31 protein-coding genes and 2 pseudogenes (1 of these 33 running past the window's edge) are annotated in these 57,671 nt (G+C 67.7%); 14 read left to right on the plus strand and 19 right to left on the minus strand.

What is annotated here, in order from left to right:
* Nucleotides 1-86 precede the first annotated feature (86 nt).
* The 4 genes and pseudogenes from AB0H93_RS16350 to AB0H93_RS16365 form a co-directional block, all read right to left on the minus strand.
* Nucleotides 87-1,367, minus strand: a complete 1,281-nt coding sequence (locus tag AB0H93_RS16350) for a cytochrome P450 (protein WP_358573016.1) — start codon at nt 1,365-1,367, stop codon at nt 87-89.
* Between the two features lie 377 nt (nt 1,368-1,744).
* Entirely contained in the window at nt 1,745-2,374 is a 630-nt protein-coding gene (locus AB0H93_RS16355; RefSeq protein WP_358573018.1) for a response regulator transcription factor, read from the minus strand.
* An 843-nt stretch (nt 2,375-3,217) separates the two neighbouring features.
* A complete protein-coding gene (locus AB0H93_RS16360) occupies nt 3,218-3,628 on the minus strand; it encodes a WHG domain-containing protein (RefSeq protein ID WP_358573440.1) in 411 nt (136 codons plus the stop codon).
* A 48-nt stretch (nt 3,629-3,676) separates the two neighbouring features.
* Nucleotides 3,677-3,958: pseudogene (locus AB0H93_RS16365) on the minus strand (helix-turn-helix domain-containing protein); the annotation flags it as partial.
* Between the two features lie 288 nt (nt 3,959-4,246).
* Between AB0H93_RS16365 and AB0H93_RS16370 the strand changes: the two are divergent.
* Nucleotides 4,247-4,588 (plus strand): integrase, encoded by a 342-nt coding sequence (locus tag AB0H93_RS16370; protein ID WP_358573020.1) that lies wholly within the window; start codon nt 4,247-4,249, stop codon nt 4,586-4,588.
* Nucleotides 4,552-4,665 (plus strand): annotated as a pseudogene (locus AB0H93_RS16375) (IS5/IS1182 family transposase); the annotation flags it as partial. The gene AB0H93_RS16370 and the pseudogene AB0H93_RS16375, both read left to right, overlap by 37 nt.
* 487 nt (nt 4,666-5,152) lie before the next feature.
* Here the strand turns inward: AB0H93_RS16375 and AB0H93_RS16380 are convergent.
* Both AB0H93_RS16380 and AB0H93_RS16385 read right to left on the minus strand, forming a co-directional pair.
* Nucleotides 5,153-5,332, minus strand: coding sequence for a hypothetical protein (locus AB0H93_RS16380; RefSeq protein WP_358573442.1), 180 nt, complete (start codon nt 5,330-5,332; stop codon nt 5,153-5,155).
* 93 nt (nt 5,333-5,425) lie between these two features.
* Nucleotides 5,426-5,959, minus strand: coding sequence for a hypothetical protein (locus AB0H93_RS16385; protein WP_358573022.1), 534 nt, complete (start codon nt 5,957-5,959; stop codon nt 5,426-5,428).
* A 19-nt stretch (nt 5,960-5,978) separates the two neighbouring features.
* On the opposite strand from AB0H93_RS16385, the gene AB0H93_RS16390 reads away from it, so the two are divergent.
* From AB0H93_RS16390 to AB0H93_RS16405, 4 genes are all read left to right on the plus strand, one after another.
* Nucleotides 5,979-6,356: a hypothetical protein gene (locus tag AB0H93_RS16390; protein WP_358573024.1), complete on the plus strand. Its 378-nt coding sequence runs from the start codon at nt 5,979-5,981 to the stop codon at nt 6,354-6,356.
* Nucleotides 6,353-6,895 carry an SDR family NAD(P)-dependent oxidoreductase gene (locus AB0H93_RS16395; protein WP_358573026.1) on the plus strand — a complete coding sequence of 181 codons (543 nt, stop codon included), beginning with the start codon at nt 6,353-6,355 and terminating at the stop codon, nt 6,893-6,895. The genes AB0H93_RS16390 and AB0H93_RS16395 overlap by 4 nt, the downstream gene beginning before the upstream one ends.
* Nucleotides 6,896-7,053: 158 nt before the next feature.
* On the plus strand, nt 7,054-7,932 hold the full coding sequence (locus AB0H93_RS16400) for a transposase (RefSeq protein WP_358573028.1): 879 nt from the start codon (nt 7,054-7,056) through the stop codon (nt 7,930-7,932).
* Nucleotides 7,893-8,123, plus strand: coding sequence for an integrase core domain-containing protein (locus AB0H93_RS16405; RefSeq protein ID WP_358573030.1), 231 nt, complete (start codon nt 7,893-7,895; stop codon nt 8,121-8,123). Before AB0H93_RS16400 ends, AB0H93_RS16405 begins: the two co-directional genes overlap by 40 nt.
* Nucleotides 8,124-8,768: 645 nt before the next feature.
* Here the strand turns inward: AB0H93_RS16405 and AB0H93_RS16410 are convergent.
* Nucleotides 8,769-11,228: a right-handed parallel beta-helix repeat-containing protein gene (locus AB0H93_RS16410; protein WP_358573032.1), complete on the minus strand. Its 2,460-nt coding sequence runs from the start codon at nt 11,226-11,228 to the stop codon at nt 8,769-8,771.
* 45 nt (nt 11,229-11,273) lie between these two features.
* On the minus strand, nt 11,274-13,871 hold the full coding sequence (locus AB0H93_RS16415) for a helix-turn-helix transcriptional regulator (RefSeq protein ID WP_358573034.1): 2,598 nt from the start codon (nt 13,869-13,871) through the stop codon (nt 11,274-11,276).
* Between the two features lie 303 nt (nt 13,872-14,174).
* Between AB0H93_RS16415 and AB0H93_RS16420 the strand changes: the two genes are divergently transcribed.
* Complete coding sequence (locus AB0H93_RS16420; RefSeq protein WP_358573036.1) at nt 14,175-16,868, plus strand: AAA family ATPase; 2,694 nt, start codon at nt 14,175-14,177, stop codon at nt 16,866-16,868.
* A 28-nt stretch (nt 16,869-16,896) separates the two neighbouring features.
* Here the strand turns inward: AB0H93_RS16420 and AB0H93_RS16425 are convergent, their stop codons facing one another.
* Together AB0H93_RS16425 and AB0H93_RS16430 are read right to left on the minus strand one after the other, a co-directional pair.
* Nucleotides 16,897-19,230, minus strand: coding sequence for a hypothetical protein (locus tag AB0H93_RS16425; protein WP_358573038.1), 2,334 nt, complete (start codon nt 19,228-19,230; stop codon nt 16,897-16,899).
* A 190-nt stretch (nt 19,231-19,420) separates the two neighbouring features.
* Nucleotides 19,421-19,711, minus strand: a complete 291-nt coding sequence (locus AB0H93_RS16430; RefSeq protein ID WP_358573040.1) for a hypothetical protein — start codon at nt 19,709-19,711, stop codon at nt 19,421-19,423.
* 150 nt (nt 19,712-19,861) lie between these two features.
* On the opposite strand from AB0H93_RS16430, the gene AB0H93_RS16435 reads away from it, so the two are divergent.
* From AB0H93_RS16435 to AB0H93_RS16445, 3 genes are all read left to right on the plus strand, one after another.
* Nucleotides 19,862-22,153 (plus strand): ATP-binding protein, encoded by a 2,292-nt coding sequence (locus tag AB0H93_RS16435; protein WP_358573042.1) that lies wholly within the window; start codon nt 19,862-19,864, stop codon nt 22,151-22,153.
* Nucleotides 22,153-22,509 (plus strand): response regulator, encoded by a 357-nt coding sequence (locus AB0H93_RS16440; RefSeq protein ID WP_358573044.1) that lies wholly within the window; start codon nt 22,153-22,155, stop codon nt 22,507-22,509. The genes AB0H93_RS16435 and AB0H93_RS16440 overlap by 1 nt, the downstream gene beginning before the upstream one ends.
* Nucleotides 22,510-22,584: 75 nt before the next feature.
* Complete coding sequence (locus AB0H93_RS16445; RefSeq protein ID WP_358573046.1) at nt 22,585-23,286, plus strand: response regulator transcription factor; 702 nt, start codon at nt 22,585-22,587, stop codon at nt 23,284-23,286.
* 69 nt (nt 23,287-23,355) lie between these two features.
* Here AB0H93_RS16445 and cofH read toward each other — a convergent pair whose 3' ends face one another.
* The 5 genes from cofH to AB0H93_RS16470 all read right to left on the minus strand — a co-directional run bounded on the left by cofH (nt 23,356) and on the right by AB0H93_RS16470 (nt 29,510).
* The gene (cofH, locus tag AB0H93_RS16450) at nt 23,356-25,725 is read right to left on the minus strand and encodes a 5-amino-6-(D-ribitylamino)uracil--L-tyrosine 4-hydroxyphenyl transferase CofH (protein ID WP_358573048.1); all 2,370 of its coding nucleotides are present in this window, start codon (nt 25,723-25,725) and stop codon (nt 23,356-23,358) included.
* 45 nt (nt 25,726-25,770) lie between these two features.
* Entirely contained in the window at nt 25,771-26,751 is a 981-nt protein-coding gene (cofD, locus tag AB0H93_RS16455; protein ID WP_358573050.1) for a 2-phospho-L-lactate transferase, read from the minus strand.
* Nucleotides 26,739-27,077, minus strand: a complete 339-nt coding sequence (locus AB0H93_RS16460) for a hypothetical protein (protein ID WP_358573052.1) — start codon at nt 27,075-27,077, stop codon at nt 26,739-26,741. Before AB0H93_RS16460 ends, cofD begins: the two co-directional genes overlap by 13 nt.
* A 71-nt stretch (nt 27,078-27,148) precedes the next feature.
* A complete protein-coding gene (locus AB0H93_RS16465) occupies nt 27,149-27,940 on the minus strand; it encodes a nitroreductase family protein (RefSeq protein ID WP_358573054.1) in 792 nt (263 codons plus the stop codon).
* Between the two features lie 10 nt (nt 27,941-27,950).
* Nucleotides 27,951-29,510: an AMP-binding protein gene (locus tag AB0H93_RS16470; RefSeq protein WP_358573056.1), complete on the minus strand. Its 1,560-nt coding sequence runs from the start codon at nt 29,508-29,510 to the stop codon at nt 27,951-27,953.
* A 172-nt stretch (nt 29,511-29,682) separates the two neighbouring features.
* Here AB0H93_RS16470 and ribA point away from each other — a divergent pair, with 172 nt between their 5' ends.
* The 4 genes from ribA to AB0H93_RS16490 all read left to right on the plus strand — a co-directional run bounded on the left by ribA (nt 29,683) and on the right by AB0H93_RS16490 (nt 32,200).
* The gene (gene ribA, locus AB0H93_RS16475) at nt 29,683-30,303 is read left to right on the plus strand and encodes a GTP cyclohydrolase II (protein WP_358573058.1); all 621 of its coding nucleotides are present in this window, start codon (nt 29,683-29,685) and stop codon (nt 30,301-30,303) included.
* Nucleotides 30,304-30,451: 148 nt separating this feature from the next.
* Entirely contained in the window at nt 30,452-30,673 is a 222-nt protein-coding gene (locus AB0H93_RS16480; protein WP_358573060.1) for a zinc finger protein, read from the plus strand.
* Nucleotides 30,674-30,741: 68 nt separating this feature from the next.
* Nucleotides 30,742-31,461, plus strand: coding sequence for an NADPH-dependent F420 reductase (npdG, locus tag AB0H93_RS16485; RefSeq protein ID WP_358573062.1), 720 nt, complete (start codon nt 30,742-30,744; stop codon nt 31,459-31,461).
* 154 nt (nt 31,462-31,615) lie between these two features.
* Nucleotides 31,616-32,200 (plus strand): response regulator transcription factor, encoded by a 585-nt coding sequence (locus tag AB0H93_RS16490; protein WP_358573064.1) that lies wholly within the window; start codon nt 31,616-31,618, stop codon nt 32,198-32,200.
* Nucleotides 32,201-32,528: 328 nt separating this feature from the next.
* Here the strand turns inward: AB0H93_RS16490 and AB0H93_RS16495 are convergent, their stop codons facing one another.
* The 4 genes from AB0H93_RS16495 to AB0H93_RS16510 all read right to left on the minus strand — a co-directional run.
* Nucleotides 32,529-33,056 (minus strand): type VII secretion system-associated protein, encoded by a 528-nt coding sequence (locus AB0H93_RS16495; protein WP_358573066.1) that lies wholly within the window; start codon nt 33,054-33,056, stop codon nt 32,529-32,531.
* 12 nt (nt 33,057-33,068) lie between these two features.
* Complete coding sequence (locus AB0H93_RS16500; RefSeq protein WP_358573068.1) at nt 33,069-33,665, minus strand: hypothetical protein; 597 nt, start codon at nt 33,663-33,665, stop codon at nt 33,069-33,071.
* A 99-nt stretch (nt 33,666-33,764) separates the two neighbouring features.
* Nucleotides 33,765-36,074, minus strand: a complete 2,310-nt coding sequence (locus AB0H93_RS16505) for a hypothetical protein (RefSeq protein ID WP_358573070.1) — start codon at nt 36,072-36,074, stop codon at nt 33,765-33,767.
* 13 nt (nt 36,075-36,087) lie between these two features.
* Nucleotides 36,088-57,671, minus strand: the 3' portion of a protein-coding gene (locus AB0H93_RS16510; RefSeq protein ID WP_358573072.1) for a hypothetical protein. The gene runs 1,306 nt beyond the window's last position; the window shows 21,584 of its 22,890 coding nt (coding positions 1,307-22,890); its start codon lies off the right edge, out of view — the gene reads right to left on this strand; the stop codon is at nt 36,088-36,090.

Below are 57,671 nucleotides of genomic sequence, written 5' to 3' on the forward strand. Positions count from 1 at the left end.
CTCCCACGGCTTCGGGCGAGCCATCCCACGCTCCCAACGATCGAAACGTGATCAACTCCAGCCACCACCATGCCAGACAAAGATCATTATGCAAGGACCCCTAAGGGGATCCGGACGGGGAGCCGTCGGATGCCATGGATGAACTCGCTCACCAGCGGCTCGGGCTCGCCGACCTCCATGTTCGGAAGCTTGGTGAGCAGCTGCCGGAACAGGGCCTTGAGCTGCGCTCGGCCAAGGTGATTACCGAGGCAGTAGTGCACGCCACCGCCCCCGAACCCGGTGTGCGGGTGAGGTGGACGGGTGAGATCGAACCGGTCCGGGTCCTCGAACTCAGCGTCATCGCGGTTCGCCGAGGCGTAGAAGAGCACGACCTTGTCGCCGGCGGGAATCACCTGGCCGGCGATCTCCACATCCTGTGTCGCGGTCCGCGCGAACTCAATGACAGGCGATGCATGACGGACGAACTCTTCGATCGACCTGTCGATGCGCCCCTCAAAGTCCTCGGTCAGCCACGCCTTCTGGTCGGGGTTCCGCCACAGCTGAACGACGGTGTGCGAGGTTGTCTGCTTTGTCGTGTCATTGCCCGCGACACTCAGCAGAAGCATGACTGACTCGATCTCGTCATCAGTGAGGTGCCTGCCATCGAAATCGGCGAGAGCGAGCGCTGTTGCGAGGTCATCCCGAGGGTTGGACCGACGCTCGCGGATGAGCTCAAGTCCGATCTCGCGCAGAATGACGAGTTGGTCCTGGAAGAACTGCTGCGGATCTGCGTCTCCCGCGATGGCTGGATCGTTCGCACCCATCGCCTTGTCCCCCGCTTCGGCGAACTCCTCCGCGAGACTGCCGGGCACACCGATCATGTCAGCAACGGTGAGCATGGGGAGCTTCGACGCGACTTCGCGGACGAAGTCGATCTCACCAGCGCCGATCACGCGCTCGACGATCTCCTCAGCACGCTGCTCGATCTTCTCGGAGAGTCGACGGACTGCCCGAGGCGTGAACGCGCCGCTCATGATGCGCCGGTATCGCTTGTGCTCCGGGGGATCCATCTCCAGGAACGTCGGCGCCGGCTTCGGATCCCTGGGCCGAAACGAAACGCCCCAGTAGCGATGCGAGTCGGAGCTGAACAGCTCGTGGTTTTCGCTCGCGAACGCGATCTCACGGGCGCGCACGAGCGCCCAGAAACCAGGCTCACCGTGAACCTCTGGCGGTAAGCCGGGGACCTCCATCGGTGGGTGCCAGCTCACCGGCGCCTCGCGTCGCAGCTGAGCGAACGACGAGTCGCGTTGCTCGAACGGAAGCCTCCAGAACGCGGCGCTCGAGATATCCACGTCGTGATACGGACGAGCAGGCACAGTTGCGGTCATGTCATCTCTCCCTTCGTGTGGCACCCCGACCTTCCAAGGCGACCCGTCAGGTGCCTGGCTCTCGTATCCGGAATGTGACGCGGCGCCCGAGTCTCCCCGCTAAGACGCAACTACCATAACCGCTAAACGAGCGTAAATAAACAGGTGAAAACTAAACTTGCGCAGCAAGGGCTATCGGACGGTCGCGCACTGCATCCCCGGCCCCTGCCCACATTCGAGCCGGCGCCATGCTTGCCGAGCCTTACCACTGGTTTCTGTCGTATACCGCCTGATCTCGCCCGCCGGACCCAACCGTCTGGCAACACCAGGCCATCCCGCGGCGAACTCTCTTCGCCGCCGGCGTGGACAACCCACTGAACGGAAATATTCGGCTGGAATTAGATGAGACCGGAGCGGATTGCGTACGAGACGGCGTGAGCCCGGTTGTGGAGGCCGAACCGCTTCATGAACTGGTAGAGGATGTTCTTGACCGTGCGTTCTGAGTAGTGCAGTTTGTCAGCTATTTGTCGGAGATCGAGTCCTTCGGCGACGAGGCGGAGGACATCGATCTCGCGGTTGGTGAACCCGGAAGGGTTCAAGCCTTGCGGTGCGAGTACTTCGCGGTAGGTGCGCACGATTTGCTCGATGAGCGCGCCCTGCAGTGAGGTGGGGAAGTATCCGCCACCGCTGCCGACCGCACGAATGGCCTGCATGAAAGTCGTAGCGGAGAAATGCCGGCGCCACAGGACTGCGCGGACACCCCACTCCGCCGCTGCGGAGATGTCGGCGTGCCATCGATCGCCCACGATGAGGAGCAGGGGGGTGGCAGTGTCGGGCCTGAACACCTGCAGCTCCTTCATGGTGGACGCTTCGGCGGTTTCGATGGCGATCACGACAACGTCGGCGTTGTCGCCGCTGACCTCGACGAGCTGGGGGTCTCCACCCAAGCAGTTCGCCAGTCCCATGCGCGTAAAGTAATCCTGTGCGTGGATGGCCACGCGGATTTTCTCCATTGTTCTGCCCTGCATGACTGTCCCCTGTTCTGGAAATGCCAGGGCTTCTCGCGACCAGAAAGCTCGGATCAGTCTTTCCGGGAGTTAGGCCTTCCGCGCGGCGAGCATCTCGTTGCCATCGCGGGCCCCGACCAGCGCCGGAAACCCGCTTGATTGGCTGGACGCACCGGCCGCCCGCTCGTCCCACGCACCGAGAGCACCGTCTCCCCCGGGTGCGGATAGCCGGCGAACCCCGACGAATCCGCGAGACCGTAATCCACACAGCTCTGCGCGAGTCGTCATCGCCGCACCCGTCGGCGCCTGCAACAACAGATTGTCGCTGCCACTGACCACCACCACTTGCACTCCATGCGCCGACGCGAGCACCGGACACGGGTCGTCCTGCTCAGCCGCCGACGCGGCTGCTCCGGTCGCCAACAATGCGGTGATCGCTGCCGCGCTAAGGGTCGCGACTTTCCACCTCACGCGTTCTCCCGTCGCCCGAGTCTCCCCGCCAAGCGCAACCACCATAACTACTAAACACGCGTAAGTAAACAGCCGAAAACTAACGCTCCGGCATCTTCGTCCCAAGCTCTCGACAGACACAGGGCCGCCGGTCGATCAGCGCGCGCCCTCGGTCGGTGGCGTAGGACAGATACACCGAGACCTGGGAGTTCTCGATCCAACTGACGACAGGCCCGAGAGCAACCCGAGCAGCAAGTCGCGCCGCGTCGACGCGGCACGACCCTCGAAACCGGCCCACGATCCGCGACATGAGCTCGTCGAGGTGCGCCCGGCACCGAGCAGGGGTTTAGGCTGTGGCCCGCGGCCACGCCAAAGATCAAGAAGTACGGCCGTCATACTGCGGCGGTTGAAACTTCAATCGGCCGGTGGATGGACCAGAGAACGAACGACGGTGCGCACGAATGCGCGAATGGCCTGTGGCAGGCTGAACGTGTCGTGCAGCGCGGCCGTCGCGAGCGCTACTCGCCCGTGCGCGATAACGAAGAAGAGCACCGTGTTCGCCTCCGCCCCGGCGTCCACGAATGAGACCGGAAACTGGTAGCCGTGCTCCTTGCATCGAAGCACCGCTCGCTCAAGCGCCTCGTAGACCGGTTCGGTGGTGGATTCAAGTCCCATTCCGCGAATGCGTTCAACGTCAGCCGACGTCAAGAACAAAAGCTCGTAGCGCGTCGGGCTGGAGTACGCGAACTCCACATATGCGGCCAGTTGGGCCTCGAGCTGGGCCAACGGACCTTCGGCCTCCGCTCGTTCCTCCGCGACGCTCATCGTCGCAGCGAGCTCTTTCCAGATGTCAACTACCAACTGGCTGACTAGAGCTTGGCGATCTTCGAAATGTGGGTAGATCGCGGGGGTAGTTACCGAGGCCTCCCTTGCTACAGCGCGAAGAGAAAGCGCCCGATGCCCGTCACGCTCCAGAACCCGATGCGCCGCTTCCAGCAGCTCGCCACGCAGGAGGGCACCCTCACCGCGTCGATTGCGTGAACGCCTCCGGGAGGGACGTGGCTTGTTGGTCGCATCCGGGTTGTCGCCGGCAGGAGCCGAGCCAGCACCTTGTCGACGGTCGCCCAAACGGTGATCTGGGCTGGGCGTTTCCAAATTGTCGGCTCTCCTGTCGCATCCGGTGAGTCATGACGGCCCGGTAGGGCGGGGCGGTGACCGCCGAGGGCGAGCATCGCCAAGGCGATGAGCGCCTGGGGGACTTGAACCCGCCTCTCCACAGCATAGATGAAACCATGCCCTTGGGCGGCACCAGCGGCGCTGAGGACCACCTGCCGAACTGACATCTCCCGCCCGTCAACCTCACCCACCCCGGCCGCCGGTCAGCTGCACGCTCCGAGGGTTGAGCGTGCCGAACACCCCAGCAAACTGGCGCGATGCTTGATCATGGCGTTGAAACTGATCTACCTCGTGATGACCCGGATCTTCGCGTGGGCGCGCCTTGCCGTGCAGGACTCGACGGCGAAGAACATCGAGATGCTGATCCTGCGACACGAACTCGCTGTCGCCCAGCGGCGCGATCCGCTGCTGGCGCGAAAACTCACCTGGGCCGACCGGGCATGGCTGGCGCTGCTGGCACGGCTACTCCCGTCCGGCCAGCTGCCGAAGATCCGGTTGATCGTCACCCCGAGCACGCTGCTGCACTGGCACCGCAACCTGCTGCGCCGCCGCTGGGCCCACCGCTCGCGGCGGCAGCCCAAGCCCTGGGGCGGTCCCGGGGCGGCCTGACGTCCAAGATCCACACTATCGCGGACGGCCAGGGCCGGTCGCTGGCCACCCGCACCACCCCAGGGCAGGCGGCGGACACGAAGCAACTCGAGGCGCTGCTGGAAGACATCGCGATACCACGACCAAGCGCAGTGGGCCGTCCTCGTCGGCGCGCCACACATAGTTACCCGACAGCCACGCCGCTCCCTGCAGCCATCTGGGGGTGCGCCACATCGATCAATGCTGCAGTGACGTCAAGACCACTGTGCGTGCCTGATTCGCTCAACGGTTGCGTGGATAACCACACCCATGTTCCGACATTGGTGGGTGCGCCAACAGCACGGCGATTGCGCACAGTCGGCTTCAGCGGTAGTTCCACGTGGAGTCGTCGTTCTGCTGTCCGCCATGCCAGCGTTGTATCTGTTGCGCGCAGATCCACGCCGTCGACGGTATCGATCATTGCCTACGGTGGGATGACCAGTGGTCAACGACTCGATCACACACGCGCCGCCCCTCATGGTAGTTTCCCGCGGCGACACTCAGAATGCCGCGCGCCAGCAGCACCGGTTCTCGATGATTACCGACTTACCCATCGTAGGCCAATCGTGCGGCGAAAGCGTTGCTGTCGGCCGTGAACACGGGTTCTCCACGCAACTGCAGGTGCTCAGCTACGACGTCGAGTTCGGACATCACCATCACGTGGTGGATGTCGCGCAGGGCCCGCTCAACGCTGTCTTCCCCCGCTTGGGGCGCCGTCCAGGCCATGGCGGGAGCGGGAGTCCTGCGGCGGAGTGACAGTGATGCCGTGGCGAGTGAGCTGAAGACCCTGCCCCGGCAAGGTCCCGATTTCCTCCCGCTTCACAGGACATTCCAGCCCCCTGGCGGCACCGGCAGCCGACGGTGTGGACCGCCATACCGATGCTGGCTGGTCGTAGGTGAGCCACAGCACGATCGCCCCGTTGCCGTCCGGGCCGCTGTCCTCATCGCCCGGCACAGGTAGGGATCCGGACGGTGCGGCGGAAACACCTGCCGCCCCTGATAGGTGAACCATTCGCCCACCTCGTGGACCGCGAGGGTCGCGACGGCGTAGTGCGCCTGGGCAACCGCCATCCCCAGTACCGTCCAATCGTCAGCCCCAGCGGTGCACGCGGCGATGAGCTGGTCGTCGGCGTGGTCTTCAAACCAGCCGAAACAGACCGGTGGCCCGTGGGGATCATGCACGTCGGCGGTCGTGAACCGGACGCGGGGCGTGAACGCGGTCGGGTCGGTGTCCGGACCGGCCCAGCTCAGGCGGATGCCGCGATGGTCGTAGGTGATCTCAGACAGCAGCTCGGCAAGCCGCGCACCGTGCTGGGCGACGGCTTGACGACGGCACGGCGACGAGGGCGGCACGTCGACGATCCTGGACGGGATGGCCGAGGTGAAGGCTTTCTACCAGTCGCTGGTCGAGGCGAACGCCGTGGTGATGTGGGTGAACAACCAGGACATTTCGGTCAACGACACCGGATTCTCCGGCGAACTGGAGTTCTTCGAGTTCGTGCCGGAGGCGATGCTCGGCGGCGAGACCGTTTTCGGCTCGGTCCAGTCCGGCGTCCCCGGCGAGGTGTACCCGCTCAAGCGCACGCTCGCGTTCCACTGGCCGTACGACGAGCGGTGCCGGTTGATCGGCGAGCACGTGTACGAGGACATCGCGTCCCGCGAGATCACGAAGCCCGATCCGGCCGACGTCATCAGCCCGGCGCGCGCGGCCGAACTGCTCGCGCCGGAGATCGACAAGGTGCTGCCGTGAGCGTCGCACTGGTCACCGGCGCCGCGGGCGGGATCGGCGCTGCGGTCGCCGAGCGGTTGGCGCAGGAACACGCGGTGTTGCTCACTGACGTCGATCCCGTCCGCCTCGCTGCAGTGTCGGCGAAGCTGTTCGCGGACGGCGCTGCCGTCGCGCATGCCGTCTGCGATGTCAGCGAGCGGTCTTCGGTGCAGGCGGCTTTCGATGCCGCCGAAGAACAGCTCGGCGAGATCACCGCGGTAGCCAATGTCGCGAGAATCGGCGGAGTGCTGACCGAATTCACGGAATTGTCGGAAAAAGACTGGGGTCGCACGTTCGTGGTCAATACGCGAGGAACGTTCCTGGTCTGCCAGGAATTCGTCCGCCGCCGCGCGGGACGGCCGGGCGCGATCGTCGCCGTCGGTTCGATCGGAGCGCGGCCAGGGCTATACCCTGCGGGTCAGCGCCACGGCCTCCGTTCACCACGGGCTCCTCGCCCGCTGCCAGCCCCTCGACGGCAACCCGGTCGTCCCGGCGCAGCGCAAGGCCCGCCGCGAGTATGAGAACCGCGTCAGCACCCTTACGGCGCCCGCATCGGTCACGTACGGATGAGCGTCGCTTCCTCCGCCGCGTAGACGGCCTGTGGGGTTCCACAAGTCGGTCCACGTGCTGCGACCTGCACCTTTCGGCACCCCCGGCAGACAGGACATGATCGCGGGTCATGTCACTACGCCTGCTTTACCTGATCTTCGTGCGGATTGCGGGCTGGCTGTGGCTACTTTGCCGCTCGTCGGCGTCCAAGGACGTTGAACTCCTGGTGCTGCGCCATGAGGTGGCCGTGCTGCGCAGAACCAACCCGAAACCCCGGATGAACTGGGCCGACCGGGCGGTCTTCGCCGCGCTGATCCGGTTGCTGCCGAAGGTGCTGCGGGCCCACCGATTGATTACCCCGGGCACGGTCCTGCGCTGGCATCGCCGCTTGCTAACCAGGAAGTGGACGTACGTACCCGAACCACACCGGGTGCCCGCCCGTCGATCACGCTATCGCCGTGTTGATCGAGCGAATGGCCAGAGAAATCACACCTGGGGATACAAGAGAATCCAGGGTGAACTGCTCAGGCTCGGCTACCGAGTGGGTGCCTCGACGATCCGCCGCGTTCTCAAACGAGTGCGCATCCCACCGGCGCCACTCCGGTGCACGGATACGACCTGGCGGCAGTTCGTGCGCACCCAGACGTCGACCATGCTGGCGTGCGACTTCTTTCACGTGGACTGCGCGGTCACCCTCAAACGGATCTACGCATTCTTCGTACTGGAGGTCGGCAGCCGGTACGTGCACCTGCTGGGCGCGACCACGAACCCAGATGGGGCGTGGACCACTCAGCAGGTCCGCAACCTGCTGATGGACCTCGGCGATGACGTCACCGAATTCCGATTCCTCATACGGGGCCGGGCCGGCCAGTTCACCGCGTCGTTCGATGCGGTCCTCGCCGATGTAGGCATCCGCGTAGTCAAGACCCCCCGCGCTGCCCGCGGGCGAACTGTTTTGCTGAACGGTTCGTGCGCACTGTCCGAGCCGAACTCACCGACCGCCTGTTGATCTTTGATGAACGGCACCTGCGTGCGGTGCTCGCGGACTACGTCCGGCACTACAACGGCAGTCGACCGCACCGCGCCCGCGAACTCCGCCCACCACAACCAAGCCACCCTGTTGCCAACCTCAGTCATGAGCAGATCAAGCGTCGACCGATCCTGGGGGGCGTGATCAACGAGTACGAGCGCGTTGCGTAAAGCTGCTGGTCAAACTTGGTGACCGACTTCTGGAACCCCACACGCGCCAGTCGAGCAACTCGAGCCCCGCAACATACGTCGACACGACCGGCTCGGTGGCATCCTCCACGAAGACCACCACGCAGCATGACCCGCGCGGATGGGATTTTCGGCAAGGGCAGTGTCCCGCCAGCCGGTGCACAGCTCGCAGCCCCCAGTACTGCCTGGACACCCTTCAAGCTCGACTGGAGCGCGATTACTCGGCGGCTGGCAGTTGGATGCGGGTGAATAGCGTGCAAGTCCGTTCTCAGACACAGTCGGTCACTCGCCTGTAACCGTGGAGCTCGTCCAAGGCCAGCGTTCACCACACCCGATGGGCAGGTGTACCGATGGCCAACAACCTGATGATCCAGCTCGCCTGGTCGATGGTCATCGAGGGCTTCAGCGGGCTCTTCCCACGGTCGGGCTGACAGGATTTGAACCTGCGACCCCTTGACCCCCAGTTCGGAAGAGAGTCAGCGGCATGCTCAAGATTGTTCTTCGAGGACAGTCCACAGTGGACTCGAAAAAGTAAAGAAGTCCGTCAGAACGGCGGCTCGATCGCCAGCTTCCCGCATGCGCGGGCCGACGATCCGACTCGCTCGGTGGAGCAAGGCATTCGTGACATTACCGGGCCTCTGCTGCTCGAGAATCCGAGCTGCGCCTACCTTCATCGGCGAGCGCATTGCGAGACGAAGCCGTCTGCGCGAAGGCGAGGTCATCCGGCAGCAGGCGGGTCAGGTCGGACATGGCGACCGAGGGCGAGGCCGCCAGGCGCGACGCCTGTTGGTCCACGATCAGCTCGAAGGTCTTCCGCGCCGTTCGCCCGTTTCCGAAGGTGGCGTCCTTGGGCATGTCCTCGAAATACCGGACGAGCAGTTCCGCGGCTTGTTCGTCGAGCTGGTAGTCGTGCCGCGAGCACTGCTGCCGCACGATGGTCACCAGTTCCTCCGCGGAATAGTTGGGGAACTCGATGGTCCGGCTGAACCGCGATTCCAGACCCGGGTTGGTGGCCAGGAAGTCCGCCATCTCGCGGGAGTACCCCGCGACGATCACCACCGCCTCGTCGCGGTGGTCCTCCATGAGCTTGACCAGGGTGTCGATCGCTTCGCGCCCGAAGTCCGGGCCGGTGCCACCCGACTGCGAACTGAGCGTGTACGCCTCGTCGATGAACAGCACGCCACCGATCGCCTCGCGGAACGCCTCCGTCGTCTTGATCGCCGTGCCACCGACGATCTGCGCGACGAGATCGGCCCTCGCGACCTCCACCAGGTGACCGGACTGGAGCACCCCGAGCTCTGCCAGGATCGCGCCGTAGAGCCGAGCCACGGTGGTCTTGCCGGTTCCCGGTGCACCCGCGAAGACCAGATGCCTGCTCATCGGTGGGGCGGAAAGACCTGCTTCCTTTCGGAGTTTCGCCATCCGGTTGAGGTTGACCAAGGTGGCCACTTCGCGCTTTACGTTCTCGAGGCCGACGAGAGCCTGGAGCTCCTCCGCCGGCGGCCTCTCAGCCGATTTTCCACCGCCTGGTGCCGCATGTTCCGCCGGGGCAGCTGCCGGCACGGCCTGCGAAGTGCCGAAGGCGTCCGCAAAGCCGTTGCCGCTGCTTCTGGTGTTCTCGAACGTGATCGACGCCGATACCACTTGCTGGCGCAGCCCGGCTCCGCCGTTCTCCCGCAACGAGCAGTCGCGCACGACGACTTCGCGGTCCGTGGCGACTCGGATGCCGTCGCCGTCGTTGCCCAGGAGCTCGCAGTCGGTCATGCGCGCCTTCGCCGTGGCAGCGACCTGGATACCGTGGCCGGCGCTTTCCCGGATCCGGCAGCGGGCCAGCACCCCGGAGGCTCCGTCGGCGAGAAGCACCCCGTCGCCTCCGCAGCCGTGCAGATCGCCGTCCTCCGCGGTGAGCGTCCCACCGGAGACGGTGATCCCCGCCCCACCTGCGCCCCGCACGGTGCATCCCCGGAGCAGGACGTGCGCGTCTGCGGCGAGCTCCAAGGCCGTCAGTTGGGCTCGTTCGACCTCGAGCGCTTCGAAGCGGGCGTCAGCGCCGTGGACCACGATGCCGTTGTGCGTGCAGTCGCGGACTGCCAACCTCTGCCACGCGGATTCCTGCCTGGAGGTCAGCTGGAGACCGCTTTCCCCGCAAGCCCGCACTTCGAGCCCGTCGCATTCCACAGTAGACCTGTCTTCGACGACCGCACCAGTACCATCCACATCAGACACTCGACAGTTCTGCAACGCCGCGGACGCCGCACCTGAGAACCGCATGCCGTGCCGTGCGCTGCGGCGCATCTCGCAATCCCGCAGCGCGACACGACCGGTCCCCTCCGCGAGGAACGCTTCCGCGGCAGAGCCCTCGACGGTGCATTCGGTGAGCTCGACCGGGCCGGTCGTCTTCAGGAAGAAGCCGAGGCCCGCCGTCTCGCGAACCGATATCCGCCGGAAGACCGCCGTGGCGTGGTCCTCCACCGCTACCGCCGGTTTGTCGCCGCAGTCGGCTATCCCGGAATCCGCGGCCGTGAGCTCGGCACTCCCGCTCAGGTAGAAGCCGTTCCCGCCGCTTTGCCGGACGGTGCTGCCGCGCACCTCCAGCAGGCCGTGATCGGCAACCACGACGGCCGAGGTGCCGAGGCCCTCGAAGGTCGAGTTGTGCACCGCACTCCCGGCCCGCGATGTGACCACCACACCGGCCCCCGCCGGATTGCTGACTTGCGAGTCCCGAAGCACCAGACTTCCGCTGCCGTGGGCATGAGCCGCAGCCCACGAGTCACCTCTGACCGCGCATTCCACCATCACCAAGCGCCCGGATCCCACCACGACCGGCGCCTGTTCGGGGTCGCTGCCCCGCAGTTCGATGCCGCTGAGCGCCACCGCGGCCGACACATCCAGCACGGCGCCGACATCGGAACTGAACGTCACCGACCCCGGGCCGTCCTCGGCCACGATCGTGACATCCCTGATCAGCACCAGGTTCTCGCGGTAGCGACCGGGCGCCACGCTGATCGTCGCGCCCTCGGGTGCCGCGTTGACGGCCTGCAAGACCGTGCGGAAACCACCCGGCACCACCTGGGAAACCGAGATCATCTGCGGTCCTCTTCTCCTGCCGCGGCCGGCTCGCGGCGCGGGTTGTCACGCCGTTGTCCCCATCACTCGCCCCTCCAGCCAGGCGGCCGCCAGCTCGACCCGGGTACGGCAGCCGGTTCGGGTGAAAATCCTGGTCAGATGGCTTTCCACGGTCTTCTCGCTCACTTCCAGGACCGCGGCGATCTGCCGGTTGGTGCAGCCGTCGCTGACCAGCTGCGCCACCCTGGCCTCGGTGTGCGCGAAGGAGTCGTCCCTGCCGCGCTGCCTGGGCAGCCACATTCCGCGCCGCCGCATCGAGCCGACCAGGTTCGCGCGACTCCGGGACGAACCGTGACGCTTGGTCAGCGCGTACAGCTCCGCCAGCCAGGGCTGCGGGTCATCGCTGAGATCGCTCAGCAACAGGCATGCTCGCGCCACCGACGGCGCGTCCTCCCGCTCCCGCGCCAGGCGCACGCATTCGACGGTCTTGCCGCGGTCAAGCCGGACGAGCCCGTGCGCGAGCAGCACGGCGGTACGTGTCGATCCCGACCGGACCACCTCGTCGAGTTCCTCCAACTCGTCGAGCAGGATTTCGGCCATGCGCTGATCGCCTTCGCGGGTCGAGCAGTCGATCAGCCGGCCGAGGAGCTTCTCCAGCCCGGACGTGCGTCCCCAACTGCGGTGTTCGCGGTACTCCCGCCATCCGTGGTGGATCGCTGCCGCGGCCTTGCCCGTGCGGTAGCGCAGACCACAGCGCGCCCAGCTCACCAGGTGGCCGCCAAGCATCCGGTGCGAAGCTCCCCGCAGCCATTGCGCCGCGCGGCCGAATTCGCCGCCGTCGGCGCAGATCTCGCCGGCCAGCACTCGGGAGAGTTGCCTCAACGGGGAGCCGCGACGACCGAGGTCACGCGCTTCCATCCTCCGCGCGAGCGACAACGCACGTTCCCGGTCTCCCACGTGGTAGGCCCGCAGCATCCGCTGGTACTCAGCCGCGTCGCTGTGCTCGAAAGATCCGTACCGGACGCCGAGCGCGCATTCCAGGACAGTGGCGAGATCCCCGTGCGCGGCTGCATCGCGCAGGTCGTCGGCGGCCATCCGCCGGAGCCTGGGCCAGTTGCTGGTTGCCTCGAGGAACGCCCCGTGGTCGCCGGTGAGCGCTCCCAACAGCGCGAGGAAGCTGGCAGCCGTGGTGCAGGACGCCGACATCGTTTCGAGCCGGGCTGCCACCGTCCGCCAGTCAGCCGTGGAGATCGGTTCTACGAGAGATTCCGCGAAGTCCTCCGGCAGGGTCACTCCACCAGACCGCAACCGGGCAACCACCTCCGACAGCGAGTCCGTGCGCCATTCGTGCAGCAGCGCACCGATCCAGGACGCCAGGACCTCGTCCAGCGCCTGGCGATCGGGGTGCGTCGGATCAGGTGCTGCCGCGAGGATTTCCGGGAGGCACCGACGCAGTTCGGCGTGGAGGTCGTTGAACCTCGCCGCCGCGACCCGCGCCCGCACGTGATCGCGCAACGTCCCCAACCATCCCGGATCCTGCGGCGACGGGGTGGGCACGAACGCTTGATCCGACCGGCCCACTCGGGAGGTCGATCGCGGGCTTCGCTCTCGCAGGGCTGCTCGGCATTCGTCGACGAGCGCCTCGTCCGCCACTGCCCGTGCCGCGGCGGCCAGCGCTGGAACCGCGAAGGACAGCGAGTCCCCGGATTCGGAGAAATCGAGAACCCCGGTGGCGACCAGTTCGTCCAGCAGCAGTCCCGTTTCCCCCAGGTCCCCTCCCACCACGTCGACCAGGCCCGAGAGGTGCTCCAGCACGAAGGGACTCCGCGCCGAGAGCATCGCGGCCAACGCACCCTGCCGCAACGGGCGGATCAACCAGTGATCCGGGGGTACGGCGATCTCCTCACGCAGGGTGGTCAGGCACCAGTGCTCGTCGACCACTGCCAGCCGTTGGTCGGCCAACAGCGAGAAAAGGGTCTGCAGGACAGTGCCGGGGTTGCAGAACAGCGGACCCAGCGCCGTGCGCAGTGCATCGACCACGGCGGCGTCGAGCGGGAACCGCGGAGCTCGCCGGGCGAGCAGGATGCCGACGTCTGCCTCCGAAAGCGGCGCGAGATCTACGGTTTCGGAAACCAGCACGTCCAGCGGAGTGGGATTGCCGCGGCGAGCGGAGAAGACCACCGCGGCTCCGGCAGAGCACACCGTAGCGGCGATCGTGGACAGCGCGGTCCTGGAGACCGCATCGGCCAGGTCCACGTCGTCGATGACGGCGACCCCGCCGCACTTCCCGCCCACCGCCCGGGCCAGTGCGCGCCCGATCTCGTGGGCGAGCCCAAGCACGTTGTCGCCCACCCGAAACCGGGAGCGCAGGCTCGTTGCCGCGGCGATGCTTTCGAGGAGACGCGGACTCGCGGTCCGGCCGAACTGCTCCCGGACCGCGTCGAGCAGCGCATCCACGGTGTCCAACGGTCGTTCGCCGCAGGCAGTCGTCTTGACGACGGGAATGTCGTCCCGGGCCCAGTCCGCGCAAGCCGCGTCCAACAGCGCCGTCCTGCCGTCCCCGATGTCGCCGCGGACGTCCACGACGACGCCTCGGCGAACGTGCTCCACCAGCGCGGCCCGCTCTCCGTCCCGGCCGACGACCGCTCCGCTCTCCCGGATCATCGTCCCCTTCCTCCCGCTCGACGAACCCGCCCACCAACTGCCATCCGGACGTCTCCGGGAGAACGGAAGCAGGCACCTGAACGCATGGCAACACTCCTCGTCTTGATACCCCCCGACAGCAGGTGTCGCGGAGACCTGAGGTCGACGATGCTTCGAGTAGGGAGAATTCTCGCGACTGAGCGGGTCTCCCCCGGGCTGGCAAGCGCGTGCGTGCCGTCAACTGGGAAGGAGTCACCGATCGTGCTGGTTGGGTACCCGACAGCAGCGAACCGGCAGGACCAGGCGCCGGTCGTCCGTTCCGCGGTGACCGACGAGCGTCCGTCGCTCGTCGGGCGGGACGACCTGGTGCGTGACGTGCTGGACGTGATGGCGGACGACTCCGTGCCGGTCATGGTCTTGCTGGGGACGGCCGGAATCGGTAGCTCCGCGCTGCTCGACGCCTTGAGCGTTCGGGTGCGGTCCGCCAGGTCGGTGCGCTTGCGGTTGGCCGAAACCGACCGGCTCACGACCTTCTGCGCCGCGCATCGCCTGTTGGCCGCCGTCACCTCCGCGGAGAACGGAGCCGTGGCCCCGTCCGTGATGACGGCCTTGGCCAAGAGCGGAGGGAGAACAGCTGGGCCGACGACGGAACACCAACTCGCGGTGGCGATGTCGGTGGTGCTGCGCCGGCTCGCTCCGCTGACGGTCCTCGTCGACGACGCGCACTGGGCCGATGACGGATCCGCAGAGCTGTTGCCGGTCTTGGCCGAGCACCTGGCAGGCGCGGATTGCACGATCGTCGCCGCCATGCGCCGCGCCCCCGCACACGATGCACGCGCCCGGGCCCTCGACCGCTTGCTCCGCCGCGGTCTCGCTCGCAGCCGGTCGATCCGGCCCTTCACCGCGCAGCAAAGCGCGGCCGCGCTGGCCCGCGTGGTCGGTGCCATCCCTGACACATCGGTGGTCACCGCCCTGCACGACGCCAGCCGCGGCAATCCGGCCCTGCTGCTCGCGAGTGCCGCCACATGCCGGCGGACCGGTGCGATCCAGTTCGTGGACCGGCATGCCGTGCTGCGCCGGGAAAGCAGCGTGCCGCCGGTCGGCCTCAATGCGGTGCCCGGACTGCGGACCACCGACGAGTTCCGGTGGCGAGTGACCAAATGCATGGCGACCTACGAGAGCTTGGGCGCGGACGCCGTCGAACTCACCGGACGAGCGCTCAGCGCGAGCACTCACCGCGTGCTGGAAACGCTCGCGGGTCTGGAGGCCGACCGCACGCTCCGGCGCCCGCGCACCGCGGATCACGAACGACCATCGTGGCGCTTTTCCCTTCCCGCAGCGCGCGAAGCCGTGCGTGCGGCCGTCGGTCCTTTCGAACGCCGCCTGCTCGCGTCATTGGCGGTGAACGCACTGCGGACGGGCGACATCCCGCAGCGCAACGACGGCGTGCTCGCCGACCTCCTCGTGGAAGCAGGCACTCTCGCGGACCCCGCGCGGTCGATCGGTGAGCTGCTGAGCCACGCCGAAGACGGCTCCTTCGATGACGATCCCCGCGTCATTCAGTGGCTGGCCGCAGCCGCTTCACTCGCACCGACACGCCGGCAGCGAGCGGCCGTGCTGGCCGAGCATTGCGCGGCCTGCGTTCGCCACGGGCGGATGACCGAAGCGGGGCGCAGTGCGCGGACGGTGTTCGAGTCTGGACCGCCACCGCTTCAACAGCCGCAATGGGTTCGACTCGCGCTCCACCACGTCCTCGCCTTGGCCGCGTGCGACGAAAGATCCGAACTGCAGCGGGTCATCGACCTCAGCGCCGACTGGCTTCCACCGGACCGACGACACCGCGGGCTGATTCGCTCGATCGCCCTGTGCCTGCTGAACCGTTGGGCAGAAGCAGGTTCCGAGCTTCGAGAGTACCGCTCGCAGTGGACCGAGATGGTCCCGTCAGCCGCGTGGTGGGGGCGCTCTTTCGACTTCACCGCATCCGTCCTGTGCGGAGCAGAACGCGACAGGGCCGTGCCCTCGCATCACTCGTCGTTGCTCGCGTCGGTAGGAGGTACACCTGCGCGGAAAGAACTTGAACCGACGGATTGCCGGCTGTCCGATGCCGACCGCTTCCAGGTGGAGTGGAGCGCCGGGAACTGGGGCGAGGCGATGCGGATCGCCCGGAACGGCATCGTCGGTGAACCCGGCCCAGACCCTGTCGGCAGGTTGTTCTTGCACCACGGCGCGATCCAGGTGCTGACGGCCCAGGGCTGGGTGGGCCGGGCGCGCAACCTGGCCGAGGAAGCCCGGTGCGGCCAGCTGGAGCACGTGCTGGATCACGCCGAAGCCACCGTGGTGCGGCTGCTCGGCGATGGCGACGCCGCCTACGACTTGCTGCGATCGGCGCTGCACCGCGCAGAAGCCGGAGGCATCGTGTTCGGCACCGACACCCTGCTGGCCGATCTGGCTTACCACCAAGCCAGGCAAGGCGAGCACGAGCAGGCCGAACGCGGCCTTCGACGGCTCGCTCGAGTCGCGGACGAACTGGGCACGGACAAGGCGCGACTCGAACTGCTCGTCGCCCGTGCCACCGTGCTGGGCGATCCGCGCAGCGCCGAAGCCGCCATCGCGCTGGCGCGCGAACGTTCGTCACCGTTCGAGCGGGCAGTCGCGTTCAGCCGGATCGCGCAAACCGGCCTGCGGACGCAGGAACTCTTCTTGGAAGCCTACTGCTTGCTAGGGCAGTTGGGGGCTCTGCTGTGGCGAGCGCGCCTGCGGCGGCACATGCAAGACCATGACGTGAGCGTGCCCGGTCGCAGCGCAACCCTGCGGGAGAACGAACAGCTTCTGGCGGTGCTTGTGACCGAAGGACTCAGCAACCGGCAACTGGCCGCCGTGTTCGGAACCAGCGAGAAAAGCGTGGCGGCAAGGCTTTCCCGCATGTTCACGAGGTCGGGCTACCGCTCCCGGGTCGAGTTGGCCGCAGCGATGCTCACCGGCGACTTCCCGACCGGATCGGCCAACGGGTCGCGGTGAACCGGATTCGCCACACCCCCACCCGACCTCATCCGCCCGCGTGGTCCACCTCCGTTCGACGACGCGACACCAGGCCCACCGGGACGTCGCAACGCTCGGCCTGCGCCTCGGTCATCTCGACCGGATGGCCGTGCCGCCCGCGCCGGAGTGCCGCTCTCAGCTCGCTGAGCAGCACCCGGTCCAGGTCCGGTTCGGCCGGCACCTCGATCTCGGCTGACGGCAGCTCGACCAGGAATACGACGAGGGCGCTGCCGTCGGTCGGTGGGTCGACGGCCAGCACCTTGAACCTGCTCCCGGCCAGGAACACCACCTCGTCGGCCAGATCCGGATTCACCGAAGCCGTGCGGCGCGCGGTTCGCGACCAGATCACCAACTCCGCGCCGCACGTCTCGGCCGCGAGTCGGCTTCGGGCTCCCATCGCGCTCAGGAACGCCGGCTCCGTGAGCACATCGCCCGCCGAATAGGCGGAGTCGAGCCCGGCACGGTCGGTAACGCGCAGGAAGGCCACCCCGCAGTGGCCCGGCAATCGCGCCAGCCCTGCCCTGAGACAAGCGACGTAGTGGTCCGGGACTTCCGTCCCAGAGTCGCGCAGAGCGTTGTTCAGCGCAGCGCCCGACCACTTGCCGCTCCCTAGGTAGAGCCTGACCGCCGAGTGGTCGATGCGGGCGTCGACGCTCGCCGAGGACGTGAAGTCCACCGGTATGACAGCGCCGTCGAGGTATCTTTCCGACCACCGGGCGAATTCCTCTCGGTCGGCGACCGAACAGCCGTTGCTTCTACCCGGGGCCGAAGGACTCCTCGGTGCCGGTAGGAGTACGACGTCCGGCTCCCGGAGCGCGGGTGGGCCCGGAACCGGGAGGATCCGGGTCTTCGCCTCGCCCGGGTCCGACTCGTCGGCAGTCGCGCCGGATCGAGCGGCCTCGTTCGAAACCGGCGCCATCACAAGGGTTTTCTGCTCGCCCGGAGGTTCGATCGACGTTCCGATCGCAGGGACGGCGGGCGTGCCGCGTTCGAACTGGGCGCCGTACACATCGGCCAGCTCACGAATCTGGTCTGCCATCCCCGGCGGTACCGATTCGACGGCGACCAGGCGCATGCGCTCACGACTGCTCATGGGCAGCCCGTCGAGCAGCGAGTGCAGCGCCCCCACCGGGGACACCTCGCATTGCTCTGAGCAGGCCACCGTCACGGTCATCCGGTTCGGTTCGAACGGTAGTGAATCGGCTTCGCCGGGGACTTGTCCGATGGGTAGCAGCGCCAGGCCGCTCGGCACCACGCGCGCCAGCCAGCCTCCGGACGCCGCCACTGCTCCCGGCGGTGGAGCCTGGCGGTAATGCACCGGATCGAAGACCAACCAGCCGCGCGGGGGCGGTGCCGCCTCCACCACCTGAGCCGATTTGCCCGGCGAGTACCGCAGAGCGAGCGCGGGCGGCTGCCAGGTCGGTTCGCCGGCGCCGTCGTGCACCACCGCGATCGCGCCGCCGGCACCGTCGTCGCCGATCATGCCCGTGCTCGCGACCACCGGCCGCCCGAGCAGGTCGGCGAGGCGCTGGTTCCACCTGGCCGACGAGGTCTGCAGGTCCGTCGGCACCAGCTGCACGCGGTCCAGGAACTGCGGCGGGCTCTTCCGCAGTACCTCGGCGACTGCCGACGCGCTGATCTCGCCATCCGCCGGGTGGCCGAGAACCAGCCGGGGTCTGCCCGGATGCACCGGAACACCACGTGCCTGCTCGACCGCACCAGGCGTCAACGCCCCAGATCTGCGCACCATCAGCCCGGCCGGGATCGGCACGAGGCTCAGCCCGCCCTCGGCGATGTCGATGCGCGGCAGCAGCTTTTCCCACCCGGGTGCCGGATAGCGGTGTCCGATCCACTCCGCGGGCCGGTCCCGCCGGAACCGGTACCAGCCGTGCCCGGGCTGATCGCTTCCCGAGAACAACGAACCAGCGGGCTCGGCTACGATGCCGGCGTTGGTGGCGATCACCCCGACACCGAGTTCTTCGGCCAGTTGTTGGGCGAAGACCTGCCCGTCGACCGGGGAAGGGGACGCTGCCTCCGGCAGGGCGAGGCACACGCGCACAACCACGCTCCCGGCGCCCAGCGCCGCCTCGACTCCCTGAGCGCAGGCCTGGCGCACTGCGCCGGAGATGCTCGGGACGTTCAGCGCTCCTTCGGTAGCGGCCACGACCACTACTCCCGGCTGCTGCTTCGCCAGCACGTCCAGATCTCCGTCCAGCGCCGCCTCCGACTCGTCGGGGCGCCGAATATGCAGGACCGACTCGTGTCGTTCGACGACGAGTCCCGAGTCGGGGAGTTGTCCCTTCCGGGGCTTCGATCGCCGAGTGGACTTCCAGGTGCGCATCGTCACGTCCCCCTGCGACAACCAACAGCGGTGTGGGTGACGTCCCGGCCACGACGAGGTGGACCCGGACGGCGGTTTCAGACCTGAGTGTCCGCCGCCGCCCTTCCGGAACGCCCGCCGCGCGGTGGCGGTTCGGAACGTGCAGGGGTAATCCTCACCAGATCGAATCCGTCCGAATGGGACGAAGACATCAGCCGACGAACCGGGCCCCTTGGTCGCGGAGATCCTCCGGCCTACCGGGCAGGCAGACGAGATCACCGAAGATGTTCACCCCGTTGTGGATGAGGAAGCTCTCCACCGGAATGTTCGCCACCGGTCGCGCTTCCTCCGGCGCCAATGTGCGACGCACTGTGAGTTCTGGATATTTCAACCAGTTTTCGAGCAATTCGTCCGGTTCGACCCGGTGCTCGGCGCAGAATTCCAGCAAGGCCGCCAGGAATCTGCGCCGCTCGGCATCGTCCATCCCGACCTTGCGCTCCAACGCTTCCTGCCACCTCAGAACGGATTTCGGCATTGCCGGACCTCCACATCATGGGACACGGACCGTAATTGGACAGATCCCTGTTGTGACAGCAAACCACGCGCCGGTACATTCTTGTCACGTTGTGTGAATGATCGGGGAGCAGCAACGATGGATACGAGGAAGTCCTCGCAGCGGCATCAACGCTACTCCGACTCACCCGCGGAGGGCAGCGGTGAGCATCGGCAGTTGCTCCACGACATGGGCAACGAACTCGGCGTGGCGCTCGGCACAGCCGAACTGCTGGCCCAGAGCGAACAGCTCCCGGCCTCCGCGAGACAAGGTCTCCGCACGATCGCCGAGGCGATCTCACGCGCCGGAGCACTGCGGAGTTCGATCACGCTCCGCAACACCAATCTCCTGGATGCGGCCAATCTGCTGACCTGCCAATCGGCCGTCCTCGAACTGATCGCCAGGAAAGCACCACTCTCCGCGACACTGGCCAGGCTCGCCAGCGGAATGGAACAGCACCTGCCCGGGACGAATTGCTCGATACTCCTGCTCGATTCGGACACCTCCCGCCTCTACCACGGAGCGGCGCCGACCCTGCCCGCCAGCTACATCTCCGAGATCGACGGCATGTCCATCGGCCCCGTGGCCGGGTCGTGCGGAACCGCCGCATATGCGGGCAGACCGGTCATCGTCAGCGACATCCTCGAAGACAAGCGGTGGGATGCCTTCCGGGACCTCGGGGTGCGCCACGGCTTGCGGGCGTGCTGGTCGTCCCCGGTGATCAGTCCTCGGAGTTCGGACGTCCTCGGCACTTTCGCGGTGTACCACAACACTCCGCACCGCCCGAGCGTCGAGGAGCGAGTGGTCGTCGAGCGGTTCACTCATCTGGCCGCGGTCGCGATCGAGCACCACCGCTTGTTCGGTGCGCTGCACGAAAGCGAGGAGCGGTTCCGCAGCGCTTTCACCGACGCGGCCATCGGCATGGCGCTGGGAGACCGGGACGGGCGGCTGGTCCACGTCAACGCCGCGTTGTGCACCGACACCGGGTACGACGTGGACGAGCTCCACGGCACCTACGTGTCCGACCTGATCAGCGGGGACGGCTCCGCGGAAGTGCGCGCCGCGGTGCGCAAGCTGGTCGCCGGCACGTCGACCAGCTACCTCAAGATGCACGAGTACCGGCACGCCGACGGCACGCTCCATTCCGCGACCGTGGTGATCTCCCCGGTGAAGGACTCCGAGGGCCGCACCCGGTTCGTGTGCCTCCAACTCCGCGACATCACCGACCGGTTGCGCATCGAACGCGAGACCCGAGCCCGCGAGGCGGCCGAACGCGCCAACCTCGTCAAGAGCGAGTTCGTCTCCCAACTGAGCCACGAGCTGCGCACCCCGATCACCGCAGTGCTCGGCTACGCCGAGCTGCTCACCCAGGGCGGGTTGCCCACGGACGACGCCGCGGACTGCGCGCGGCACATCATGGACGCTGCGGAGCACCTGGAGCGGCTGATCGACGACACGCTGTGCATGACGCACGCCGATGCCGGCCGGCTGCCCATCCAGTCCGAGCTGATCGACCTGACGGAGGTCGTCGACGACAGCCTGGCGCTCATCCGCTCCGTGGCCGAACGCAATGCCGTCGCGCTGCGAGTGCCGGCCACCGGCCGCGAGTCCGTCGTCCTCGGCGATCGTCAGCGCTTGCGCCAGGTGCTGCTGAACCTGCTGACCAACGCGATCAAGTACAACCGGCCGGGCGGCCTGGTGACGGTGCGGACCGAACCGGCTGGGGAGTTCACCCGGCTCGTCGTCGAGGACACCGGGCGCGGCATCGCACCGGCCGACCTCCCTCGCATCTTCGCCCCGTTCCAGCGCCCAGGTGTGCAGCCCGGGGACCCGCCCGGCCACGGCCTCGGCCTGGCTGTCGCCAAGAAGCTCGTCACCGCGATGGGCGGCCGCATGACCGCCGACAGCGAACCGGGCGTCGGCTCCAGGTTCTGTGTTGAACTTCCGCGGCACGATGAGGCAGGCGAAGTGGTGCGCACGCCGTGGGGCCCGCCGCAGCGCTGCGGCGAGAATCCCGTGGTGTTGTACCTGCACAGCGACCTGCACAGCATCGAGGCCGTCGCGGAAGCTCAACGGGCGCGCCCGCGCATCCGGCTGCGGTGCGTGTACCAGTACTACGGCGAGGTCGAGGAGTTGATCCGCTTCGAACGCCCCGACCTGGTGGTGATCGACCTCGACGACGCCGACAGGTCGCGCAGCCTCCTGAGCCTCGTCCGCCGGCATCCGCTGACCGTGGAGAAGCCGGTGGTGTGCCTCACCGACACCATTGCGGCGGCACTGCCCGACGACATCGGTGCGCCGCACTTCCTCCGCATCCCGGTCGACCTTTCCGAGCTGTTGGAGATCTTCGACCGGAAGCTGCCGATTCCAGGGGAAGCGAACGCGACCTGATGAAGCGCGTGCTCGTGATCGAGGACGATCACCGGATGCGCGACCTGCTGGTCCGCCAGCTCGCCGCGCTGCGCTGCGTCGCCTTCGCCGTGGGCGCTCCGTCGAGCGCCCAGCAGGCCGTCGACGCGCACCGGCCCGACATCGTCATCGTCGACATCGGACTGCCCGAAATGGACGGATTCGCCCTGGCTGACATGTTGCGCCACAAAGGGATTCCGATGATCGCCAGCACGGGAAGCACGAGTCCGGACCTCGACGGGCGGGTCCGCGAGGCCGGTTTCGCCGGGCTGCTGCGCAAACCGTTCAGGTTGCGGGACCTCGCTCGAGAACTCCGCTGCCCCCTGCCCGGGAACTGACCCGAGAGGTCCGACCAGTCGAACGAGAACTGGTCCGCGACACACACCCATCCATTGGAAGGAGCCGCACCACACATGTTCCCCACACGCGCGTCCGGCCACGCCGTGCTGGTCGTTGATGACGACGAGCGCATCCGACGGCTGGCCGCCCAAGCCCTTCGCGAAGGCGGGTTCGACGTGAGCGAAGCCGGGGACGGCAGGGCGGCTTTCGAACACGTCCGGCGGAATCGGACGGATCTGGTGGTGCTCGACATCGGCCTGCCCGGTGTCGACGGTCTGGATCTGCTGCACCAGTTCCGCGGTGAGGGGGACATCCCGATCATCCTGCTCACCGCGCGGCGCGGGGAGACCGACCGCGTGCTGGGCCTGGAGCTGGGCGCCGACGACTACGTGACCAAGCCGTTCTCCTCGCGCGAACTCGTCGCCAGGGTGCGGACCGTGCTCCGCAGGAGCGGCCGCGACCAGCGCGGCGGATCGCGGCTGGAATTCGACGGCCTCGTCATCGACGGAGGAACGCGCGAGGTCATCGTGAACGGCGAGCTCGTGGAGCTCACGGCGAAGGAGTTCGACCTGCTGGCCCACCTCGCATCCGCTCCCCGGCAGGTCTTCTCCCGACGGCAACTGCTGCAGGCGGTGTGGCACGCCGCGCCGGACTGGCAGGCCGAGTCCACGGTCACCGAGCACATCCACCGGTTGCGGCACAAGATCGAGAACGACGCGTCCCGGCCGCGTCGGATCCGGACCGTTCGCGGGGTCGGATACCGCTTCGAACCGTAGGGGCCGGCTCTGGGCCGGCTGCGGATCATCCCGCTCCGCAGCCGGTCCAGAGCTCTTCCGCGAGCAGCTTCAGGCGCCCACGGCCAGTCCGGCGGAGATCCGTCGGTACAGCGTCGTGCGCTGCACCAGGCCACGCCCCAGCGGCGCGAGCAGAGCCGTGAAATCGGCTTCGCCCATCATCTGCCCGTGCGCGGCACCCGCGGCGCGGCTGATGTTCTCGTCCATCAAGGTGCCACCGAGGTCGTTGACACCCGCCTGCAGCAGTTGGCGGAGCGCCAGCGCGCCCAGCTTCACCCAGGACGCCTGAACGTTGTCGATCAGACCGTGGTAGATGATCCGGGCAACGGCGTGCACCAGGACCACTTCCCGCCAGGTCGGCCCGCGCCTGGCCGCACGGCGCAGGTACATGGGTGCCGCCATGTGGACGAACGGGAGCCCGACGAACTCGGTGAACCCGCCGGTCCGGCGCTGGACTTCCCGGGTCGCGATGAAGTGCCGAGCCCACGAAACCGGCTGCTCGATCGCGCCGAACATCATGGTGATGTTGGACCGCAGGCCCACCTCGTGCGCTGTCTCGTGGCATTCCAGCCACTGGTCGGTGGAGATCTTGTCCGGGCAGAGCAGTCGGCGGACCGGCTCGTCGAGGATCTCGGCCGCGGTTCCCGGCAGCGAGCGCAATCCAGCGGCCGCCAGCCTGCGCAAGTAGTCGCGCAGCGGTTCGTCGAGCCGTCGGGCTCCTTCGAAGACCTCCAGCGCGGTGAACCCGTGCACGTGGATGTCCGGCACCGCTTCCTTCACCGCACGAGTGACGTCGATGTAGTAGTCGCCGTCGAACCGGGGGTGGATGCCGCCCTGCAGGCAGACCTCGGTGGCCCCGGCCTGCCATGCCTCCCTGGTGCGCTCGGCAATGTCCTCCAGGCCGAGCAGGTAGGGCTTCCCGCGCAGGTTCAGCGACGACTGGCCCTTGGCGAAACCGCAGAAGCGGCAGCGGAACGTGCACACGTTGGTGTAGTTGATGTTCCGGTTGCGCACATAGGTCACGTCGTCCCCGACCGCTTCGGCGCGGAGGTGGTCTGCGTACCCCGCGACGGCAGCGACGTCCGGTCCACGAGCGGTGAGCAGGGTGACGAGCTCGTCGACCCCCAGCTCCTGCCCCGCGGCGTGACCGTCGAGGACCTCCCGCACCGCCGCGGTGGAGGAAGCACCCCGCCGGCCCGGGATCAACACCGGCGGGTCGACGGTGCCGCCACTGACCCAGGTGCCCGAGCGACGCCCGATGAGCACGACCTCGGCTCCGTCGCCGACGTTCTTGGCGGCGGCCACCCGCTCCGGGAACATCGGTCCGGGGTCGTCCCGGCCCAGCCCGACGGCGTCGGACCGGTCCAGCACCGGGAAGTGCAGGTCTTCGTGCAACCAGCGCTCCGGGTCCGCCGCGAACTCGGGGTAGACGGGCAGGCGGGGCACCAGGCGGTGGCCACGTTCCTCGGTCACGCTCGTCAGCCGATCGAGGTGCGGCCACGGGCGCTCCGGGTTGACGTGGTCGGAGGTGATCGGCGAAACGCCGCCCCAGTCGTCGATGCCGCAGTCCAGCAGCGCACCCGGGTCGTCGCTGAGGTTCGGCGGTGCTTGCAGGTGCACCTCGTCCGGCAACAGGATGCGTGCCAGGGCGATCGCGCGCTGGTGCCGCTCGGCGGAGCACGGCGGAGCATCGCGCATGGCGGTGCCGGCCTTCGGCAGGAAATTCTGCACGATCACTTCCTGGATGTGGCCGTACTCCTGGTGGATCTCGGCGATCGTCTGCAACGCCGCGATCCAGTCGTCGTCGCGTTCCCCGATGCCGACGAGGATGCCCGTGGTGAACGGGATTCCGAGTTCTCCGGCCGCGCGCAACGTCGCGATCCGGCGCGCCGGGACCTTGTCGGGGGCCCCGCGATGCGCCGGCAGGTCTTCGACCAGCGACTCCACCATCATCCCCTGGCTCGCGGACACCGGCCGCAGCACGGCCATCTCCGGACCGGTCAGGGCGCCGGCGTTGACGTGTGGCAGCACACCCGTCTCGGCGAGGACCGTCGCGCACATCGCGACCAGGTAGTCCACAGTGGATCCGTAGCCGTGCTCGGTCAACCACTGCTGCGCTCCCGGGTACCGGAGCTCCGGCCGCTCCCCCAAGGTGAACAGCGCCTCGTGGCATCCCGCCTCAGCACCCTGGACCGCGATCCGCAGGACCTCCTCCCGGGTGAGGTAGGGGGCGCGCAGGCTCCGCGGCCCCGTTGCGAAAGTGCAGTACCCGCAGCGGTCCCGGCACAGCTTCGTCAGGGGGATGAAGACCTTGGGCGAGTAGGTCACCGTGGTTCCGCGGGCGCGGTCCCGCCGCTCCCGCGCCATCGCCTGCAACTCCGCCAGCGGCAGCCGCAGCAGGTCGCGCGCCGTTGTGCTCATTCAACACTCCTTCGTCGAGAACTGGATCGGGCGAGCGGCGGGCCGCTACGTCGCCGCCAACGCCCCGGCCCCTGTCTGGACCTCCAGCACCTGCCTGGCGAGCGAGACGCCGTCCTGCGGCGTGTTCACCAGGGTCGGCATCGTGGCGCTTCGAATGCCCATCGCGGTGATCTCCACGGTCTCGCCGGCGTCCGCCTCGTCGACCACGAAGAGGTCGCAGATGTCCCGGTACATCGACGCGACACCGGCCGCGCTGTGGCGCAGACCGCGCTGGGCCAGCAGCGCCGCTCGGCTGCGCGCCCGGCCGGACTCACCCGGGTCCGTGATCGGGACACCGGACACCACCGGGGTCACCGCGATGACCTGGGCCGCGGTCGTGCGCAGCGCATCGCGCACGCCTGGCAGGGCGAGCACCGGGCCGACGCTGGCCACCGGGTTGCTCGGCCCCAGGATCACCAGCCTGGAGCGCTCGATGGCTTCCAGCACGCCGGCAGCCGGGCGCGCATCGGCGATCCCGCGGTAGTTCGCGGCCTCGACCTCGTCCCGTGCGCCGCGGCGCACCAGGAACTCCTGGTAGTGCATCGTTTCGCCGGTGGCCACCCGGACGAACGTGGTGACCTCGGCGTCCGTCATCGGCAGCACCCGGTGGCGGACGCCCATGCCGGCGGCCAGCCGGCTGGTGGCCTCCGAGAGCGTGCGACCGGACTTGAGCATTCCGGTGCGGAGCAGGTGGGTGGCCAGGTCTCGATCACCCAGCTGGAACCAGGTCTGCTCCCCCAGCCCGCCGAGTTCCGACATGCACCGGAAGGTCTCGTCCGCCACCCCCCACCCGCGTTCGGTGTCCTGGCGCCCGGACAACGCGTACAGGACGGTGTCGAGGTCCGGGCAGATGCGCAGGCCGTGCAACCACAGGTCGTCGGCGGTGTTGACGACGAAGGTCAGGGGTTCCTCGGCGATCTCGGCGATGCCGCACCACAGCCGGGCGGCCCCGATCCCGCCCCCGAGCAGCGTGATCAAATCAACCACTCCGGCATCTCCGGCGGCACGCGCCGCCCGTTGGCGATGAAGAACGCGCGGATGACGTTGCCCTTGGCTACCTGCTGGCCCCTGGGCACGTCGAGCTGCTCGGAGAACTCCTTGATCTTCGTGGCGTAGAAGCCGCGCTTGCGGTACTTCCGGGTCTGCGTGTTGAAGATCTCGGCGACCATCTCGTCCGGCGTGCGCTCGACGAACTCCGCGAATTTGCGCAGCGTGTCGAGGCGGTCCGCGCGCTCGTCCTCGGTGAGGTCGGAGTCGAGCTGGTCGGTGTAGCGGCGAACGGTTTCGAAGTCGGTGAACAGATCCTGTGACATTGATTCTCCCGAAGTGGAACTCCAGCGGTGGGTGGCGGCGATGCCGACGGCCCGACATCGCCGCCGGCTCGTCACTCCGGCAGACCGAAAAGCCCTGCCAGAGCGCGGATCTCCGCCTTTCGCCACGGCTGCGGAGCAGACGCCTGGATCGCACCCGCCTCCACCAGCTCCTGCACGACCTCCGGGTCGCGCTCGAAGCTCGTGCCCCACTTGCCGCGGAAGTACAGCTGCTCGAAGTCCGGGCGCGGCCGCTGGCCGCCCGCCTCGGCGTCCTCGGCCGGGTAGCCCAGCAGCTGGATCTGCGCCGGGGTGGCGTGCTCGGGCATGCCCAGCAGCTCGCGGATGCGCTCCCGCTTGCCGGTCAACAAGCCCGTGCCCAGCCCTTCGTCAACGGCTGCGAGCAGGCCGGACCCGATGGCAAGGCCCGTTTCGATCGCGCTCAGCCACTCGGCGAAATGCATGTCGCCGGCCATCACGTTGAAGTCCGGAGTCTTCATCACGACGTCGTCGACGAACTGCTCGCTCCAGCCGTAGCTGGAGGTCAGCGCCCCGGCCTCGATGAGCTTGAGCAGTTCGGGACGCAGGTTCTCCCAGCCGCTCATGTCGATGGTCCAGTAGATGTGCACCGGGGCCTGCGCCGCGGCCGGCTGGTTGTACAGCGCCTCGACGAGCCCGTCCCAGATCTCCTTGGGCGTCTCCTCCCGGACCACGACGACGGCCTTGCGGATCAGCTGGGCGTTGCCGTGGTTGGACTGCAGGCGGGCCGCCTCCAGCACCTTCTGGACCTTCGCTGATTCGACCGGGCGCCACGGCTGGTAGTAGCGGATCGACCGCCGGGTGCCGACGACCTTCTTGAACTCCATGGTTCTCCCTTCACCTTTCCGGCGAATCGCCGGAAAACTCGTTGCGCAGCAGGTGTTTCTGGATCTTCCCCACCGAGGTTCGCGGCAGCTGGTCGATGAACTGCACGAACCCGGGAACCTTGAACTTCGCGAGCCGCTGCGCGCACCACTCCCGCAGGTCCTCGGCACCGGCTTCCGCGCCGGCGTGCAGGACCACGAATGCCTTGATCGCTTCGTCCCGCACCGGGTCGGGAACAGCCACCACCGCGGATTCGAAGACCGCGGGGTGCTCGTTGAGCACGCGTTCGACCTCGGCGGATGCCACGTTTTCCCCGGAGCGTTTGATGACGTCCTTGGCGCGGTCCACGAAGTGCAGGTAGCCGTCCCCATCGGCGCGCACGGTGTCCCCGGTGTGCAACCACCCGTCCCGCAGCGCTTTCGCGGTCGAGTCCGGGTCGTCGAGGTAGCCGGTCATGAGCGTCCGGCCCGGCTCGCCGCCGACCAGCAGCTCGCCCGCCTCGCCGGGTTCGACGTCCTGCCCCGCGTCGTCGACGATCCGGAGCACGGCGCCCGGGACCGGGCGGCCGATGCTGTGCGGGCGGCGATCCCCGTGCAGCGGCCCCATGGTGGGCGGCGTGACGGTCTCGGTCATCCCGTACAGCTGCACCATCGGAACGCCGAACCGGCCTTCGAACTCCCGCAGCGCAGCTTCGGAGACGTTCTGGGCGAACATCCCCGCCCGCAGCCGATGCGCGCGGTCGTGCTCCGACTGCTCCGCGGCCAGGATCATGCGCATCGGGGCCGCGAACAGGCTGGTGATCGTAGCTTCGAGCGCTGCCGCCTGCGCCGACCACCGGCTGGCACTGAACTTCGGGGCCAGCCCGATCGACGCGCCCGTCACCAGCGCGGACATCGTCGAGTAGTACTGGGCGTTGCCGTGGAACAGCGGCAGCACCACGAGCTGGCGGTCGTCCGGCCCGAGCCGCAGCTGACCGGCCACCGTCTCCCCGGCCGCGGCATAGGCCGCGTGCGAGACCAACACTCCTTTGGGGCGGCTGGTGGTTCCCGACGTGTAGAGGATGCTGACCGTTTGCTCCGACGTCGTGCCTTCGACCGCGTATGGGGAGCTGGCGCGGACGCATTCGTCGAAGTCGTCCGCGCCGCCGGAACCGACCACGAAAACCGGTGTTCCGGCCGCCGCATCCGCGACCACCTGGCGCATGTCCGGCTCGGTGATCACCGCCCGGCAGTTCGCGTGCCGCAGCACGAAGCCCAGTTCGTCCGCGCTGGCCAACGGGTTCGTCGGTACCAGGACCGCACCCGCAAGGGCCGCGCCGAACCAGCTCTCGTAGAACTCGGGCCGGTTGGTCAGGTGCACGTTGACCCGGTCGCCGGGCCGCACCCCGGCGTCGCGGAGCAGCCCGGCGACCTGCCGGGCCCGCAGGAAGAACTCGCCGTAGCTGGTGGTGCGCACACATCCGGGCTCCGGCTCGAAGGCCAGGAACGTGCGACGCGGTGCATAGGTAGCGTGCCAGGCCAGCAGGCCGTGCAGCGTCCGCCCATCGCCGGCGGTCAGCGTTGTTGTGAGCACGGCAACAGCGTTGACCGGCAAGATCAGACCGACATCAAGTAATTCTCAACATTTCATTGTCCGGACGATCTCAACGCCGCCGGTCCCTACCGTGATCCACGGCAGAGTCACTCACCGGGCGCCCGCGTCCGGGTTCCCAGGTCAGGGAGGCGGCACGATGTCCCATCCCGCGGTGGACAACACTGCAACCGCGTGTTCGGGCCGAGCGGCGATTCCCACCCCGCACGGCGTCTTCCAGGCGATCGCCTTCCGCGCGCCCGATGGTGTCGAACACGTCGCGCTGGTCCACGGCGAGGTGCGCGGTGGCAGGCCGGTGCTGGTCCGCATCCACAGCGAGTGCCTGACCGGCGACCTGTTCGACTCCCTGCGCTGCGACTGCGGCCCGCAGCTGCGCGCCGCGCTGGCCACCATCGCCCAGGAAGGGCGAGGTGTCGTGGTGTACCTGCGCGGACAGGAGGGACGCGGGATCGGCATCGGGCGCAAGCTCCAGGCCTACGACGCCCAGCAGTCGCTCGGGCTGGACACCGTCGACGCCAACACCCACCTGGGACTCCCGGTCGACTCCCGCGACTACGGGGTCGCCGCGGAGATCCTCGCCGAGCTGGGCGTGCGAGGCGTTCGGCTGCTGACCAACAACCCGGACAAGCAGGACGCCCTCATGCAGCACCGCATCCCGGTGGTCGAGCGGGTACCCCTGCAAGCGCAGCCCAACCAGCACAACATCGACTACCTGACCGCGAAGCGGGACCGCCTCGGGCACCTCCTCGACCTGCCCACCACACTCGCGCGCTGACGGCGGGCACCTGACCCGAACGCAAAGCGTCTCGCAGTGGCCGGCAGTCACCGGCGCGGGCCTCACGGCCACGGGCGATCGGGGCAGTCGCAGCAAATTCCCAGATGGCCTGTCAGCGGACAAGTGTCGATCAGCGGAGGGAGTCGAAATGTTGCCTGATGGTACGAAAATCGGGCGGTGGCAGCCGGTCAGCTGTGGTCGGCACGCCTTCGATCGGACCGCACGAAACGCCGAACCCGGGTTGGTCGCCAAGGCGTTGTGCGGCGTCGATGTCAGTACTGACGAATTGCAGCGGATCGCTCCGGAGATCGCCTGGGTGCGTGAGGACACCTGCATGGCGTGTTGGCGGGTCCTCGCCTCCCGCCAGTAGCCGAACCGTTCATCGGAGGCCGGCGAACAGCCAGAAGTTCCACCCCGACTACGCGACTAGGAACTCCGATGATGAAGGAGAACGTCAAGGTGCCTGCCCCGCACGCCGCTGAGAACGATCCGCTGGGCCCGGCCGACATGGTGGTCGGTGTGCTGGGCGGCACCGGCGACCAAGGTCGCGGCTTGGCCCGCCGGCTCGGCCTGGCCGGGCGCGAAGTCCTGATCGGCTCCCGATCGGCCGATCGGGCGCGTTCGATCGCGCGAGACCTCCCCATCGCGACCGGCATGGACAACACGGAGTGCGCAGCACGCGCGGACCTGGTCGTTGTGGCGGTTCCGTGGGCCAGCCACGCGCCGATCCTGTCCAAAGTGGCCGATGAGCTGCTCGGGAAGATCATCGTCGACTGCGTGGTCCCGATGGGATTCGACCGGTACGGTGCTCACACGCTCGACGTGCCGGAGGGCAGCGCCTGCTTGCAGGCCCAGCGGATCTGCCCCGAGAGCCGCGTGGTCGGTGCCTTCCACCACGTTTCCGCGGCACTGCTGCTGGATCCTTCGGTACCGCGGGTGGAGACCGACGTCATGGTGGTCGGCGACGACCGGGCTGCGACCGATGCCGTCATCGAGCTGGCGGACACCATCCCCGGGATGCGCGGGATCTACGCCGGAAGGTTGCGCAACTCCCGCCAGGTGGAGGCACTCACCGCAAACCTGATCTCGATCAACCGCCGGTACCGGGCGCATGCCGGGATCCGGGTGACCGATGTCCCGCGGACCCCGGTCCGCTGATCGCTTCTCGATCGCTGTCCAGGCGGCCGGGCCCCGCCCGACCGTCCACCACACCCGGTCCCGGGGAATCCTCGCCCGGACCGTTCAAAGGAACGGAGCGGCCATGGAAACGGAGCGTCACGTCAGGCAACAGAGGAACTCTTCGCAGGTCCGCGTGCTCGTCGCGGACCGCCTTCCGGTCGTGCGGTACGGCGTGAGCCTGCTGCTGGGGGGCGGTCGAGCGTTCAAACTGGTGGGCACGGCGGGGACAGGCGGCGAAACGATCGAAGCGAGCGCCCGCACGCATCCGGACGTCGTGCTGCTCGACCTGCGTTTCAGCGACCTGCTGGCGCCCGAGATCATCACCGAGCTGCGGCGCAAGGACCCGCACGTCCGCACCGTCGTCTTCACCTCCTCCCCGGAGCACGCCATCGCGAAAGCAGCGGTGAGCGCCGGGGCACGCGAGGTGTTGTCGAAAGACGCGGGTCGCGGCGAGATCATGCACACCCTGCTGGCGGTAGCTCACGGGGATCGGCAACCCAACTCGCCGCGCCGCCGGAAGGTTCGCGGGCCGATCACCACGCGGGAGTACGACGTGCTGCGCAGAGCAGCGCTGGGCCAGAGCACCACCGAGATCGCCGCGGCGATGTACCTCTCGCCGAACACGGTCAAGGGGTACATGCAGAACACGCTGCGAAAGCTGGACGCCCGCAACAGGATCGAGGCCATCGCCAAAGCCCGCGGCCTGGGCCTGCTGTAGGGCTTGGGCAGAGGTTGGCGGCCGCAGCTGCGGGTGGTGTCGAAGGTGCAGGTGGCATCGTCGGCAGCCGATGGATCCCAAAACCCGAGATCGAGTTGATCACTGCGATCAGACCGGTGAACGTCGAGCGCGTGCGCGCGTCACCCACCCGCAGCACATACTCCGCGAGGCCGGCGGACCTCGGCGTCGTCGGCCAGGCCGAAGACCTGCCGCCGGATCGTCACCTCGGTCCGCGGCGAGTTGCCGTGCGGTACGGACGATTTCGCGCATCCGGTCAATCTCCGCGGCGGTGACCTCGGTGTGCTCAGGTAACCAGTATTGGGACTCCTCACGCCACGGCTTTCCGGAGCGCAGCCGCGAGGATGCGCATGGACGCGGGCGCGCCGGGGTTGATCAGCACGTCAACGCCTTCTGCCGGCAGCGTCCCGGCCAGCTCCGCGGCGGTGGCCTCCCGCCAACCCGCGACCCGCACCCTGCGCCGGTGCGCGGGTGCCGTGGTCACCAGCATCGACGCCACCCCGTCCGGCGCCGGCGCGACCACCGGGTTGTGCTCCTCGTCGACGGCGATCCCGAACACCGCCTCGCGCAACGTCGCCAACAGCGCTTCGGCATCCGCCTCACCCTTGTTCACCAGCCGCAACGTGGCGTCGACCGGATCGGTCGGCGAGCCGGGGCCGGATGGCACGTAGTCGGGGTTGACGTGGAAGCGCCCGGTCGTTCCGTCGGCCTCGACATGCCAGCCGCCCACCACGGCCTGGCGGGGTGGCTGCCGCGGATCGCCGCCCTGCTCCTGCCAGGCCGGGTCGATCAGGAACACCCACTGGTTCTCCGCCGGCAAGGCCGAACCACCACTCATCGCCATAGCCTCCTACCGCTCGTCCATCTCATCGTCGCCACCGCCGCCGAGAACCGTTTCGCCGGGGACGTCGGGGAGCTCCTCCGAGGCCGCTTCGTGGGCGTTGTCCTCCTCCGTTGAATCGAACGTCCACGTGGTTCCGGATTCCTCCGCATCCCAGGCGTTGTCCTCCTCCGTCGGCTCGAACATCCACGTGGTGTCGGATTCCTCCGCTTCCCCACCGCCGACGTTGGTTTCGTCCAGGGCGGGACCGGTGGGCTCGTTCGCGCTCGTGCCGGCCGGCACCTGCCCGTTGAATTCGGCCCAACTTCCGTTGGAAAAGACCACCGTGAAGGGGCTGCTGGGCCCCGGTTTCGACCCGGTGCCGAGCATGCCGGTGGGCGCGAAGACGGTGCCACCGTGCCCGAGCTTGCTGAGGGCCTGCTGGAAGTCGAAGGCGGATCCGCCCGGCTTGTTGAGCTTGCCGGACTCGCAGGCCAGCAGCTGGTAGGAAGCGGAGCCGGACTGCTGCTCGCACAAAGCTTTGAAGACAGCCGGCTTCACGACGATCTCGGCGAAGGCCGCACCGCCGACCTCCACCTTCGTGCCGTCGGTCCGCGTGACTTCCATGGATGTCTCGTCGGCGTGCGCGTTGATGGGAATCGGGTTCTGACCGGGCCCGAGCGGGGAGTCCCAGGGCAGCAGCACCGGCTTCTTGGCAGACGCCTCTCACTCCTCCACCGACATGCCCTGCACCTCATCCTCGCGGAGCGGGCTTGAGTAGTTCACCTTGTCCGCGGTGCCGCCGATCTTCGTCCACGGCTGCAAGTCCTCGCGGGCGTCCGCATCGCTGACGAAGGTGATCCCGATCAGGTCGCCGTTGCTGTCCTTCAACTCCCACGACTGGACCTCGCCCGGGTCGAAGTGGACCTCCTCCCCGGTGTCCACGTTCCGCCCGACGACCCACCCGGCCTCGGAGGCATCGGCGGCGGATGACGGCACCGATTCCTGTTGCGCGACAACCGATTCCTGGTCCGCATCGAAATTCGGGGCGGCGTCGTTTCCCGGCACGTTCGACGAATCCGCACCCGGCTGCGCCGCCGGTTCGCCGGTGCCGATCTCCGCCGATGCCTGGCCGGCGGCAGCGGAGCCAAGGATGACCATCGACGGCCCCGGCGTCGGCTCGCCCTGGATCTCGTTCGTCGCCGTGGCGAGGTCGTCCGCGTTCTGGTTGTGGCTGAACATGCTGAGCTTGGTCCGCACGGTCGGCCGGGTTTCCGCCTCGTACGGCAAGTCCTGGACGTTCTCCTGCGCGCTGAGCAACGCCTCGACGTCTGCGGCGCTCAACTTGCCCGTGAAGCGGCGGTCCTCGGCGGTGATGTCGCGCAGCGTGACGCGGAAATCCGGGTCGTCCAGTGGGCGTGCTGCGGCCAGGAACTCCTTGACGCTGCCCAGTGATTCCGGCGTCCGCCAGGCGAAGTCGAACAGGGCGGCAAGACGCTCATTCGCACTCCCGTTGGTGATCCCGGCGCGGTCGGCGAGGTCGAGCAGCGCCTCCTCGCTCGGACGGACCGGGTACGGCGCGGGCGCGGCGAGCCGGTCCAAGGCCGCGACGACGTCGGCGTGCTCGGGCGTGAACTCGTCCAGGCCGTAAAGGCGGTACGCCCGGTTCTGCACCGCCAGCTCGGCCGCACCGGGTCGCCCGATCTCCCGGCCGAGCTCGACCCGCACGGAGTCGGGGACCGAGTCGGTGAGGTATCGCACCATCTGCTCGGCCTCCTGACGGGTCACCGCCTTCGACGACAAGCCGTGCAGATCTCCCCAGTTCACCACGACGTGGTCGACGTCGGCCAAGGACAGCCCGCCGTGGACCTGGGCTTCGAAGTAGTGCGGGACCGCGGCGTACCCGTCCTCGCGCAACATCGCGGCCAGCTCCAGGTCGTAGCGGAAGCGGGTGGCCTCGCCGAGTGCGAACCGGACGTTGTCCTCGTGACCGTGGGCCAATAGGCCCGCCAAGTGCTCGCGGTCGGTGAAGCCCGGCATCCCGCCAGGGCCGTCGTTCGCGGAGTCCTTCGGTGTGTATGTCGCGCGGTTGCGCACATCCTCGCTCAGATGCAGGACGACAGCACCGTAGGCGTACACGCCCCCGGCCTGCGAAGGCGATGCGAGCGCCGCGTATGCGGGGGTTTCCGTCGGCGCGGTCGGCGCGAACTCGTGCGATCCGTGCAAGCCGGTTGCGGGGTCGCCCGCGAAGCGGCCGAGGATCGGACCGTAGCCCTGCTGCTCTTCGACCCAGCCCCGCCCACTGCGATCCGGCGTTCCGGTGGTGAGCTCGGACGTCCAGAACGCGGAGAGCGGCTCTCCGGAAACGAGCCGTTCCAGCCAGCTGACCGGCTTCGCGCGCCCGTCCCCGGCCGGGAACCAGCGCGTGGGATCGATGTTCCGGACCAGGGGCCAGGACTTGAGCATGTCCTCGGTGTCCCGGAGGATCTGGGCCATCTTCTCGGGATCGTCCACGGGATAACGGGTTCGCAGCCGGTCGTTGAGTTCCCGGACCCGATCCTGCGCGGCTCGCGCATCCTCCTCCGCGCGGTCGGTGCCCTGGTATTCGGCGGTGAGCATGGCGGTGCGCTGGCTCGGTCGCAGGTGCTCCCAGCCCGGTCGGCTCCACGGCTTGCCGGGCTCGGCCATCTCGCCGGCGAATTGGTTCAGGTGCCGCCGTTCTTGAGCGGTGAGCTCGTCCCGCACCCGAGCCACGGCGGCGGCTTCGCCGTCGCTCGCGTACCGCTCGGCGGCGAGCACGACGAGGTCTTCGATCAACTCCGGTCGCCGGGCTGCGCCCACCCCGTGATCGTGGAAGAAGGCGGAGTTGCCGCGCACGCGATCGACGAACCACCGGCCGTCCGCCAGCAGGTCGCGGTGCCGTTCCGGGGACAGTTCCCGCAAGGCACGGCGGGCTTCCGCGACCTTCGCGCGCCATTCACCGTCGAGCGCGGCATCGCGCTCGCGCTCGCGGAAACCGCCCGGTTCGACCGTCACTTCGACGGTCTTCTTACCGGGTTCCGGCTTCGGGGCGGACCGGGCCGGACAGCTGCTGCGAGAACTGGTTCCGGAGTTCGGCCGCGACCCGTTGCACAGCCTCCTCGCCGCCCCGGACCACCACGGACGGCCCCGGGCCGGCTTCGCAATCCCGAGCCATGGCATCCGCGACCGCAGCCATCCGGTCCACTTCAGACTGGATGGCGGCCGACAGGTCGCCGTCACCGGGGTCCAGGCGGAAGCTCGTCGCGGGGTTCTCCCCGGTTCGCAGCACCGCCGGTTTCACGACTTCCTCGACCAGATCCCGGTTCCCGGTGAGGGTCGCTGTGAGCAGTTCGCGCACGGACTCGGGCACGTGCACGTCGTGGAACCCGCCGTCCCGCCAGCGGCTTCCCTGCTGCGAGGTGCCCTGGTGCGTCTGCTGCCCCGTGGCCGACGTCTCAGGGGTCATTTGGACGCTGTCGCCCTCGTGCGGCCCCGATCTGCCGCCGAGGGCGCGCGCCTTGTGGTCGTAGTCGTCGGTGAACTCCACCAAGCCCTCGGCGAACTCCTTCGCCGCCTGCGGGCCCTCCTGCGCCAGCACCTTCCCGATCATCGTCAGGTGGTCGTTGAACCGCTGCCGACCCGCGACATCGTTGGCCTCGATGTTCAACTTGTGCACGCCGACCTCGTTGGCGATCGTCAACACCTCGTGGGACGTCGGGGTGTCGGCGCTCGCCTTGCCCTTCGCCAACCACTTCGACAGCTCGGCGAACTTCTCCTCCCATGCCTGCCTGTCCGGCGAGGGTTGCGACGTCTCCGAAGAGTTCGCCGTCTCCGTGCCCGCCGTGGAGTTTTCGGTCGCGGCGCTGTCGGTGTGCTGCTTCGGGGCCGCGAAGGTCGTATCCGCGTACTCGTTGTCCTGCTTGGAGTTATCGGACGGCGCCTGATCCAACGTGGCGGGCCGCGAGAATTCGCCCAGCGCGATCTCATTCGGGACCGGTTCGGGTGGTGGCGTGGGGGTCGGCCACTGCTGCGCCTCGCGGGCCTTGATCAGGTCCGACAGCGTCACCGGGTGGCCGCTCCGCTTGGCGTGCGGGACGAGGTCGATCAGTTGGCGCCGTTCCCACGGGTGGACCTCGGTGTCTTCGGCCAGGCCGAAGACCTGCCGAACCAGTGCATCGAGGTCTGTCACGCCGCTGCGCTGCTGGAGGTCGGCGATGCGGCGGACCGAGGTCAGCCACTCCGGATCGTCACCGCGGTCCGGGTCGAGCTGCCGTGCGGTGCGGACGATCTCGCGCATCCGGCCGATCTCCTCGGCGGTGACCTCGGTGTACACGCCGAGGTGCTTGCCCAGCGGGGTCGGGGCCCGGTGCAAACCGGTGGTGCGCGCCAGCTCGGCGAGTTCCTGCGGTGTCGGATCGGGTTTGCCCGGGCCGGGTTCCGCGAGCTGCGCGTGCACCTTCACGACGGTGCGGATCGGCTCATGGTCGTCGAAGGCGAACTCGCTGCGTTGTGCGTGCAAGGCCGCCACATCGCGGGCGCGGTGGTCGATCACCACCGGCATCGTGCCCACGTCCAAGCCCAACGCTGCGGCGTGCTTGCGCAACTCCTGGACGACGGCCGCGCTGCGCTGCTCGCGCGCGCCCAGTTCGTCGGGCAGCGATTCCACCGTGATGTGGATTTGCGGCAGTGGCATGCCTTGCTTGGCCAGCCACGCCGCGTTGCCCGCGAGCTTGCTGATGAACCGCTTCGTCTGCGTGGTCGCCAACTCGTCCAGTTGCGTGCTGCTGGCACCGAACTCGACCTGCACCCGCTTGTCGTCGTGGTCCGGGATGACGGTCAGCACCAGGGCGTTGGGCTTGTCCCCGAGGTGCGATTCGCTTTCGAACAGCGACTCGCCGGGCGCGCGCCCGAACATCTCGAACCACCACTGATCCCCGCTGGTGCCGAGCTCCTCGCCGCTGAGCGCCATCAGCGCACGCACCGCGTTGCCCTTGGCCGCGGCGAGTTCGCCCTTGATCCGCTGCCGCTCCTGGTCCGCAGTGGGGCTCTCGCCGAGCTCGTCCAGGTTCTTCTGGTGATCGATGATCTCCAGCAGGCTTGTCGCGAACAACTCGCGAGATCCGGTGCCCTCGTTCGCCTTCGTCTTCTCCTTCGCCTTCTCCTCGGCGAGGACCTGTTCGAGTTCGTGCACCCGCGTTGCGTAGTGGGTGAGGTTCTCCTCCAGCACGGTGCGCAGGAACTTGTTGTCCTTCTCCCGCCGCCTGGTGTTCTCCAGCACGATGTGGTGCTGGCCGTCGGAGCTTTCCAGCACGACCGGCGCGAAGCGGTAGAACCGCATCCGCTCGACCCGGCGCCCCTCGTCGGAACCGGAGGAGAAGTCCAGCGAGAACCGGCGGCTGCCGTCATTGTTGGTGCCGTGTGAGATCGGCTGGATCAGATAGCCCTCGCCGACCCGCGGACGAGCGTGCTCGTTGATGCCCAGCTTCGCGGCCGCCGAGCCTCCCCCACCGGTGCGGGAGAATGCCCGGCCGTAGCCCTCCCCCGGCGTCGGGGAGTCGTACTCCTGCTCGTCCCAGCCCCGGCGCACCTGTCCGGCGGCCCATTCGGTGTTGGCCAGTTCCGGCGTGGTCGAGACCAGCGCGTCGGCCAGCTGGTGGGTGCCGGATATCTCCTTGTCGCTGGTGGTGTTGATCTTCGCCGTGGCAAGCTTGCCGGTCCCGCCCGCGCCGGGCGGGCGCGTGTCGTAGAGGACGGCGTGCGTGGGCGAGGCACCGAGCACATCGCGGGTGAATTCCTTCGAAATGTCCGAGACACCGCCGTCCCCGAAGTCCGGCACCACCCGGTAGAGCCGCTGCAGCTTCCCGCCTGCGTTGAACTCGATGCCGGTGCTGTCGTCCACCTGCAACTTCACGGCCCCGCCGACGCGGTCGAGGTCGGCCTGCGCCCTCCGCACCACATCCAGCGTCGCGAAGACCTCCTTGGCCCCGTGACCGTGCGCGGCGATGGCCAGCGTGCCGTCGCCGGAGATCCGCACCGGCGGATGCTCATCGACCAGCACCGGCCGCGCCCCGAGGAACCGGGGGAAGGCCTGGTCTCCCCCATCGATGATCTGCTCGTTGGTCCGATAGGCGAACGGCCCGGCAGCAAGCTTCTGCGCCGCCGCATCCGTGCCCAAAGGGGATCCGAACGTCTGATACTTGGTAGTGGTCCACGAAGCCGGTGCGGCACCGCGGTCCGACATCGAGCGCGGATGCTGGTCCTCGCCCCCAGCCTTCACCGAAGGCGCCTCCGTGCCGTCACCGGCGTTGGAGTGCGTCGGGGCGGAATCGTCCGCGTTGGCGAGACTTTCCCCGCTGTCCGGCTCCGATGTCGACCCGGCGCTGTCATCGGCCCAGTAGTCCGAAGCATCCGAACTCTCCCCGCCGAGCGAAGCTTCCCCGTCCGACGATTCGGAGATGCTCGCGGCCTGCGGATGGTCGACGGGCAGGGTGAGGACTGCCTCGGCGTTGTCCGCCCAACGCACGAACCCTTCGAGGTCGAGCATCTGGACGTGGTCCACCTCCGGATCAGCGACCGAGAACAGCCGCGTACCGTCCTGGCGGACCGCCTGGACCAAGACAAGCTGCGCATGCACCCCGATCGTGGCCCGCACCGCGCCGCCACTGCCGCGAACGCGCTCCCACAGCTGCCCCGGCTCGGTCTCGCCGTTGATCCGCACCTGCTCGCGGATCCCGTTGGTGCTCATCACGTCCGACAACGCGGCGCGCAGGCCGTCGAGGGCGGGCCCGTCCCACATCAGCATCGCGCGCATCGTGGTGCTCCACGCCCTGGTCAGCTCGGCCCACTGCTCGTGGTGGACCGGGCTGCCATCGGATTCGGCCTGGATGAACGCCAAAGCCGTCTTCTCGATGCTGTCGAAGGAGTCCTGCGCCATCTGCTCGATCTCGTCGAACGCCTCCTGCGCCCGGGTGAGGTGCTGCCGGACGAACTCGTCGACGGCATCCCCGCCCCACCGCTGCCCCGCCCCGGTACGGCTGGCCTCCATGGTCAACGCGGTCAACTGGTCGTCCAGGTGCCGCACGACGTGGCGTCCGACCTGCAGCAGCCCGCCGATCGTCGGCATCGTGCCCGCCTGCAGGCCGTGCGCGGCGATCAGGTCGCGCCAGTCGTGGCCGTCGGTGCCGAACAAAGCGTTGCCGAGGGCCTCTTCGTTGTCCAGCAGCCGCTGGAAAAGGCCGTCGTGAACCAGCTGCTGGCGGAGGTGCGGGTTCAGGTTCACCAGCGACAGCTGCGTCAGCCGGCGGGACGGGCCCTGTTCCGGCTCGTAGCCGGAGTGGCGCAGCAGCGATTCGCGCGCCCGGAAGGGGTCCTTGCCCTGGCCGGTGAGGTCGGCGATGTTGTCCAACAGCTCCTGCAGGCCATGCGGGGAAAGCGGCTGCGCGGCCAGTCGCTCGTGCCGGGTGCTGGCGTTGTGGTGCATCGAACCCGAGACCACCGCATCCCGCACCGGCACCAGCGCCGCTGACAACACGGCATCGGCGACCAGCGACTTCAATCGCGCAACATCAAGGCCGGGCACCAAATCCAGGTTCGCGCGGATCTCCCGCAGCGCGCGCCCCAGCTCCGGCCGCGACAGGATCTCCGCCGTGTAGTCCTCGACCCGTCCGTCACCCACCCACTCGCCCAGCTCGGCACGCGCCTGCGCGAACCGCTGTTCATCCAGGCCGAACGCGGCAAGCTCCTCGGCAACCGACACCTCCGGCTCCGACCAGCCGTCGGGAAGCTCGGACGGCTCTGACGACTCCGTTGCGTGTTGCGAAGATTCCCACGACGAAGTGGCCGATTCCACCGATTCGTCGGCAGCGGACCAGCTATCCGATGTGGACGCCGACGGTTCCGGTGATCGCTGCGTCTCCTTCGTCGGGACCTCGTCCTGGAAGGGCCGGTCCGGCAGATCGACGAGGTCCATCCGGAACTTGTTCCGGCGAGCCCACTCCAGCATTCCGACCGGGCTGTAGTGGTCGGGATGGGACTTCTTCGGATCGTGCACCAGGAAGGCCTGCTGCCCGTCGCGTTGGATCGCCTCCAAGCAGAGCGCATGGGTGGCCGTCGTCAGCGTCGCGCCACCGTTGTCGTGCACCCGGCGCCAGCATTCGGCTATGCCGAGCTCGTCGCTCAACCGCGCGAACTCCACTTCCCGTCGCGGCAGCCCCTCGTCGACGAGGGTGGTCTGCAACGCCTTGCCGAAAGCAATGCTGTTCACCGACGCGAATCGCCGGAAAGGGCGGTCGATCACCATGAGCAGCGCCGAAATCCCCGCGCTCCAGCCCCAGTGGCCACTGATGAGCTTGGTGGTCAGCACGGGGGTGGAATCCGGCCCCTGCGACGGATCGACGACGACCGACAGCTTCTGCATGGTGCGTCCCCACTGCTGGCTGAGCTCGGCCCACGCATCGGGGTTCCGGGTGTCGCTGTCGATCAGCTCCGAGGCGCGGCGCTCGATGTCGTCGAACACCTCCGCCGCCTCGTCGAGGCGGTCGGACACCAGCTCGCGGATGGTCCGCCCGAAGATCTGGTCGCGTTCGTCGAGCACTTGCGCCCACTGGGCCGGCGGGTTGTCGATCAACGCCCGCACCTCGTCGGCGAGGTTCCGACCGACCAACAGCAGTCCCGCCGTCGTCGGCACCTTGCCCAACACCTCCATGTTGGCCACCGAAGCGAGGCAGGTGGCCAAGAAGCGCTGTTCGTCGTGCCCGCCGGAAGCGAACATCGACTCGACCAAGGCGTCCTCGGAGCTCAGCAGACGCTGGAACAGCACATCGCCGCGCAGCCGCAGCCGCGCCTGCGGAGTCAGGTTGACCAGGGACAGCTGGGCCAGCCGCTGCGGCAGCCCGTCGTCCGGCCGGTAACCGGAGTGCTCCAGCGTGGACCACGCCGCGTCGAACGGGTCGGACCAGCTCTTGAGATTCTTGGCGATCTCTACCAGCACCGCCGTCAGGCGGTTCGGCGTCAGCACCCGCACCGCCGACCGCTGGTGCACCGCCGCGTGATCGACCCCGGCCAACGAGCCGGGGGCTGATTCCCGGACCGGCACCAGCGCCGTGGCCAGCACCGCATCCGCCACCCAGGCCCGGAGCCGGCCACGACTCGGCTCCGGGATCCGGTCCAGGTTGGCGTGGATGACCTGCAGCGCCTCCCGAACGCCCGGATTGCCGGCGATGGCCGGCGAATGGTCCTCCAGCTGACCGGTGGCGGCCAGTTCCTCGAACTCCGCGCGAACCTCAGCAACCCGCTGCGCATCCAAACCGAGATCGACGAGCGAGTTCAGGGCTGCCTCGTGCACGCCACCACCAAACGGTGCACCGGCATCGCTGCCCGCCTTGATGTGCGGATCAGTCTCGCCCGGCGGAGCATCCGCGTGCGGAGCCGGACCGGACGAGATCAACGTGGATCCCGTCCACGCCTGGCTCACCCAGCCCTTCGGCGAGTGCCCCACCCACGCCGAGCTGCCGCCCGGAGCACGGCCCCGCCTGGCGAAGTACTCGGCACGATCGCGCTGGTACCGGTCGTACAACGCGTTCGGATCGGCCCCGGACTCCCTGAGCCTGGCCTCGGCGTTGCCCAACCGCGCCTGCGCATCCGCCAGCTGCTCCTCAGTCTCCTCAACGCGCCGAAGCACCTCCGGTGCGCTCCGCGACCCACCCGCAGCGGACCGATCCAGCTTCGCCTCACACCAATCGCGCTCCGCGCGAGTTCCCGCGTATTCCTGCCACGCCCGGTATTCCTCGGGTGTCAACTCACGGCCGAGCGCCTCTTGGAGGGTCTCCCGCCACTGGGCGTCGAACCCACCGATCTCCAGACGCGAGGCCTGCGCCGGAAGGTTGTTCCCACTCGCGACGGGCACGTCGGCATAGGGGTCCTGCTGGGCCGAGTTCACGATTTCTCGTGGCGGCGCCGCGTCCAACCGGATTCCGCCGCCCCCGGGCACGAACCGACTGCGCCGCGCTGGCGGACGCATCTGCGTGCCGGCCTCGTGAAGCAATTTCCGGACGGTGTCATCCTTGATTCCGGTCTGACGAGTAAGCCCCAGCGCGGTCATCGTGTGCTCGGACTCGTAGGCACCCTTCAGCCGACCAGCCAGAACCCCACGAGCCACCCGATCACGCAACACAGCACGCCGCTTGGCCCCCGACCCCCTCAACTCATCGGCCAACTCAGCCCAACTCGCACGCCCCACCCAATCACCGAGCGACCCGGGAACAACGGCACTACCACCACCGGCCTGATCACCAACATCCGAACTCACCGCAGACTCGCCCTGCCGCAACGCGCCGATCTCGTGCGGATGCTGCACGGAATCCATCTCTTCGATCGACACCTGCTGAACAACATCCGACATCGCATCGGCGTGATCGCCGGAGCCTCCACCCGATGCTGAATCACCGTGTTCGCCAGACGCTTCCACATCCCGTCGCGGCGGCTGGGCGTGCGGCACGCGCGCTGGCGCACTCGTGCCCATCGAAATGGACCGTGTGCTCGCGTACCTTGCCTCAGCGACAATCCGGTCGATCTGCGGCCGAGCGATACCGATCAACTTGGACAATCGCAACGAGGTCATCGACGGGTCTCGGTCAATGGCGTCCATGAGCCTGCGGCCGAGGATCGCCCGTTCGTCCTCACTAGCCAGAATACGCCGCCGTTCCTCGGGAAATACTCCGAACACGGCCTTGAACTCGTCCCAGGAAGCCGTGCCCACCCGGCCTTCCAAACTCTGTGCTGGAACAGCGTTCAGCGCCTCCTGGGTCAGCGCCTCCACCGTCTCCTCATCGAAACGGGTCAGCCTGGCCAGACGGTACGGCGTCACCGCCGGGTCGTCGTCCTGCGCCTGCTTGAACCTGCGCCCAAGAACCGCTCGATCATCCGGGCGATCCAGCACGCGCTGCCGCTCCTCAGGCCCAACGGCCGCGAACTCACCCCAGGAAGCCGTCCCCACCCGGCCTTCCAACTGAGGAGCCTCAACGCCGACCCCGGCCTCTTCTATCAGAGTTCTCGCCGAAGTTTCTTTAAAGCCCGTCTCCTTGGACAGGCGGTACGGCGTCATCCTCGGATCGCTGTCATGCGCCAGCTTCAACCTGCGCCCAAGAACAGCTCGGCTCTGCGGATCGCCCAACACTGCTCGCCGCTCTTGGGGTGTTGCATTCTTGAACTCCTGCCAGGTCGCCGTGCCCACCCTGCCGACCAGACCACCAGCTACCGGCCCCGGTGCTGCAACCGTCCCGCTGTGGACAGGAGGTGCACCGACCTGCTCCGTCTCGGCCAACAGGGGCTCCGCCTGCGCGAACAGCCACCCGGTCAGACCCTCATCATGCTGCCCCGCTACCAGCACAAACCCGGTGTCCGGATCCATCAGCTCGAAGGATCCGTCGCGGTTCACCAACTCCGCGAGCGACCCGTCCTCGCTGTACCGGGCTACGCGCCCATCCGGCAATGGCACCACATCTTGCTGCCAAACGACGTCCGGAGCATTCGGCAACGAGCTCTCGACCTGCCCCAACAGCTGACCGGTCAGCGCCCCATCGTGCACCCCCCTGTCCAACGCCACGCCGGATTCCGAGTCCACCACCTCGTACGTGCCATCACGGTGCAGCAGCTGGGTCAGCGACCCGTCAGCGCTGAAGCGCACCACCATCTGCCCATCCGGCAACGGCAGCGGGTCCTGCCAGGAGACCTGGCCGAACAACGACCCCGGCGAAATTCCACCAGCGTCCACCGGCAGCGCGGCCGCCTCGTCCATCTCAACGTCCAGCAGCTCCGACAGATCATCCTGCAACAACGAATGCAGGCCATGAGCATCTGAAGGCACTGCGCCACCGGGCTCGACCATCACTTCATCCTGAGAAGTGGTGGCCATCATGTGATCGGTGCCAAGCACAGGCTCGGTCTGCACTGTCGGATCCAGTCCCCAGGCCCGCAGCCCTCGCTCCGCAGCCGCAAGATCACCCCGGGCCTGCCGGAGCGCGTCCTGGGCACGCTGCATCGCATCAGGCACGGTGTTCGAACCGCCCACACCGCTCAACGCCGGGTCGTGCGCCGCGATGTTCTCCTGGACCAGCGCGATGTAATACGCCTCCCACGCCGCGGCCGGAGTCGCGGGCGCATTTGCCGTGGGCTGGTACCCCCAGCTCGGCGCCTCCTGTCCTGCGCCGGGAAGGCGTGCCCGTTTGCCTGCGCCTTGCGACGACTCCGCGGCGATGGTGCGCTTTCCGTACAGCGCGTCGTGCAGCTCCTTTCGGAGTTGATCGACTTTTTCGCCATCACCGCGCAGGATGGCGTCGGCGAGGCTCTCGTGGTACTTCGGCGGCAGCGACTCGTCCACCATGTACACCGATTGCGTGGCCCGCCGCTCGGCCTTGTACGCCCGGGCCTCCATCTCGGCCACCTGTTTGGCGATGGTCATCGCTTCCTCGGTCGAGCCCACTCGGAGGTTCCCGAGCGCAGGCTTGTGGTTCGCCGGACCGATGCTCGCGGCCTCGTCCTTCGCCGTCCAGATGACGTTCTTCGTCCACCGCCCACTGTCGTCGCGGACCATCTCGATGACTTCGACGATGTCCTCCTTGGGAATCTTTCCGAGGAAGGCCACCTCCTTCTCCCGTTCCGCGGCGAACCAGTCGATGTCGCGCACGTCGAAGGTCTTCCGGACGTCGATCCCGGGCTTCGACGCGCGGATCTCATAGCGATAGCGGCGGCTTTTGTGGCGGTAATCAGGATCAATCGTGGTCGATACGAACTGCGATCGGCCGGTTGTGGTGACGTGGCTTTTGATCGAATCGAGGTAGACCGCGTCCTTAGGCAGAAGTCCGTAGTCCAACACCACGGCCGGATGCTCATCCAACCACCGGAACGCGGTGATACCGGGCTCGGTCTGCACGAAACCACCGCGGACGTCATCCGTATGCAGGAGGTGGTTCGCCTTCCCACCGAATGGCGGACGCTGCAAGCCGTGCTGATCAGGGCCCACGACAACGGCCGGGTCCGAATCAGGATTGTCGTGCTGCTCACCGGGATCGACCACCACCTCCGGCGTGGGGTCCGACGATGACACCGCGGCCGGTGAAACCGGTGGTGCCGACGAGCTTTCCAGTTTCGCCAGTTCCGCTTCGGTCGGGCCACCCATGAACAGCGTGGTCGCCACCAGGCCCCTGCCGAGCTCGTACCACTGCCAGACGGGGAAGCCCGGCTGTTCGGACACGACCCCGATACGCGTGCCGTCTCCGGAAACCGCGCCCCAGAAGTGGATGTCGTCGATCGACTGACCGCGAATCGTCCAATTGCCGATCGTGTACGCACTGCTGGCGAAGTCGTCGGAGTTGAACAGCGAGCCGAAGGTGTCCGCATCCTCGCCCGCCAACCCGTACCGGGACAGGCCGTCGACCTCGGCGTACGCCGGGACGAGATCGACATCCATGTCGGTGTGCTGGGGACTTCGGGAGCCGGACGACTCGGCCGGAGCACCGGTCATGTCATGGCCGGATCCGCCCGGCGACTGCGACGCCTCCCGCGAACCGCCACGCAGTTTCGCCTGAGCCGGGAACTGCGACTCCTGGTTCGCGGCATCGTGCGGTTCGGCCGGCGCCTGCTCCATCATGGCTGGCCGCGAGAACTCGCCCAGCCGGTGGATCTCCTCACCCGGCTGCGGCCGCAGGTAGCGCCGGGCCTGTTCCGGCAGCTCGACGCGGCGGTCCTCGTGCCGGTCGACGGTGATGCTGACCAGTTCGCGGTCAGTGACGGTCCGCACCAGCCCGGCCAGTTCCGGCCGCTGCGCGAGGTAACCCAGCGCGGCGGTCCAGATCACATCCGGTGCCTCGTGCCGGTGCACAGCATCAGCCACCAGGGTCAGGTGCAGATCACCGTCGCGGTTGTGCAACTCCCGGACCAGCGTCTGCACGACCTTCTTGGTCAACTCGAAGGTCGCCGCGCGATCTTGCAGCGAGATCGACGGCGTCGGGTGCGGGCGGGAGACCCACTGGCCCCCGGTGTTCATCGCCGCTCCGGCGATGGCTCCTCGCTCCTCTCCGTGATGTCCGAGCTCATGGCCGAGGTTCGCGATGTTGAGCGGGCCAGTGCGGGAGATGACCGAATAGCGCTGCGGCCTCAGCTGCGAGTTGGTGACGAAGCTCTCGGCGGGGAGGAAATCCGGTGCCTTGTGGATCTCAGCCTGCGTCTTGCCGTAATTGTCGCGCATCCGCTCGAAGAACTTGTCGGCGAACGGATGCCCCTTGGGCAGCACGAGCAGGTCGTTGTTGACCGCCCCGCCACGCTTGTGCACCCCATACGCTTCACGCGAGTCCAGCACCTGCTGCATCTCATCCAGCAGGCCCCAACTCGTCGGGTACTCACCGTCGCTGTACAGCAGGCCGAAACGCTGCCCGACCGCCACCCGCAGAAGGTCGCTGGCCGCCGTATATCCGGGTTTGGTCTGCTTGGCCAGCTCGGCCAGAAACGCCTCCTGGTGCGGCATCGGCCACGAGCTGTGGAAGACCTCGTGGACGTTGACCAGCGTGACGTTGTTGTCCTCGGCCCACCCCAGCATCTCGCGAACACCGGACAGCACGCCCGGCTCATCACCGACCGGGAACTGCGCGGCCTGCTCGAACAACGCACGCGGCACATCGGTGAACACCACCATCGGCGCCCAACCCCGCACCTGCTCATGCGAGTCAGCGATGTTCGCGCGCATCTCGCGCTTCCCCGCGCTGCTGCCATCCAGCGAGCCACCCAACCAGATCGAGGCACGACCACGCACCAGTTCCAGCTTGGCGGGCAGCGGCGGCTGGTTCTCCGACCAGCCCCGCTCCCGCTCGGACAACTCCCTGGTCAGCACGAAATCGTCGAGATCCTGCAGGTTGTGCGGCGCGAGATCTGACCAGTCCGGCGCCGGCCGCTTCAGATCCAGCCGCTGCAACAAGTCCAGGCCCTGACCAGCAGTGATATCCGAATAATCGTGACCGCGCAGGAACTCCGGCGGCTCGGCAGGCTTGTGCAGTCCGAACAGGTCCGGTTCCGGTAGCACACCAACCGGCGACGAGTCCGACAGCGTCGCCGCGTTCAGCTCCGCCAGCAACCACCCGGCCGGATCCGACTCCTCACCAGGCACCTCCAAACTTTCCACGACCGAGCCGGTGTCCACAGCGGACTGTCCATTGGAATTCTGCGGCTTTGCCTCGCCCAATGCGTCAAGTTGATCCTGCCCCGGCGCGCCATGCGAAGTCTTGCCGCGAAGGTCCGGCTTGACTTCTTCGTGGTTCGATTGCTGCGACAGCTCGCTTCCGTGCCCCGCGGATCCGCTGGCCGTGTCATCGCCGAGCCCGTGCCCGCCGGCCCCGTGCACCTGGTTCCACGGCAGCTTCCCCCGCTGCTTCTCCGACAGCTTCTGGTGCGGGCCGTGCTCACTGCTCGATCCGCCGTCCTCCTGCTTCGGCGCGAGGAAGTCGCTCAACGACTCCGACTTCGCCGCTGCGCCGGAGGATTCCGCGACGGTCTGCTGGTGCTGGACGGTGTGCTCATCGTCCAGCACCACCGGCTCCTGCTCGATGTCGATGTGCTCTTCGGGTGTCGTTTGCTCGTGCGCCGGGGCATGGTCTTCCGGCGGTTCGAGGCCCAGTGAGCGCAGGCCCGCTTCGTCGGTCCAGAACACCGATCCACCGGGTTCGCGCACCACCCGCGGCTCGTTCCAGTGCCCGGGCACGTTGGTACCGCGGTACTCGGGGGTGAGCAGCCAGGTCACGTCGCTGCGGACCAGGTAGATCTTGCCGGACGAGGAGTGCTCCTGCTCGAAGGTCTTGCCACCGACCTCGCTGGTGTCGGTGACCACCTTCTCCGCCGCTGGGCCCTTGATCGAGATCTCGCCGGCCAGGCGCCCGATCTGGCCGGGTCCGGGACCGCTCGGGTTGGAATTCCACAGCAGCCCACCAAGCCCGGCGCGGGCGGACGTGCCGCCCGCGAGCGTCTTCTCGTGCGTGACCTTCAGTGTCTCGCTGCCGGTCTGCTTGCCCTCGAACGAGGTGCCCTTCATGGAGACGGCAGTAACGCGCTGATTGCGCAGTTCCGCATGCAGGGTCAACGACTTGATCGGCCCGTGGTTGAGCGCGCCGGCCTCGAAGTACCGGTCCTCGTCGAGGCCCCCGATCCGGTAGCCGTGTTCGCTCATCGCCGACTTGAGCTGCGACGACAGGGCGCTCTGGGTGGTCATCGCCGAGATCAGATGCCGCGTTCCCGTCGCCCCGGCCGGCAGTGGTGGCGCGGGCCTGCCCTCCGTTGCCGCGTGCAGCACGCCATCGAGCAACGCGTCAATTTCCGCGCGAACGCGGTCGGCCTGCACGGTTCCGCGACTGCCCGTCGGAAGTTCGTGCTTCGGGGCAGACCAGTCCACTTCGGACTCGTTGGCGGCGTTCTGGAGCTGTTCGAGGAGGTGGGCGTCTACCTCCGGGACGTGGCGGCGAACCGCGTCCTTGACGCTGGCGTGCACGTTGATCGGTTCGGAGGTGGTGGCCGGGAAGAACCGGTCCAGCACGCCGAACGACAGGCCCTGCGGCAGCCGCCCCCAACCCGACGTCTTCTCGATCGTGATCGTCAGGTCCAGGTCGTGCACGAACGCCAGCGTGCGCCCGGTGTGCTCGCTCTTGTAGGTGGCCTCGATGCTCTTCGTGTCTTCGACGGTGCTCTGCGATTTGTAGCTGCCTTCACCGGCCCCGGCCGTTCCTGGATTGTGCTGGATCTGACCTTCCGGGAAGATGCTGAAGACGGCTTGCCCCTGCACGGTGTGCGTCGTGGCGGTCATGTGCTGCTCGGTGAGCTTGCTGGTGGTCTTGGACTCCTCGCTCAGCGTCCACTTGTCCGAGACCGCTTCGAACCGGCCGGGTTTCTCGGTGCCCTTGACCGTGATCGTGATGTCGGTGCGGCCGAGCGGCCCGTCGTAGTGGTAGACGGTCCGGATCCCTCCGCCGACTATGTCGGAGTACAGGGCGCCCAGCCCGGAAGGTGAGAGCGCGGGGAACAGCCGCGAGTGCACCATCGCGTCGAGCCGGCCCGCGCTCGGGTCCATCAGCCAGGAGTAGGCCGACGAGGCCGCGTGGGTGAGCGAGTGGTAGAGGTGTCCGACGAAGCTCACCCGGGCGCTTTCGGGGAGCTGATCACGGGTGAGCGAGCCGAGCGCGTCTTCCAGGTTCGACACGAGGTTGCGGGTGACCTCGGGACGCACGTTCACCCAGCCATCGCCCAGCTTCGGCCCATCGAACTGCCCGCCCTCGTAGTGCATGGTCGCGTCGTCCTGGGGGTGGTCGACGTGCCACTCGATGTCATCGAGCCCGGCGATCTGGTGGATCTGGTCGGCCGGAATCCACAGCAGGACGGCGTCGTGCGTGTCCACCTGGGAGTGCGTCCACTGCGACTTGCCGTAGCTGTCTCCGATGGGGCCGACGAAGTGTTCGGTGTTCCGACCGCTGAGGACTAGGCTGGCGTCGAAGGAGACGAGGTAACCCGGCCCCTTGTAGGCGCGCTTCTGGGTGTTCTCGTGCTCATGGGTGCGCGTGGTTCCCGACCCGGACTCGCCGGTCGTGGTGTGCGTGCCCTGCGGCACCATCGTGCCCTGCTGGTTGAGGCGCGCGTTGGTCCGGCCGTCGAGCGACGTGTCCGACGATGCCTTGGTGATCTCGCCGCGCCCGGTGGAGTCCTTGCTCTTCGTGGTGAGTTCGAGGCCGAGGGATTCGGCGTGGTCGATCACCTTGGGGTTGCTCAGGGACAGGTGCATCGCGGCTTCGCCGAGGCTGTCGGAGTACCCGGTGAACAGCTCGCCCTGGCGGTATCGCTCGACCTGCGCGTGGTAAGTACCGGTGACAGCGCGGTCGAGGTTCGCCCCGATCTCGGTCGGACCGGCGAAGTTGTGCACCCGGTTGGCCGCGATCACGCCGTCCTTGCCCAGGTACCCGAGCGGGTTGCTGGCCGCCGCCTCGTCACCGAGGCCGTCGTACGCCTTGATCTCCAGCATGAGCTTCTCGCCCATGCCGTGCGGCAGGTTGAGGCTGTGCACGGCGTAGTCATCGGGCAGCTTGGCTTGCTTCCAGCCGCCGGGCCGGGTCGGGGCGGAGCTGCGATGGTCGCGGAACTCCGCTGTGGACCCGGGCGGGGTCTCTCCGGCCTGCCCACCCAGCGGGTGCGATCCGACGGGGACTTCGGCGGTGGCGTCGGCGGAGAAGGAGCGCTCGCCGATGCTCCCGTTCGGCCCGAACACCTCGATGGTGTAGTGGATCCGCTGGGTGTTCCGGTAGTGCGTGCCGGTCTTCCACGAGGAGGCGCTTTCGTGCCCGGCGGTCACCGTCACGGTCCGCTCGAAGTCGCCGATCTTCCTGGTGTAGCTGCCGGAGACCTGCGCGGTGCGCAGCGGGAAGTTCGGGTCGACGGGGATCACGCCGCCGAAACCACCGGTGCCGATCCAGTTGCCCTTGATCTTGGTGGTGTGCTCGTCGTGCGAGGATGCCGTCAGCGTGCCCTTCAGCTCACCGTCCCCCGGCACCATCACCGGTGTCGCCTCGTAGCGCCCGGGAGTGGCGCGGATCTTGACCCACACGTGTTCGGTGCCGGTGGAGGTGCCGACGTGGGTATCGCGCGGCATCAGGAAGGACCACCCGTCGCCGACGAGCTCGGCAGCGTGTGCGGCGAACGCATCCGGAGTGATCAGCGCGTTGATCCGATCGACGTTCTTGCTGACGTGCGGGGCCTGGTGGCCCGCCCCGTGGTGCGGCGGCAGCACGTCACCGTCGAGGATCTGGTGGAGTTCGGTGGCGACCCGGTCCACGCCGCCGAACTCGACCTTGCCGCCGAGCACGCTCAACGGGGAAATGCCGCTCAGCGGGGTGGCCGTGTCGGAGTGCACGGGTGTGCTGCCTGATGCTTCGAGTTGCTGCGACGCGGAAACCCAGCCGTTGCTGACAGCGGCCTCGGGGCTCATCCACACGGTCGCGCCCGCTTCGACGTGGTGCGAACCGACGTCGAGGCTGTTGCCGTCGTCGAAGGTGATGCGGACTGCGTATTCCAGCGTCGTCCGGTAAGACCGCAACGGTCCGGTGCTGGTGTGCTCGGACTCAAGAGTGGAGCCCGTGGTGTTCTTCATGGTGTGCTCGTCGCTGCCGGCGCCGCCGATCTTGGCCTGGACGTTCACGTCGCCGCGGGCACCGGCCGCGAAGCTCGCGTCTTCCCCGCGAGGTATTGCGATCAGGCCGCCGCCGCCGAACCGGACGTCGGTGCTCTGCTTGGTCAGCTCCGATGCGGCGTGCTCGGTCTTCGCACCGCCGGTGCCGGTGACGGTCGCATCCTGCTCGTGGATGAGCGTAGGCGAGTGCACCGAGGATCCGATGTGGACGGTCGCGGTGCGCGTTCGACCGTGGTGCTGGTACTCCAGCGTCTTGGTGATCTCGCGGCCGCCGAGCAGGTCGCCCGCCCGCAACGACAGGCCGGAGCCGCTCACCATCTCGCGGAGCTGCCCGCGAGCCGTCGAGCCGACGGCATCGAGTTCACGTCGCAGCGGATGGTTGGCGGGCAGCGTCTTGGTGATCTCGTCGAAGAGGCCGTTGTCGCCGCGCAGGTGCGCGGAGTGCATTTGCTGCGGGTGGGGTACCTGCGTGTCGATGACCGGAGTGGTGTCCGTTTCCGGCCGCAGCGATTCGGGAATCGTCACTTCGATCCCGGATTCCTGCGTGCCGTTCCGCGTGGCGGAAGCGCCGTCGTGGCGGGTGACGGTGATCTCGTGCCACAGGTCGTGCCGGGTCGAACGGGTACCGCCGGGCAGTTCGACCTTCGAGGAGTGCTGGAGCGCCGATTCGGTGCCGAACTTCCACCCCGGCACCGCGGACGCCTTGACACTTGCATTCGCCTCCACCGCGCCCATCGGGATCGTGGTGCCGAGCCCGAACATGCCGGTGAGGTCGGCACCCTTCTCCCGCCGCACCGTGGAGGCGTTCTCGTCGGAGGTCTTGCCGTAGTCACCGGAGGCGTTCTCCACCTCGTGCTTCGGCTCGTCGATCACCGGCCCGGCCACGGGCGACTCACCGCCGACCAGGCGGGTGCGCACGGTAACCTCGACGGAGCCCGCGCCGTGCCCGATCCACTTGGTCACGCCTTCCTCGGACAGCGTGGTGAAGTCGTCCTTCAGCTGCACGTCCGAGAAAGCCGCCTGGAACGCGTTCTGGACCGACTCATCGATGCCGAGCTCGGTCATGGCGCCGGCCAGATCGGCGCGCAACTTCGTCCCATCGACATCGGTTGCCTTGACCAGGTTGGTGGCCACCAGATCCTGCTTGTGCTGCGTCGCGGGACTGGCCGGGGGCGGTGTGTCGTGGTGGAGCTCCTGCAGCTCGATGTCGCCCGAACCCATCTCGATGCTGATGTGGTCGGCCTGGTGAGCGATGTCCGAAGTGGACCGCGTTGCAAGGTTCGACGTCCCGGCTTCGCCTCCAGAAACCGGGGTTTCCGCCAGATTCCCAGCACCCTGAGATCCCACGGGCCAGGAACTCCCACCCGGAGCACGCCCGTGACTGGCGTAGTACTTGGCACGCTCATGCTGGTAACGGCCGTAAAGCGCATCCTGATTCAGACCAGGCAGCAACCCCCCGAGCCCACCCGCGGCAGAATCCAACTGCTGCTGAGCATGCGCCAGCCGGGCATCGGCCTCCTCCGTACGCTCAAGCACACCCGGCGCATCCTGCGATCCACCCACCGCGAACCGGTCAGGATTCACAGCAAGCACATCGCGCGCCTCCCGAGCACGCACATAATCCTGCACCGCCGCAAACTGCTCATCAGTCAGCCCACGACCAAGCACCTCACCCAGCGCGTTCCGCCAGTGCCCACCGAAACCACCGATCTCCACCGGCCGACCCGACGAACCACCGGAATGCCGCTGCTGTGACCACGTGACAAGACGCTCGGACGCCCGCCGAGCATCCAAAGCCTCATGCTCTCTGAGAAGCTGGTAGACGCTGCTCTCACTGACCTTGTACTTCGCGGCCAGATCCTTGATCTCCGCACCGGCCTCACGCCCGGCCCGGACCCGAACACCGAGGTCCGCGCGCTCCGCACTCCCCTTCGGGGGCAGCTTTCCGTTGCCGGTCGCGTCGACAGCTGATGTGCTCGCGGGGATCTCCTCGCGCTCCAAATGCGACGACCCCAAACCACCATCGGATTCGGACTGAAGAACCTGCTTTACGGCTTCGATATCCAGGTCGAGCTCTGCGGCGAGCTGCTCCGGCGACTTGCCTTCCTCCAGATGGCCGACGGCGATCTGGAAAAGCAGGTTCGGATCCACCTCGCCGGAATTCGCCGCGCCGGGCCGATCAAGAATTCCCGCATCCGCAAGAACCTGCTCGACCGCGGCGACGTCGAGTCCGAGCTCTTGGGCGAGCTGCCCCGCAGCCTTGCCATCGTGCAAATAACCGAAGACGATCTGAGTGAGCTGGTCCGAATCCACCCCACCAGACCGCGGTGGACCGGACTCGAATGCCGCCGCATCGAGTGCGACGGCATTCGGCCCGCCGGAAGACTCTCCAACATCCAGCACTTCCGACCGACCAGCGTGGTCCTGCCGGGGCCCCGCCTCCAGCGGTTCACCGCGTTTCCACCGGATCCCCCGCTTGACCAGCTTGTTCTCGATCTCGTCCGGCGGATAGCCGTACTTCTCGGCCAGGCCGCTGATCACGCTGTCCTGGTCGAACCCGGGCTGCCGCTTGGCCTGGTCAAACTCCTTGCGAATCGCACCAATCCGCGCGCGACTGATCTTTTCCTGCTCCCTGGGGGAACGAATCGTCACGTCCGCATCGAGAAGCGCCTGCTTGATCACCGAGTATTCCAGGCGGTGCTCGCCGACGAGCTGGTTCAGGCTCTTCCCGTGGACCTCGTAATCCGTTCGGATCTGCTCGCGCTGCGCCGCGTCAACAACTTTGCTGCGACTCTTGTCCAGCATGTTCTCGATCTCGTCCGGGCGATAGTCGTACTTCTCGGCCAGATCGCTGATCACGCCGTCCCGATCGAACCCGGGCTGCCGCTTGGCCTGGTCAAACTCCTCGCGAACCGCACGCATCCGCGCGAAACGGAGATTCGTCTGCTCCTCTACGGAACGAGACGACAAGCCATGGTCTTCGAGGACTTTTCGGACAGCTTCGTGACTTCTGCCGTGCTCCAGAGCAATCTGACTCACACTCTTCTCGTTCACCACGTAATCGAGGGAGATTTTGCCCACGACATCGTGAGTCGGATTCCACGGCTCGTGCCGCTTCTTGCGCGCTCCCGAACCCGGCGGTTGGCCGGCATCGTCCGTCATGGGCCGTTTCCCCGCAGCCGGATGCCCCGCATCCGCGGCAAGCTTGTCCAGATACCCCTGGTAGAGCCGCTCCGGATCGAGCCCGATGCCGCGAAGCGCAGCGGCGGCCCCGTCCAACTTGGTCTGGGCGTCTTGCAGCTGTGGTTTGAGCGTCTCCTGCTCCGTCGACAGCTTGAGCGCAGCAGCCCTGCCATCAATCGTTTTCAACACATCGTGATCGGCCCGGGCAGCCGCGTATTCCCGCCATGCCCGAAGCTCGGGAGGATTCGTTCCGTTCAGCTCGCGGCCGAGCTCACTGAAGATGTCCCGCGACCGCAGTTCGAACCTATCCGCCTTGGGGACATCCTCAGCGAACACAACGGCTTTTCCGCCGCCGTCATTGGCTCCCCGACGTCCCGCTTCTGGTCGATAGCCGCCGTCGAGACTGTCCTCGAAGATCCTTTGCGTTGAGATCTTGTACTTCGCGGCGGCATCCCGGACGTTCAGCCCGAGCTCACGCGTCAACGCGAACAAACGAGCCAGGTCGTTGCGTTCGGGAGTACCCTTTCGAGGGATCCGCCAGTTGTGCGAGGGCCTCCCGGCGGTGAGTGCAGGCTGGCCTGCCGCCGTCGTGTCGTGCGAACTCGACGGACCAGCCTCTTCCGACCACCGCGACCCGTGGGGTTGCAGCTCTCGCTGGCCCGGCGCCCCGCCGACCCCGTGCGGCTTCGTCGCCCAGTCCGCGTACAGCGGCTTCGGGTTGTCCTTCGGGCCGCGCAGCTCTTGCACGAACTCCTCCGCGGCTTTCCCATCGCCGTGTTCGTACAGAGCTGCCAGCTCGTCGAGGTTCCGCTCGTGCTCTGCGATCTTCTGCCGATCCAACCCTCCGTAGTACAGGTTCTTCTTCCGCGCGAGCTCGTGCGCTTTCTGCTTCGCCTGGCCCGAGACACCGGAGTGCGACGACGCGTCGGTGCCCGTGGATCCCGGTTTCGGCGTTCCAGCTACGACGTTGTCGCTCGACGACTGGGGCGCCCGCATCCGTTGTTTGCCCATGGCTTTCTCCGACAGCGGGCGGGCGTCGCCGGTCGTGGCAGCTGCGGTGGCTGCGGCTTTCTTTTCTTGCGTGGTCGGCGCGGTGGGGCGCGATTCGGTGGCGGGGGTGTGGGAATTGCCTTGGCTCGCAGCGTGCGAGACGCCGGAGGAAGTCGTGGCGGGGCGCTGCGCTGCAGGAGTTGGCGAGGTGGACGGAGTCGGGCCTCGCTGCGCGGTCGATTGCGGCTGGTCGGGGGATGTGTGGTGCGGGGTCGACTGAACGTGTGGCGACAGCATCATCGGCGGCGTCGTCTGCTGGGTTGCGTTCTCCTGCTCCGAGGAACGCTCCGCCGGCGTCGACCCCTTCGGGGTGGAGTCCGGGGGCGGGGTGACGGTCTCGTGCTTGGCTGCCGTCGGGTTCGTGCCCAGGTTTTGCGTGCCTTCGCTGGTCGCGCCCAGTGGCTGCGTGACGTGTTGCGGCGACACCGTTTCCGTCTGTGAATCGGGGCGTGTGCTCGTCCCGGAGGGGTCCGACATCGTTTGGGTCGTCGACTTCGTCGCGGTGTCGCCGACTGCTTCCTGCTTCGCAGTGGTGGTGTCCGTCGAGTGGACCGGTGTTCCGTGCTGATCGGGAGTCGAATCGGTGTGGGCTGCGGGGGTTTTCACCTCGCGTTCGGCGGTATGCGAGGTGTCCTGCTTGCTGAGGTGCTCCTCGCCCGGGTTAATGGTCTGCTGCTGCGATGAACCGTGCTGGGCTCCGGCCTCCTGGTGAGCCTGCATCTGCTGCGTGGCGGTGCCCTGATCGCCGGAGATCTCCTGGTGTAGCCCGTTCGATGCGTTGTGCTGGCTGCCACCGTGCTGTGTTGCGGTTACCTGGTTCTGCAAGCCGGTCTGCTGCCCCACGCCCTCCGAACCAACGCTCTGATCGCCAGCCGCGCCGTGCTCCTGCGCAGTTCCCACATGCTGCGAGCCAGTCTGAACCTGACCCGCGTGCTCCGAGCCAGCGCCCTGGCTGAGGTCTGCGTCCTGGTGCGCGTCAACATCCTGGTGCTGCGCATCAGACAGCCCCTGCGCAGCTTTCGTGATCTCGGATGCAGCGTGCTGGTCCAGGTCCGAGGCCACGGTCTTGAGACCTTCGGTCTTCGTAGCCCCGTCCGCTCCCGAGTGCGACGTGCCATCGTTGCTGGTCGACATCGACGACGACTTGTCCATCGTCATGCCCGACTCAGTGGCCG

The sequence above is a fragment of the Saccharopolyspora sp. NPDC050642 genome, assembly GCF_040654735.1.
Lineage (GTDB): Bacteria > Actinomycetota > Actinomycetes > Mycobacteriales > Pseudonocardiaceae > Saccharopolyspora > Saccharopolyspora elongata.

Coding starts and splice junctions, on each gene's coding strand:
- AB0H93_RS16350 (WP_358573016.1), bottom strand. CDS start 1,367: ATGACCGCAACTGTGCCTGCTCGTCCGTATCACGACGTGGATATCTCG.
- AB0H93_RS16355 (WP_358573018.1), bottom strand. CDS start 2,374: ATGCAGGGCAGAACAATGGAGAAAATCCGCGTGGCCATCCACGCACAG.
- AB0H93_RS16360 (WP_358573440.1), bottom strand. CDS start 3,628: ATGAGCGTCGCGGAGGAACGAGCGGAGGCCGAAGGTCCGTTGGCCCAG.
- AB0H93_RS16370 (WP_358573020.1), top strand. CDS start 4,247: ATGGCGTTGAAACTGATCTACCTCGTGATGACCCGGATCTTCGCGTGG.
- AB0H93_RS16380 (WP_358573442.1), bottom strand. CDS start 5,332: ATGGCCTGGACGGCGCCCCAAGCGGGGGAAGACAGCGTTGAGCGGGCC.
- AB0H93_RS16390 (WP_358573024.1), top strand. CDS start 5,979: ATGGCCGAGGTGAAGGCTTTCTACCAGTCGCTGGTCGAGGCGAACGCC.
- AB0H93_RS16400 (WP_358573028.1), top strand. CDS start 7,054: ATGTCACTACGCCTGCTTTACCTGATCTTCGTGCGGATTGCGGGCTGG.
- AB0H93_RS16410 (WP_358573032.1), bottom strand. CDS start 11,228: ATGATCTCGGTTTCCCAGGTGGTGCCGGGTGGTTTCCGCACGGTCTTG.
- AB0H93_RS16415 (WP_358573034.1), bottom strand. CDS start 13,871: ATGATCCGGGAGAGCGGAGCGGTCGTCGGCCGGGACGGAGAGCGGGCC.
- AB0H93_RS16425 (WP_358573038.1), bottom strand. CDS start 19,230: ATGCGCACCTGGAAGTCCACTCGGCGATCGAAGCCCCGGAAGGGACAA.
- AB0H93_RS16435 (WP_358573042.1), top strand. CDS start 19,862: ATGGATACGAGGAAGTCCTCGCAGCGGCATCAACGCTACTCCGACTCA.
- AB0H93_RS16440 (WP_358573044.1), top strand. CDS start 22,153: ATGAAGCGCGTGCTCGTGATCGAGGACGATCACCGGATGCGCGACCTG.
- AB0H93_RS16445 (WP_358573046.1), top strand. CDS start 22,585: ATGTTCCCCACACGCGCGTCCGGCCACGCCGTGCTGGTCGTTGATGAC.
- cofH (WP_358573048.1), bottom strand. CDS start 25,725: ATGAGCACAACGGCGCGCGACCTGCTGCGGCTGCCGCTGGCGGAGTTG.
- AB0H93_RS16460 (WP_358573052.1), bottom strand. CDS start 27,077: ATGTCACAGGATCTGTTCACCGACTTCGAAACCGTTCGCCGCTACACC.
- AB0H93_RS16465 (WP_358573054.1), bottom strand. CDS start 27,940: ATGGAGTTCAAGAAGGTCGTCGGCACCCGGCGGTCGATCCGCTACTAC.
- AB0H93_RS16480 (WP_358573060.1), top strand. CDS start 30,452: ATGTTGCCTGATGGTACGAAAATCGGGCGGTGGCAGCCGGTCAGCTGT.
- npdG (WP_358573062.1), top strand. CDS start 30,742: ATGATGAAGGAGAACGTCAAGGTGCCTGCCCCGCACGCCGCTGAGAAC.
- AB0H93_RS16495 (WP_358573066.1), bottom strand. CDS start 33,056: ATGAGTGGTGGTTCGGCCTTGCCGGCGGAGAACCAGTGGGTGTTCCTG.
- AB0H93_RS16500 (WP_358573068.1), bottom strand. CDS start 33,665: ATGGAAGTCACGCGGACCGACGGCACGAAGGTGGAGGTCGGCGGTGCG.